The 55,919-nt window shown below is 65.8% G+C and carries 55 protein-coding genes and 2 tRNA genes (1 of these 57 running past the window's edge); 30 read left to right on the plus strand and 27 right to left on the minus strand.

What is annotated here, in order from left to right:
* The coding region (locus tag AC1DPF_RS00005) for an FAD-binding domain-containing protein (RefSeq protein WP_477959056.1) at positions 1-253 on the plus strand (253 nt) is incomplete at its 5' end.
* Positions 254-338: 85 nt separating this feature from the next.
* Complete coding sequence (locus tag AC1DPF_RS00010; protein ID WP_477866662.1) at positions 339-1,613, plus strand: class I SAM-dependent methyltransferase; 1,275 nt, start codon at positions 339-341, stop codon at positions 1,611-1,613.
* A gap of 104 nt (positions 1,614-1,717) precedes the next feature.
* On the opposite strand, the gene AC1DPF_RS00015 is transcribed toward AC1DPF_RS00010, so the two are convergent.
* Entirely contained in the window at positions 1,718-2,428 is a 711-nt protein-coding gene (locus AC1DPF_RS00015) for an SDR family NAD(P)-dependent oxidoreductase (protein WP_477866660.1), read from the minus strand.
* 20 nt (positions 2,429-2,448) lie between these two features.
* The gene (purF, locus tag AC1DPF_RS00020) at positions 2,449-3,909 is read right to left on the minus strand and encodes an amidophosphoribosyltransferase (RefSeq protein ID WP_477959058.1); all 1,461 of its coding nucleotides are present in this window, start codon (positions 3,907-3,909) and stop codon (positions 2,449-2,451) included.
* Between the two features lie 153 nt (positions 3,910-4,062).
* Between purF and hisI the strand changes: the two genes are divergently transcribed.
* From hisI to AC1DPF_RS00035, 3 genes are all read left to right on the plus strand, one after another.
* Positions 4,063-4,443: a phosphoribosyl-AMP cyclohydrolase gene (gene hisI / locus AC1DPF_RS00025; RefSeq protein ID WP_477866656.1), complete on the plus strand. Its 381-nt coding sequence runs from the start codon at positions 4,063-4,065 to the stop codon at positions 4,441-4,443.
* Positions 4,444-4,515: 72 nt separating this feature from the next.
* Positions 4,516-4,956, plus strand: a complete 441-nt coding sequence (locus AC1DPF_RS00030) for a MerR family transcriptional regulator (protein WP_477959060.1) — start codon at positions 4,516-4,518, stop codon at positions 4,954-4,956.
* A 107-nt stretch (positions 4,957-5,063) separates the two neighbouring features.
* Positions 5,064-5,525, plus strand: coding sequence for a DUF1465 family protein (locus tag AC1DPF_RS00035; protein WP_477959062.1), 462 nt, complete (start codon positions 5,064-5,066; stop codon positions 5,523-5,525).
* A gap of 18 nt (positions 5,526-5,543) precedes the next feature.
* Here the strand turns inward: AC1DPF_RS00035 and AC1DPF_RS00040 are convergent, their stop codons facing one another.
* From AC1DPF_RS00040 to rsmI, 4 genes are all read right to left on the minus strand, one after another.
* On the minus strand, positions 5,544-6,143 hold the full coding sequence (locus tag AC1DPF_RS00040; protein WP_477959064.1) for a DedA family protein: 600 nt from the start codon (positions 6,141-6,143) through the stop codon (positions 5,544-5,546).
* A gap of 13 nt (positions 6,144-6,156) precedes the next feature.
* Complete coding sequence (gene gshB, locus AC1DPF_RS00045; RefSeq protein ID WP_477959066.1) at positions 6,157-7,104, minus strand: glutathione synthase; 948 nt, start codon at positions 7,102-7,104, stop codon at positions 6,157-6,159.
* 81 nt (positions 7,105-7,185) lie between these two features.
* Positions 7,186-7,536 (minus strand): YraN family protein, encoded by a 351-nt coding sequence (locus AC1DPF_RS00050; RefSeq protein ID WP_477866646.1) that lies wholly within the window; start codon positions 7,534-7,536, stop codon positions 7,186-7,188.
* Positions 7,533-8,414 (minus strand): 16S rRNA (cytidine(1402)-2'-O)-methyltransferase, encoded by an 882-nt coding sequence (gene rsmI, locus AC1DPF_RS00055; RefSeq protein WP_477959068.1) that lies wholly within the window; start codon positions 8,412-8,414, stop codon positions 7,533-7,535. Before rsmI ends, AC1DPF_RS00050 begins: the two co-directional genes overlap by 4 nt.
* Positions 8,415-8,426: 12 nt before the next feature.
* Between rsmI and AC1DPF_RS00060 the strand changes: the two genes are divergently transcribed.
* Positions 8,427-9,611 (plus strand): penicillin-binding protein activator, encoded by a 1,185-nt coding sequence (locus AC1DPF_RS00060; protein WP_477959070.1) that lies wholly within the window; start codon positions 8,427-8,429, stop codon positions 9,609-9,611.
* On the opposite strand, the gene hemW is transcribed toward AC1DPF_RS00060, so the two are convergent.
* The 3 genes from hemW to rph are packed head-to-tail and all read right to left on the minus strand — an operon-like array spanning position 9,608 to position 12,194.
* Positions 9,608-10,807, minus strand: a complete 1,200-nt coding sequence (hemW, locus tag AC1DPF_RS00065; RefSeq protein ID WP_477959072.1) for a radical SAM family heme chaperone HemW — start codon at positions 10,805-10,807, stop codon at positions 9,608-9,610. The genes AC1DPF_RS00060 and hemW overlap by 4 nt on opposite strands.
* Positions 10,808-10,842: 35 nt before the next feature.
* Positions 10,843-11,481 carry an RdgB/HAM1 family non-canonical purine NTP pyrophosphatase gene (gene rdgB, locus AC1DPF_RS00070; RefSeq protein WP_477959074.1) on the minus strand — a complete coding sequence of 213 codons (639 nt, stop codon included), beginning with the start codon at positions 11,479-11,481 and terminating at the stop codon, positions 10,843-10,845.
* Positions 11,478-12,194: a ribonuclease PH gene (rph, locus tag AC1DPF_RS00075; protein ID WP_477866636.1), complete on the minus strand. Its 717-nt coding sequence runs from the start codon at positions 12,192-12,194 to the stop codon at positions 11,478-11,480. Before rph ends, rdgB begins: the two co-directional genes overlap by 4 nt.
* 113 nt (positions 12,195-12,307) lie before the next feature.
* Here rph and hrcA point away from each other — a divergent pair, with 113 nt between their 5' ends.
* Positions 12,308-13,336 (plus strand): heat-inducible transcriptional repressor HrcA, encoded by a 1,029-nt coding sequence (gene hrcA / locus AC1DPF_RS00080; protein ID WP_477866983.1) that lies wholly within the window; start codon positions 12,308-12,310, stop codon positions 13,334-13,336.
* 22 nt (positions 13,337-13,358) lie between these two features.
* On the opposite strand, the gene AC1DPF_RS00085 is transcribed toward hrcA, so the two are convergent.
* Positions 13,359-13,679 (minus strand): PilZ domain-containing protein, encoded by a 321-nt coding sequence (locus AC1DPF_RS00085; RefSeq protein ID WP_477866634.1) that lies wholly within the window; start codon positions 13,677-13,679, stop codon positions 13,359-13,361.
* A 129-nt stretch (positions 13,680-13,808) separates the two neighbouring features.
* Here AC1DPF_RS00085 and AC1DPF_RS00090 point away from each other — a divergent pair, with 129 nt between their 5' ends.
* Positions 13,809-14,681, plus strand: a complete 873-nt coding sequence (locus AC1DPF_RS00090; RefSeq protein WP_477959076.1) for a cytochrome b/b6 domain-containing protein — start codon at positions 13,809-13,811, stop codon at positions 14,679-14,681.
* On the plus strand, positions 14,678-15,433 hold the full coding sequence (locus tag AC1DPF_RS00095; protein WP_477959078.1) for a molybdopterin-binding protein: 756 nt from the start codon (positions 14,678-14,680) through the stop codon (positions 15,431-15,433). Before AC1DPF_RS00090 ends, AC1DPF_RS00095 begins: the two co-directional genes overlap by 4 nt.
* A 9-nt stretch (positions 15,434-15,442) precedes the next feature.
* Here AC1DPF_RS00095 and AC1DPF_RS00100 read toward each other — a convergent pair whose 3' ends face one another.
* From AC1DPF_RS00100 to AC1DPF_RS00115, 4 genes are all read right to left on the minus strand, one after another.
* Positions 15,443-16,378, minus strand: coding sequence for a DMT family transporter (locus AC1DPF_RS00100; RefSeq protein WP_477866628.1), 936 nt, complete (start codon positions 16,376-16,378; stop codon positions 15,443-15,445).
* A 42-nt stretch (positions 16,379-16,420) separates the two neighbouring features.
* A complete protein-coding gene (locus AC1DPF_RS00105) occupies positions 16,421-17,962 on the minus strand; it encodes a 2-isopropylmalate synthase (protein WP_477866626.1) in 1,542 nt (513 codons plus the stop codon).
* Positions 17,963-18,156: 194 nt separating this feature from the next.
* Positions 18,157-19,305 (minus strand): alpha/beta fold hydrolase, encoded by a 1,149-nt coding sequence (locus AC1DPF_RS00110; protein WP_477866624.1) that lies wholly within the window; start codon positions 19,303-19,305, stop codon positions 18,157-18,159.
* Positions 19,306-19,356: 51 nt separating this feature from the next.
* A complete protein-coding gene (locus AC1DPF_RS00115; RefSeq protein WP_477866622.1) occupies positions 19,357-20,262 on the minus strand; it encodes a methyltransferase domain-containing protein in 906 nt (301 codons plus the stop codon).
* Here AC1DPF_RS00115 and AC1DPF_RS00120 point away from each other — a divergent pair.
* Genes AC1DPF_RS00120 through AC1DPF_RS00135 form a run of 4 tightly spaced genes read left to right on the plus strand, consistent with a single transcriptional unit; the run spans position 20,261 to position 22,613 of the window.
* Positions 20,261-21,016 (plus strand): ComF family protein, encoded by a 756-nt coding sequence (locus tag AC1DPF_RS00120; RefSeq protein WP_477866620.1) that lies wholly within the window; start codon positions 20,261-20,263, stop codon positions 21,014-21,016. The two genes, AC1DPF_RS00115 and AC1DPF_RS00120, sit on opposite strands and share 2 nt — an antisense overlap.
* Positions 21,017-21,064: 48 nt before the next feature.
* The gene (gene grxC, locus AC1DPF_RS00125) at positions 21,065-21,322 is read left to right on the plus strand and encodes a glutaredoxin 3 (RefSeq protein WP_477866618.1); all 258 of its coding nucleotides are present in this window, start codon (positions 21,065-21,067) and stop codon (positions 21,320-21,322) included.
* On the plus strand, positions 21,322-22,149 hold the full coding sequence (locus tag AC1DPF_RS00130; protein WP_477959080.1) for a carbon-nitrogen hydrolase family protein: 828 nt from the start codon (positions 21,322-21,324) through the stop codon (positions 22,147-22,149). The genes grxC and AC1DPF_RS00130 overlap by 1 nt, the downstream gene beginning before the upstream one ends.
* Positions 22,146-22,613 (plus strand): DUF1178 family protein, encoded by a 468-nt coding sequence (locus tag AC1DPF_RS00135; protein WP_477959082.1) that lies wholly within the window; start codon positions 22,146-22,148, stop codon positions 22,611-22,613. The genes AC1DPF_RS00130 and AC1DPF_RS00135 overlap by 4 nt, the downstream gene beginning before the upstream one ends.
* A gap of 55 nt (positions 22,614-22,668) precedes the next feature.
* Here the strand turns inward: AC1DPF_RS00135 and AC1DPF_RS00140 are convergent.
* Positions 22,669-22,745, minus strand: a tRNA-Arg gene (locus AC1DPF_RS00140).
* A gap of 129 nt (positions 22,746-22,874) precedes the next feature.
* Here AC1DPF_RS00140 and AC1DPF_RS00145 point away from each other — a divergent pair.
* Positions 22,875-23,696 (plus strand): tryptophan 2,3-dioxygenase, encoded by an 822-nt coding sequence (locus tag AC1DPF_RS00145; RefSeq protein WP_477959084.1) that lies wholly within the window; start codon positions 22,875-22,877, stop codon positions 23,694-23,696.
* Positions 23,693-24,868: an aminotransferase class V-fold PLP-dependent enzyme gene (locus AC1DPF_RS00150; protein ID WP_477959086.1), complete on the plus strand. Its 1,176-nt coding sequence runs from the start codon at positions 23,693-23,695 to the stop codon at positions 24,866-24,868. Before AC1DPF_RS00145 ends, AC1DPF_RS00150 begins: the two co-directional genes overlap by 4 nt.
* Before the next feature lie 129 nt (positions 24,869-24,997).
* On the opposite strand, the gene AC1DPF_RS00155 is transcribed toward AC1DPF_RS00150, so the two are convergent.
* The 3 genes from AC1DPF_RS00155 to AC1DPF_RS00165 all read right to left on the minus strand — a co-directional run bounded on the left by AC1DPF_RS00155 (position 24,998) and on the right by AC1DPF_RS00165 (position 28,102).
* Positions 24,998-25,071 (minus strand) — tRNA-Gly (locus AC1DPF_RS00155).
* 518 nt (positions 25,072-25,589) lie between these two features.
* The gene (locus AC1DPF_RS00160) at positions 25,590-27,521 is read right to left on the minus strand and encodes a hypothetical protein (RefSeq protein ID WP_477959088.1); all 1,932 of its coding nucleotides are present in this window, start codon (positions 27,519-27,521) and stop codon (positions 25,590-25,592) included.
* A gap of 404 nt (positions 27,522-27,925) precedes the next feature.
* On the minus strand, positions 27,926-28,102 hold the full coding sequence (locus AC1DPF_RS00165) for a hypothetical protein (protein WP_477959090.1): 177 nt from the start codon (positions 28,100-28,102) through the stop codon (positions 27,926-27,928).
* Between the two features lie 245 nt (positions 28,103-28,347).
* Between AC1DPF_RS00165 and AC1DPF_RS00170 the strand changes: the two genes are divergently transcribed.
* The 15 genes from AC1DPF_RS00170 (at position 28,348) to AC1DPF_RS00240 (ending at position 42,019) form a co-directional block, all read left to right on the plus strand.
* Positions 28,348-28,734 carry a DUF983 domain-containing protein gene (locus AC1DPF_RS00170; RefSeq protein ID WP_477866606.1) on the plus strand — a complete coding sequence of 129 codons (387 nt, stop codon included), beginning with the start codon at positions 28,348-28,350 and terminating at the stop codon, positions 28,732-28,734.
* A gap of 102 nt (positions 28,735-28,836) precedes the next feature.
* Positions 28,837-29,664 carry a type II secretion system protein N gene (locus AC1DPF_RS00175; RefSeq protein ID WP_477866981.1) on the plus strand — a complete coding sequence of 276 codons (828 nt, stop codon included), beginning with the start codon at positions 28,837-28,839 and terminating at the stop codon, positions 29,662-29,664.
* Complete coding sequence (gspD, locus tag AC1DPF_RS00180) at positions 29,661-31,778, plus strand: type II secretion system secretin GspD (protein WP_477959092.1); 2,118 nt, start codon at positions 29,661-29,663, stop codon at positions 31,776-31,778. The genes AC1DPF_RS00175 and gspD overlap by 4 nt, the downstream gene beginning before the upstream one ends.
* Positions 31,775-33,280 (plus strand): GspE/PulE family protein, encoded by a 1,506-nt coding sequence (locus AC1DPF_RS00185; protein ID WP_477959094.1) that lies wholly within the window; start codon positions 31,775-31,777, stop codon positions 33,278-33,280. Before gspD ends, AC1DPF_RS00185 begins: the two co-directional genes overlap by 4 nt.
* The gene (gene gspF / locus AC1DPF_RS00190) at positions 33,273-34,496 is read left to right on the plus strand and encodes a type II secretion system inner membrane protein GspF (RefSeq protein ID WP_477959096.1); all 1,224 of its coding nucleotides are present in this window, start codon (positions 33,273-33,275) and stop codon (positions 34,494-34,496) included. Before AC1DPF_RS00185 ends, gspF begins: the two co-directional genes overlap by 8 nt.
* Positions 34,497-34,594: 98 nt before the next feature.
* Positions 34,595-35,020 carry a type II secretion system major pseudopilin GspG gene (gspG, locus tag AC1DPF_RS00195; RefSeq protein WP_477866598.1) on the plus strand — a complete coding sequence of 142 codons (426 nt, stop codon included), beginning with the start codon at positions 34,595-34,597 and terminating at the stop codon, positions 35,018-35,020.
* The gene (locus AC1DPF_RS00200; RefSeq protein WP_477959098.1) at positions 34,995-35,450 is read left to right on the plus strand and encodes a GspH/FimT family pseudopilin; all 456 of its coding nucleotides are present in this window, start codon (positions 34,995-34,997) and stop codon (positions 35,448-35,450) included. The genes gspG and AC1DPF_RS00200 overlap by 26 nt, the downstream gene beginning before the upstream one ends.
* The gene (gene gspI / locus AC1DPF_RS00205) at positions 35,440-35,811 is read left to right on the plus strand and encodes a type II secretion system minor pseudopilin GspI (protein ID WP_477959100.1); all 372 of its coding nucleotides are present in this window, start codon (positions 35,440-35,442) and stop codon (positions 35,809-35,811) included. Before AC1DPF_RS00200 ends, gspI begins: the two co-directional genes overlap by 11 nt.
* Positions 35,811-36,500: a type II secretion system minor pseudopilin GspJ gene (gspJ, locus tag AC1DPF_RS00210; RefSeq protein ID WP_477866592.1), complete on the plus strand. Its 690-nt coding sequence runs from the start codon at positions 35,811-35,813 to the stop codon at positions 36,498-36,500. The genes gspI and gspJ overlap by 1 nt, the downstream gene beginning before the upstream one ends.
* Positions 36,497-37,471 (plus strand): type II secretion system minor pseudopilin GspK, encoded by a 975-nt coding sequence (gene gspK, locus AC1DPF_RS00215; protein WP_477959102.1) that lies wholly within the window; start codon positions 36,497-36,499, stop codon positions 37,469-37,471. The genes gspJ and gspK overlap by 4 nt, the downstream gene beginning before the upstream one ends.
* 3 nt (positions 37,472-37,474) lie before the next feature.
* Entirely contained in the window at positions 37,475-38,557 is a 1,083-nt protein-coding gene (gene gspL / locus AC1DPF_RS00220) for a type II secretion system protein GspL (RefSeq protein WP_477959104.1), read from the plus strand.
* Positions 38,554-39,024 carry a type II secretion system protein GspM gene (gene gspM / locus AC1DPF_RS00225; RefSeq protein WP_477959106.1) on the plus strand — a complete coding sequence of 157 codons (471 nt, stop codon included), beginning with the start codon at positions 38,554-38,556 and terminating at the stop codon, positions 39,022-39,024. Before gspL ends, gspM begins: the two co-directional genes overlap by 4 nt.
* A gap of 14 nt (positions 39,025-39,038) precedes the next feature.
* Positions 39,039-39,743: a type II secretion system protein N gene (gene gspN, locus AC1DPF_RS00230; RefSeq protein WP_477866584.1), complete on the plus strand. Its 705-nt coding sequence runs from the start codon at positions 39,039-39,041 to the stop codon at positions 39,741-39,743.
* Positions 39,744-39,786: 43 nt separating this feature from the next.
* Positions 39,787-41,841, plus strand: a complete 2,055-nt coding sequence (locus AC1DPF_RS00235) for a protein-disulfide reductase DsbD family protein (protein WP_477959108.1) — start codon at positions 39,787-39,789, stop codon at positions 41,839-41,841.
* Positions 41,842-41,848: 7 nt separating this feature from the next.
* Positions 41,849-42,019 carry a DUF1289 domain-containing protein gene (locus tag AC1DPF_RS00240; protein WP_477866580.1) on the plus strand — a complete coding sequence of 57 codons (171 nt, stop codon included), beginning with the start codon at positions 41,849-41,851 and terminating at the stop codon, positions 42,017-42,019.
* Here AC1DPF_RS00240 and AC1DPF_RS00245 read toward each other — a convergent pair.
* From AC1DPF_RS00245 to glgA, 9 genes are all read right to left on the minus strand, one after another.
* Positions 42,006-43,559 carry an alkaline phosphatase D family protein gene (locus AC1DPF_RS00245; protein WP_477959110.1) on the minus strand — a complete coding sequence of 518 codons (1,554 nt, stop codon included), beginning with the start codon at positions 43,557-43,559 and terminating at the stop codon, positions 42,006-42,008. The two genes, AC1DPF_RS00240 and AC1DPF_RS00245, sit on opposite strands and share 14 nt — an antisense overlap.
* Positions 43,560-43,584: 25 nt before the next feature.
* Positions 43,585-44,949, minus strand: a complete 1,365-nt coding sequence (locus tag AC1DPF_RS00250; protein ID WP_477959112.1) for a PepSY-associated TM helix domain-containing protein — start codon at positions 44,947-44,949, stop codon at positions 43,585-43,587.
* On the minus strand, positions 44,946-47,219 hold the full coding sequence (locus tag AC1DPF_RS00255) for a TonB-dependent receptor (RefSeq protein ID WP_477959114.1): 2,274 nt from the start codon (positions 47,217-47,219) through the stop codon (positions 44,946-44,948). Before AC1DPF_RS00255 ends, AC1DPF_RS00250 begins: the two co-directional genes overlap by 4 nt.
* Positions 47,220-47,266: 47 nt before the next feature.
* Positions 47,267-47,665, minus strand: a complete 399-nt coding sequence (locus AC1DPF_RS00260) for a DUF2946 family protein (RefSeq protein WP_477866574.1) — start codon at positions 47,663-47,665, stop codon at positions 47,267-47,269.
* Between the two features lie 57 nt (positions 47,666-47,722).
* Positions 47,723-49,828, minus strand: a complete 2,106-nt coding sequence (locus AC1DPF_RS00265; RefSeq protein WP_477959117.1) for a TonB-dependent receptor — start codon at positions 49,826-49,828, stop codon at positions 47,723-47,725.
* 86 nt (positions 49,829-49,914) lie between these two features.
* Positions 49,915-51,546: a beta-galactosidase BglA gene (gene bglA / locus AC1DPF_RS00270; protein WP_477959119.1), complete on the minus strand. Its 1,632-nt coding sequence runs from the start codon at positions 51,544-51,546 to the stop codon at positions 49,915-49,917.
* Positions 51,543-53,513 carry a glycogen debranching protein GlgX gene (glgX, locus tag AC1DPF_RS00275; protein WP_477959121.1) on the minus strand — a complete coding sequence of 657 codons (1,971 nt, stop codon included), beginning with the start codon at positions 53,511-53,513 and terminating at the stop codon, positions 51,543-51,545. The genes bglA and glgX overlap by 4 nt, the downstream gene beginning before the upstream one ends.
* Positions 53,514-55,145, minus strand: a complete 1,632-nt coding sequence (locus AC1DPF_RS00280; protein WP_477959123.1) for an alpha-D-glucose phosphate-specific phosphoglucomutase — start codon at positions 55,143-55,145, stop codon at positions 53,514-53,516.
* Positions 55,142-55,919 carry the 3' portion of a glycogen synthase GlgA gene (gene glgA, locus AC1DPF_RS00285; protein ID WP_477866564.1) on the minus strand. The gene runs 680 nt beyond the window's last position, so 778 of the gene's 1,458 nt are visible here — the last part of the coding sequence; the start codon falls outside the window, past its right edge — the gene reads right to left on this strand; its stop codon occupies positions 55,142-55,144. Before glgA ends, AC1DPF_RS00280 begins: the two co-directional genes overlap by 4 nt.

Here is a 55,919-nt window from a genome sequence, read left to right on the forward strand (position 1 = left end):
GGGCACGGGGATCGACTCCAATCCGTTCGGGCGGATCATGGCGCCGCTTGTCCAGTCGCTGAAATTCGATGCCGGCGACTATATCCGGCAATGGGTGCCCGAGCTGTCGGCGGTGGAAGGCGATGCCATCCACGACCCGTTCGGTGCCGGCGTAACGATCGCCGGCTATCCTGCCCCGATCGTCGGCCACAAGGAAGCGCGGGCAAGAGCGCTTGCTGCTTCCGCGCGGCTAGGAAAAAAACTTGGCGATTGATGCAACGGAGCTTCTTTTCCAGCCGTAAGGCTCGATATATGCGGCTAGAGTCGCGCGGAGCGGTAACGGGGACGGACGAGACCAGATGAATGCCCAGCCTCCGGTGCGGGGACAGCACCTTCTTCTAGCCGATCGTCGATTTGCCACTGGGTCGAGCTGGATCGCGCGCCTGCTCTCGCCGGGATTCCAGCGCCTGCTCGATACGATCGACCGCGGCCTCGAAGAAGGCGCGATCGAGGCGACCTTGCCCGATGGTACCTTTCGGGTGCTGGGTGGCCGACGGCCGGGGCCGGTCGCGATCGTCGAGCTGAAGAACTGGCGCCCGCTGGTCCGGCTGGTCACCACCGGCTCGGTGGGCTGGTATCGCAGCTGGGCCGAGGGCGAGTGGACCAGCCCCGATCCCGTTCCGATCTTCGATCTTTTCATGCGCAACCGGCATCCGTTGGGCGAGCTTGGTCGCGCACAGGGGCCGCTGCGATTCTTCAATTTGATCCTGCACGCCTTCCGCCGCAACAGCCGCGCCAATGCCCGCCGCAACATCGCTTTCCATTATGATCTCGGCAATGATTTCTACGAATTGTGGCTGGATCGGACGATGAGCTATTCCTCGGCGCTGTTCGCCGAGCCGATCAGCGGCGCGGAGCCGCTGGAGATCGCGCAGCATCGCAAGATCACCGCGCTGCTGGATCGACTGGATCTCAAGCCGGGGTCGACCTTGCTGGAGATCGGCTGCGGCTGGGGCGGTCTGGCCGAGGTCGCTGCGGCGGAATATGGCGCTGACGTGACGGGTATCACCCTGTCGATCGAGCAGAAGGCGTGGGCCGACGAGCGGATCGCCAAGGCCGGTCTCGCCGATAAGGCGCGCTTCGAGATCTGCGATTATCGCGATGTGCCGGGCCGCTACGATGCCGTGGCCAGCGTCGAGATGGTCGAGGCCGTCGGCGAGAAATATTGGCCGGCCTATATGGAGGCGATCGCCCGCGCGCTCAAACCCGGCGGGCGTGCCGCGATCCAGTATATCGAGATCGATGACGCGATCTTCGAAAGCTACCGCACCGACGCCGACTTCATCCAGACCTACATCTTCCCCGGCGGCATGCTGATCTCGGAAAGCCGCTTCCGTGCGGCAGCGGAGAAGGCCGGACTACGTTGGGAAAATGTCGAGCGCTTCGGCTTGCATTATGCCGAGACGTTGAAGCGCTGGCGCGAGACCTTCGATCGCGCCATCGAGGACGGGCGCCTGCCGAAAGGCTTCGACGAGGCATTCGTCAAGTTGTGGCGCTTCTACCTCATGTATTGTGAGGGCGGCTTCGCCGGCGGCGGCATCGATGTCGCACAGGTCACGCTGGTGAAGGCTTAGGGCACAGAGCGGATTCGGCTGCGTCAGAGTAAATGCTCGATGCCCTCTGATCAGTAGGCTCCCGGCGTCTTCCTCGGGCCACCGGGTCAGCGGTAGCGGGGGTCTCAGCGCTCGATACGGATCCGATGTCCGTTGTCGAACCCATCGCTCACCAATTGCGCGATAGCGTTGCCGACGACTGCCGGGCTCTTCAGCGTGGCCTGGTCCTCGCCTGGAAACGCGCTCTCACGCATCTTGGTGGCGGTTGCGGCCGGATCGACGATCGCGACCTTGATCTTGCTGATGTTCGCCATCTCCTGGCCATAGGCCAGCAGCATCGTGTCGAGTGCCGCCTTGGAAGCACCATAGGCCCCCCAATAGGGCCGGGCATGCGCGCCCACCGAACTCGTCACACCGATGACGGCGCCATCCGCAGACGCCCGCAACAGCGGGTCGAAGGCGGCGATAAGCTGCTGCTGCGCCATCACATTGAGGGTCAGCAGCCTGGCGAACTCTTTCGCATCGATGGCGGGGACGGGCGCCAGGGTGCCCAGCATGGCTGCATTGAGCACGAGGATGTCGAGCGCGCTCCATCGACCGGCGATGGCCTCCGCCAGCCGGGCAATGCTGTCATTCTCGGCAAGATCCATCGGAGCGATCGTGGCGGTACCGCCTGCGGCGTGAATCCGGTCCTCCACCTCTTCCAGCCCGCCGGCGGTGCGCGCCGTCAGGATGACATGCGCACCGGCCTTGCCGAGCGCTTCGGCGGTCGCGGCGCCGATACCGCGCGAGGCACCGGTGACGAGCGCCAGCTTTCCTGAAAGGGGAGTTGCCATGTCGATAGTCTTTCGGAAGGTCAGGCGACCACGCGTTCGCCGTGCAGCGCCAGCTGATCGGTCGGAATCAGTTCTTCCTGGTCGGTCAGGTGGGTCGGATAGTCGCCGGTGAAGCAGGCATCGCAATAGCTGGGCTGGCGATCGACGCGATCCGCCTCGCCCAAGGCCTTGTAGAGGCCGTTGATCGACACGAAGGCCAGGCTGTCCGCGCCGATATAGGCGGCCATCTCGGCGATGTTCATCTGCGCGGCGAGCAGCTTGGCGCGTTCCGGCGTGTCGACGCCGTAGAAGCAGCTGTGCCGGGTTGGCGGGCTTGCGATCCGGAGGTGAACCTCGCGGGCGCCGGCATCGCGCAGCATCTGCAGGATCTTGACGCTGGTGGTGCCCCGGACGATCGAATCGTCGATCAGCACGACGCGCTTGCCATCGATCAGGGCGCGATTCGCGTTATGCTTTAGCTTCACGCCGAGATGCCGAACCTGATCACCCGGCTGGATGAAGGTACGGCCGACATAATGCGACCGGATGATGCCCAGCTCGAACGGTATGCCGGATTCCTGGGCATAGCCGATCGCGGCAGGCGTGCCCGAATCGGGAACCGGTATCACCAGGTCCGCTTCGACGCCGCTCTCGATCGCCAGCTGGACGCCGATCTGCTTGCGGACCGTATAGACCGAGGAGCCGTCGACGATGGAGTCGGGGCGCGAAAAATAGACATGCTCGAAGATGCACGGCCGGGGGCGGACATCGGCAAACGGCCGGATCGAGCGAAGCCCGCTTTCCGAGACGATCACGATCTCGCCCGGATCTACCTGGCGGATGAAGGTTGCACCGACCACATCCAGCGCGACGGTCTCCGACGCGAAGATATAGGAGTCGCCGATCTGCCCAAGCACCAGCGGCCTGATTCCGAGCGGATCGCGGCAGGCGATCATGCCCTCGGGCGTCATGCAGATCAGCGAATAGGCGCCCTCGACCTGCTTGAGCGCATCGATGAATCGGTCGAGCAGCGTCCGGTACTTCGACATCGCCACAAGGTGGATGATCGTCTCGGTATCGCTGGTCGACTGAAAGATGGAGCCCGACCGGACCAGGTCGCGCTTGAGCTTCATCGCGTTGGAGATGTTGCCGTTATGGGCGATCGCGAAGCCGCCGGACGACAGCTCGGCGAACAATGGCTGCACGTTGCGCAGCGCGGTCTCGCCCGTGGTCGAATAGCGGACATGGCCACAAGCGGCGCGGCCGGGCAATCCGCGAATCACCTCGTCCTTGTCGAAATTGCCGGCGACATGGCCCATTGCGCGATGGGTGTGGAAGGCGTGACCGTCCCAGCTGGTGATGCCGGCGGCTTCCTGCCCGCGGTGCTGGAGCGCGTGAAGGCCGAGCGCCACCATCGCAGCGGCGGTCTCGGCGCCCCAAATCCCAAAGATACCGCACTCTTCGCGCAGTTTGTCGTCGTCAAATGGATGCGTGGTGAGCATCGCGAATCCCTTCGCGGTGGCTGATGCGCCGCATATAGTTAGCTAACCTCTGTTTGTCGCCCCACCGTCGCAACATTTCTGCAACGCGGCCTGTCCGCCCTGTCGGGCGTTCCGAAGCTTGCCCCCGGCGACGGTTTCGCGCATCGCCGTGACATGGAACAGGATCGCGAACAAGGCAGCGCGCTCGACCCGCGCTACGATGCCGCCGGGCTGATCACCGCGGTGGTCACTGACCATGGCTCAGGCGATGTGCTGATGGTCGCGCATATGAATGCCGAAGCGCTGGCGGCGACGATGGCCAGCGGCGAAGCGACCTTCTTTTCGCGGTCCCGCGGGCGATTGTGGAAGAAGGGCGAGACCAGCGGGAACGTGATGCGCGTCGTCGAGGCGCGGATCGATTGCGATCAGGATGCGATATGGCTGCGCTGCCGGCCGGCCGGTCCCGCGTGCCACACAGGCGAGGCGAGCTGCTTCTATCGGCGGCTTGACATGAGCGGAGGAGGGCTCGCCCGGCTGCCGACTGCCCCGGAATGAAACAGACCGCTAGACTAAAGTAGCAACCGGCCATAGCCACTTGCCCATTGGTCCCGATCCCCCCTCCGATCTATGATCGTGCGTCTGGCCTGGGGGCTTTTTGTGACTGTAAGTAATTGTCTTGTAGCGTTTCCTCTTCGGCCCACCACGGCTGAAACCTTTGCGATCGGGGAGCTTTCGCGGGAGTTCGGCGTCAGCGCCCGCGCCCTGCGCTTCTATGAGGAGGAAGGCCTCCTCACGCCAAGGCGGGATGGACCTGTCCGCATCTATTCGCGTCGCGATCGCGCCAGGTTGGCCTGGATCATGCGAGGCAAGAGCGTCGGCTTCAGCCTCGATGATATCCGCGAGCTGATCGATCTATACGATCTCGGCGACAATCGGGAGACGCAGCGTGCTGCCACTGCCGAGCGTTGCCGCACCCGCGCCGCGATGCTTTGCCGGCAGCTCGAGCAATTGCAGGTGACGATCGACCAGCTGACGACATTCGCCCACAGCCTGGAAGGGCAGGATTGAGGGCGACGGAAGTTCCAGCGGCGCGGCCGACCCGTTTCGGCACAGGCTGGCCATCTTAACCTACTTTCCGCGTTCCGCCTCCTGCCAGCCTGTGTCATTCCTTGCCCATGAACATAGGTTCCAAAGAGATTCGGCTGCGCGGACGGCTCGTCAACGGCCTTTACACCGAAGCGATGGTCCTCGCGGACGAAGCTCGCGCCTATTTCGATCATCAGGGCCGTGCCGACCGGGAAGTGCTCGATCCGCTGGCGCGGATCACGCTGAGTTGCGAATCGCTCAAGATCACCACCAGGCTGATGCACCTGCTCGCCTGGCTGCTCACCGAACGGGCGATCGAACTTGGCCAGATGGACGAGCAGGAGGCTGCCGCGTCCGCGCGGCGGCTGGGCGATGCCGCAGCGACCGACGCCGCGTCGGTCGAAGGCTTGCCGGCTGCTGCGATCGTGCTGATCGACGCGAGCCAGGATCTTTACGCCCGGGTTCGTCGGCTGGAAGCCGAGCCCCGCGATGCGGCCCCGGGCGGCAGCCCGGCGCTCAACCTGCTCACCCGGCTGGAACGCGCCTTCTGAACGGCTGAACCGACGCGATCAGCGCGATCGGCGCCAGGTCAGCACGCGCCACAGATACCAGCCGCCCAGGGCGATCAGCAGCAGCGTCGAAGCCAGGCCGAGCCATGCCTCCATCTCGGCAAAGCGCGTGCCGAGAATCCAGCCGCCGGTCGCCAGCATAGCCGACCAGCCGAGCGTACCCACCGAGGACCAGATAGCGAAGGGCAGGAAGCGCATCCGCACCAGCCCGGCGGGTATTGAGACCAGCGAACGGATCGTCGGCATCATCCGTCCGATGCACACGAAGAGATAGCCATAGCGAGAGAACCAGCGCTCGCCGCGATCGACCTCGGACCAGTCCATCGTCAGCCAGCGGCCATGGCGTTCGACCAGCGGCTTGAAGCGTTCCAGGCCGAGGGCGCGCGCAGCCAGATACCAGATGATGTTGCCGACCATCGCGCCCGCCGTGCCCGCCAGGATCGCCCAGGCGAGCGACATGTTGCCCTTGGCGGCCTGCAATCCGGCCATCGACATGATCACTTCGGACGGAATCGGAGGGAATATCGTTTCACCCAGCATCAGCAGGAAAACGCCGAGATAGCCGCTCTGCGCGATCATCTCCTGTACCCAGTCGGTCATGCCCTGCGCCTCGCTACGCTGCCTTCGATTCGATCGCGTCCCATATCAGCGCCGGTGTGTCGCTTCCGTTGAAATTGTCGATCGCGACGATGCCGGTCGGCGAGGTGACGTTGATTTCGGTCAGATGCCCGGCGATGACGTCGATGCCGACGAACAGCAGCCCGCGCTTCGCGAGATCGGGGCCGAGCGCATCGCATATCTCGATCTCGCGCGCCGACAGTTCGGTCGCGTCGGCGCGGCCACCGGCCGCGAGGTTCGAGCGGATCTCGCCGGCCTTGGGCAGCCGGTTGATCGCGCCGGCAACCTTGCCGTCGATCAGCACGATCCGTTTGTCGCCCTTGGAAACGTCCGGGAGGAAGGCCTGGACCATGAACGGTTCGCGCCACACCTGGCCGAACAGCTCGGTCAGCGCGGCGAGGTTGGCGTCGTCGCGACTGACATGGAACACCGCCGAGCCGGCATTGCCGTAGAGCGGCTTGACCACCACTTCGCCGTGGAGTTCGTGGAAGGCCCGGGCGTCTTCGAGCCGCCGCGTGATCATCGTCGGCGGCATGAACTGCGCATAGTCCAGCACGAAGAGCTTCTCGGGCGCATTGCGCACCGAGGCGGGATCGTTGACGACCAGCGTGTGGGGCTGGATCCGCTCGAGCAGGTGCGTGGCGGTGATATAGGCAAGGTCGAACGGCGGGTCCTGCCGCATCAGCACCACGTCGACATCGTCGATGAGATCGAGCAGCACCGGTTCGCCAACGGCGAAGTGATCGCCCTTCACGCGTTGCAAAGCGACGATCGGCCGGGCCGGTGCCGACACGCGGCCATCGCGGTAACAGATGTCGCCCGCCTGGTAGTGCCAGAGCCTGTGTCCGCGCTGGAGTGCGCTGAGCATGATCGCAAAGGTCGAATCGCCCGCGATGTTGATCGTCTCCAGCGGGTCCATCTGGACGGCAACATTCAGCGACATAAGCGGGCTCCGGCAGGTTCGGAGGTGTAACTAGGCGGTGAGGCGTCGACTTACCACCCCTGCCGCAGCGGGCGGCAACACTCAGCCATGCCATATATTCTTTAGGTGCACCGGTACCCGCCACGGCCGCACCAGCATCACGTCGATCCGGATATCCTCCGCCCCCGCGCCATAGCGTGCGACCAGCGCATGCGCCGAATCGATCACGCGCCGGAGCCGATATTCGTCGATCGCGATCGCGAGAGAGGCTGCATCGCCCCGGGTCTTCACCTCGATGAAAGCGAGGGTCCGTCCGCGGCGGGCGATCAGGTCGACCTCGCCGCGCCGCGTGCGCACGCGTTCGCCGACGATCCGCCATCCCTGCAGCCGCAGCCACCAGGCGGCGATGCGCTCGCCGGAGCGGCCCTGCTGCTCCGCGGCGCGGCGGTTCAATCGCTGTCCTTGATCGCCATCGCCCGGGCGTAGAGTTCGCGGCGGTTGAGGCCCGTCGTCTTGGCGACCTCGCCTGCGGCGCGGCCCACCGGCAGATGCTCGAGCGCGGCACGCAGCAGCGCGTCTGCATCATCGGCGGTCGCGACGGGCTTGGGGCCGGGTGGCCCGACGATCACCACGATTTCGCCCTTGGGCGCGACATCGGCATAGCGCGCCGCCAGATCGGCCAGCGGTGCCGTGACGGCTTCCTCGAAGGTCTTGCTGATCTCGCGCACGACCGCCGCGTCGCGCTCGCCCAGCCCCTGCGCCAGGGTCTTCAGCGTGGCGCCGAGGCGCGGTCCGGATTCGTAGAGGATCAGCGTGGCACGCACTGTCGCCACTTCCGCGATCGCGTCTTCGCGCGCCTTCTCCTTGGCGGGCAGGAAGCCCAGGAAGAAGAATCGGTCGGTCGGCAGGCCGGCGAGCGTCAGCGCCGCGACCGCTGCGCAAGGGCCGGGGATGGTGGTGACCGCGATCCCGGCCGCGCGCGCGTCGCGGACCAGCTTGTAGCCGGGGTCGGAGATCAGCGGCGTTCCCGCGTCAGAGACGAGCGCCACCGCCTGCGTCGCCATCCGCGCAATCAGCCCGGGCCGTACCTTGTCGGCATTATGATCGTGATAGGGCGTCATCGGCCGCTTGGCGCCGATGCGGTGGAGCAGCTTGGCAGTGACGCGGCTGTCCTCGACGGCGATCGTCTCGGCGCGCGCCAGCACCGACGCAGCGCGCGGCGAAAGATCGCCCAAGTTGCCGATTGGCGTGGCCACGATATAGAGGCCCGGGGGCAGGGGTGCTTCGGACGCCTGGGCGTCGGCCGCACCCTGGTCGGCAATAAGGTTCATAAGGCAGAGTAGATGGCAGACGCCCCCGCTTACTGGCAACCGAGATATGCATTTCTTAAAAAGGCGGCGCTCGGGCTGTCGATCTTGCTGGCGAGCTGCACCGGCATGATTCCCAAGGGCCGGCCCGGTCCGGTCGCTCCGGAACGGCCGGCTGAGGCCCAGAACCAAGGTGCATTGCCGCAGGATCAACAGCGCCACCGGGTCGCTCTGCTGGTGCCGCTGACCGGCGCGAACGCGGCGGTGGGCCAGTCCATCGCCAACGCCGCGACGATGGCGCTGATCGACACGGGCACAAAATCGGTGCGCATGACGACCTACGACACCGCGGCCGGCGCGACGGCTGCCGCGCAGCGTGCGCTCGCTGACGGCAACCGGCTGTTTCTCGGCCCGCTTTTGTCCGAAGATGCGGCCGCGGTGGCGCCCGCCGCACGCAGTGCCGGCGTGCCGGTCATCTCCTATTCCAACGACGCGTCGGTCGCGGGTAATGGCATATTCGTGATGGGCTTTTCGCCGGCCCAGTCGATCGACCGCGTGGTTCGCTTTGCCAAGGGCCGGGGCGTACACCGTTTCGCGGCGCTGGTGCCCACCGGCCTCTACGGCCGCAACGCCTCGACCGCGATGATTCGCTCGGTCGAAAATGTCGGCGGCAATCTGGTGGCGATGAAGAGCTACACCCGCAACGCCAAGGCGCTGGAACGCGCGGTTGCGGAATTGGGCCGCAACCAGGCCTATGACGGCGTGCTGATCGCCGACAATGCCCGTCTCGCCATCAGTGCGGTTCCGCTGATCCGCAAGAGTTCAAGCCCGCAGGCGCGCATCCTCGGCACCGAATTATGGGCCGCGGAGCCGGGCGCGCTCGGCACCGGCGCGCTGGGCGGTGCGTGGTTCGCCAGCGTTTCCGACGCGCGCTATCGCCAGCTCGCCGCGGCCTATCGTCGGCAGTTCGGCAAGTCGCCGTTCCGCCTGGCGAGCCTCGGCTATGATTCGATGCTGCTGGTCGTCAAGATCGCCCGCGACTGGCCGATGACCGAGCGTTTTCCTGCCGATCGGCTGCGCGACGAGGACGGCTTCGTCGGCGTCGATGGCGCGTTCCGCTTCGGCCCCGGCGGGGTCGCCCAGCGTGCCCTGGAGGTGGATGAGGCGAGCCCTGCGGGGGTGAAGACGGTGTCGCCGGCGCCGGCCAACTTCAAGGATTAAACCGCAACGATCTCGGCGAGAATGGCGTCGAGCAGCAGCATTCCCGCCTCGGTGACACGGAGGCGGCTGCCGTCGTGCAGAAGCAGGTTCTGGGCGGCAAGCCGGGCTGCGGCGGCTTCGTCGATCAGGCGCTCGACGGCCAGGTCCGCCATCCGGGCGATCCTGGCCAGATCGACGCCCTCGCCGAGTCGGAGGCCCATCAGGAGTGCTTCCTGGGCGCGGGCTTCGGGGCTGAGCAGATTCTCCTGTTCGATGCCATGGCCGTTCGCGTCGACGCGGCTGAGCCAGTTCTCGGGCTTCTTGCGCCGAACGGTGGCCATGCCATCGCGGCGGCCGTGCGCACCGGGACCGATGCCGGCATAGCTGCCATAGCGCCAATAGGTCAGGTTATGCCGGCTCTCGCCGCCGGGACGGGCGTGGTTCGAGATCTCGTAAGCCGGGATGCCGGCGGCGGCCGTGCGGGCGCGGGTGAGTTCGAACAGATCGGCGGCCAGATCGGGGTCGAGCGTCGCCAGATCGCCTTTGGCGAGCCGCGCGGCGAACTGCGTGCCGGGCTCGATGGTGAGCTGGTACAGCGACAGATGCTCGGTGCCGAAGCTCAGCGCGCGGGCGAGTTCGGCGTCCCAGTCGTCCGGCGACTGCCCCGGTCGAGCGTAGATCAGGTCGAAACTGACCCGATCGAACGACTTCTGCGCCGTATCGAGCGCCGCGAGCCCTTCAGCGACGCCGTGCGCCCGGCCGAGATAGCCGAGCACCTCGTCGTCGAGCGCCTGCAGACCGAGCGACACGCGGTTCACCCCGGCGCGGGCGAGGTCGCCGAAGCGGGCGGCTTCGACCGAGGAGGGGTTGGCCTCCAGCGTGATCTCGATGTCCTCGGCGACGCCCCAATGGCTCGTCGCGGCGTCGATCAGTGTGGCCACTGTCTCGGGCGGCATCAGCGAAGGCGTGCCGCCGCCGAAAAAGATCGAGGTCAGACGCCGACCGGGAAGCTGCTCGGCTTCATAAGCGAGATCCTTGAGCAGGGCAGCGCGCCACGCCGCCTGGTCGACGCTCTCGCGGACATGGCTGTTGAAGTCGCAATAGGGGCATTTGGAAACGCAGAACGGCCAGTGGATGTAGAGGGCCAGCGCCGAGTCCCTCTCCCTTTCAGGAGAAGATGTCAGCGGATCGGTGCGAATGTAGCGAGCTTCCGACATAGATAGCGTAGAGCTCCGCCAAGGGCATCTAGCCCTTATTGCTTGAAAACCGCCGCCACCAGCTTTGCGAACGCATCGGCGCGGTGGCTCATCGCATGCTTTGCCGCCGGGTCCATCTCGCCGAAACTGACGTCATGGCCAAGCGGCTGGAACATCGCATCATAGCCGAAGCCATTTTCGCCGCGCGGCGGCCAGATGAGCACGCCATCGACCCTGCCTTCGAAGGTTTCGACATGCCCGTCGGGCCAGGCGATCGAGAGCGCGCAGACGAAATGGGCGTCCCGGCCCACATCATCGCCCTTCTCGACCAACCGGGCGTGGACACGGCGCATGCCCTCGTCGAAGTCGCGGCGGCCGTCCGCCAGTTCGGCCCAGCGCGCCGAAAAGATCCCCGGCTCTCCACCGAGCGCCTCGACGCACAGCCCACTGTCGTCGGCGAGCGCGGGAAGGCCGGTCAGGTCCGCCGAGAAGCGGGCCTTTAGCTCGGCATTGGCGACGAAGCTGACCCCGGTTTCCTCCGGTTCGGGCACGCCGAGCGCGCCTGCCGAGACCGTCTCGATCCCGAAGGGTGCGAGCAGTTCGCCGATTTCCCGGAGCTTGCCCTTGTTATGGCTGGCAATCACCAGCTTGCCAGGGGCGAGCTTGCGGTGCGGGATCTCGGCGACGTCGCTCACCGCCCGACGGCCTTGCGCTGCGCGGCGAAGATATCGCCGCAGCCGATGCGTGCCAGCCGGAGCAGTCTCAACAGCGCTTCCTCGTCATAAGTGGCGCCCTCCGCGGTGGCCTGCGCCTCGGCGATATTGCCGTCGTCGAGCAACACGAAATTCGCGTCGGCATGCGCGTTCGAGTCCTCGATATAATCGAGGTCGAGCACCGGAGTTCCCTCGTAGATACCGCAGGAGACCGCCGCGACCTGCGCCGTGATCGGATCCGCGGCCAGCTGCCCGGACGCCAGGAGATTGTCGACGGCGAGTCTGAGCGCGACCCACCCGCCCGAGATCGAGGCGGTGCGGGTTCCGCCATCGGCCTGGATGACGTCGCAGTCGATCACGATCTGCCGCTCGCCGAGCTTGGTCATGTCGACTACGGCCCGCAGCGAACGGCCGATCAGGCGCTGGATCTCCTGGGTGCGGCCCGACTGCTTGCCCTTCGCCGCCTCGCGGCTGCCGCGGGTGTGGGTGGCGCGGGGCAGCATGCCATATTCCGCGGTGACCCAACCCTGGCCCTTGCCGCGCAGGAAGGGCGGCACCTTTTCATCGATCGATGCGGTCACGAGCACCTTGGTGCCGCCGAAGCCGATCAGGACCGATCCTTCGGCATGGACGGTGAAGCCGGTTTCGATGCTGATCGGGCGCATCTGATCGGGGGTGCGGCCGGATGGGCGCATAGAGATTCCTTCATTGTTATGAGCCGGGTCTCTTAGGAGCCGGCGATGAAAGTTGGAAGCCTGTTGAGCAGCAACCGAAGCTTCCCTATCTGTGGCTCGTGAACAGTCAGCCGATGTCCGAAATGTCGACTCGCGCGCGCGAGGTGTTCCGCGTGGTGGTCGAGAGCTATCTTGGGTCGGGTACCCCGGTCGGCTCGCGCACGATATCGAAGCTCGCCGGGCTCAATCTTTCTCCGGCGTCGATCCGCAATGTCATGCAGGACCTGGAGGAGTTGGGCCTGCTCGAGGCGCCGCATACGTCGGCCGGCCGCATGCCGACCCAGAGTGGGCTGCGGCTGTTCGTCGATGGCATGATGCAGACGGCCGAGCCTTCAGCCGAGGAGCGCGCGGCGATCGAAGCGCGTGCATCGCGCGGCAGTCCGGTCGAGGAGGCGCTGGCGCAGACGAGCGCGGTACTGTCCGGCCTGTCGGCCTGTGCGGGCATTGTCCTGGTGCCCCGCCACGAGCCGGTGCTGCGCCAGTTCAGCTTCGTGCCGCTGTCGCGCCAGCAGGCCGTAGCCGTGCTGGTGGGCGAGGATGGCAGCGTCGAAAACCGCGTGGTCGACCTGCCGGCCGACCTGCCGCCTTCAGCGCTGGTCGAAGCCGGCAATTTCATCAGCGAACGGCTCGCAGGGCTGACGCTCAGCGAGGCGCGGATGCGGATAGAGGCGGAGATCGGCCGGGAACGGGCTGCGCTGGATCAGGCGGCGGCGGCGCTGGTAACGCAAGGACTTGCGGTCTGGTCGCAGGACGGAAGCGCACGACCGGTACTGATCGTGCGCGGCCAGGCCAACCTGATTGATCCGACCGCCGCGGCAGATCTCGAGCGCGTGCGCCAGCTGCTCGATGAGATCGAGAGCAAGGAAGAGATCGCCCGGCTGCTCGAAGGTGCCCGCGCGGGGCAGGGGATGAAGATCTTCATCGGCTCCGAGAACAAGCTGTTCTCGCTGTCGGGCTCCTCGGTGATCGCGGCTCCCTATCGCGGCGCCGACGGCCGCGTCGTGGGTGTGGTGGGGGTGATCGGGCCGACCCGGCTCAACTATGCGCGCATCGTGCCGATGGTCGATTTCACCGCCCAGGCGCTGACCCGGATGATGGCCTGAACAACCGTCGCCTGCACATAGCTCAATTGCTGTTGTGCTGCCCGCCCTTGGACACCAAAGCCATCACGATCGGCTCGCTCAACATTTCCTCGAACTGAATGCCGAATCGATTACCCTCGACCCAGCGGACGATACCCGGAACCTCCAGACTCTGTCGTTCGAGCAGCAGCCTGCAGCCGACCGGAGGGGGCGGTGAAGCGCTCAGCATCGCGCCGCCTTGCGACACGTCGAGCAGCACGCCGCTGGATTCGCCATGCACCGAGTAGAGGGTCGCCGCGAGCATGATGCGAAAGCGGCCATGGCGTCGCTCGTTGGCTTCCACTTGTTCACTGGCGAAGGCCATGGGGTCCCTGATCCCAGATAGATTCCGTTGCGATCCTTCGTTTACCGGGATTATCGCTAATGAATTGTTACTGTGAGCAGTTGACGACATTTTTCCCCCGATGTCCGCGGCTGTGGTAGAAAGCACCCAATGAGCGAGCCGTCGATCGGGTCAGTAACGGTGGAAGCGCCGCCTACAGCTTCGGACACGGCGCCGGAGGCAGGCGAACTCGTGGCGCGTCACCGGTTGTCGACGCGGCTGTGGCACTGGCTGAATGCGTTCACCATCTTCGTCATGCTGATGAGCGGCCTGATGATCTTCAATGCGCATCCGCGGCTTTATTGGGGCCATTATGGAGCCAATGCCGACAAGGCCTGGCTACAGATTGGAGCGTCCGGCGATCGCGGCGTTCTTGTGCTGGGCAGCAAGAAGATCGAGACGACCGGCATGCTCGGCCTGTGGAAGGACCCGCAGGGGGCGATACAGCGCCGCGCCTTTCCCTGGTGGGCGACGATCCCCTCCAGCTACAGTCTGGCCGACGCACGGCTGTGGCACTTCTTCTTCGCCTGGGTGCTGGTGATTGCCGGGCTGGGCTATTGGCTGGTCAGCCTCGTAAACCGGCATGTGCAGCGCGACCTGCTGCCCCGCCGCGGCGAGCTTCATCCGCGGCATATCTGGCAGGACATCCGCGATCATGCCCGGTTGCGTTTTCCGAAAGGCGTGGCCGCGCTTCGTTATAATATTCTTCAGAAACTTGCCTATCTATCTGTGATATTTATCTTGTTTCCGCTGATCGTGCTGACCGGCCTGACCATGTCGCCGGCCGTCGATGCGGCCTGGCCGTGGCTGCTCGATCTCTTCGGCGGGCGGCAGTCGGCACGCTCGATCCACTTTCTCTGCGCTTCCGGATTCGTGCTGTTCATCCTGGTCCACCTGCTGATGGTGGTCCTGGCCGGGCCCTATAACGAGGTGCGTTCGATGATCACCGGCCGATTCCGCTTGCCTGGGAAGCGCCAGTCATGATCACCCGACGCGGACTGATCGCCTCGCTTGCCGCGGGTGCTGGCGGCGTGTTGCTGTCCGGCTGTAACAAGATCAACGCCGATCCCGGCGTGCGGTCGCTGCTGCAGAGCGCCGAAGGGCTGACGATGCGCGCGCAGCGGATCATCGGCGACCGCACTACGCTGGCGCGCGAGTTCACCGCTGCCGATCTGTCGCCGGTGTTCCGCTCCAACGGCACCCGTCAGCCCGCCGGCGCCGATTACGAGTCGCACCGGCTGTCCGGTTTCGCGGATTGGCGGCTGACCGTCGATGGGCTCGTCGCACGGCCGCAGACATTGTCGATGGCGCAGATCCGCGCGATGCCGCAGCGGACCCAGATCACCCGGCATGACTGCGTCGAGGGCTGGAGCGCGATCGGGCAGTGGACCGGTGTGCCGCTCAAGCTGCTGCTCGACCAGGCCGGGCTGCGATCCAATGCCCGCTACCTGATCTTCCACTGCGCTGACCGCTACGCACAGGCGGACTATTATGAGAGCATCGACCTGATCGATGCCTTCCACCCGCAGACGATCCTCGCCTGGGGCCTCAACCGGCAGCTCCTGCCGGTCGGCAATGGCGCACCGCTGCGGCTGAGGGTCGAACGGCAGCTGGGCTACAAGCATGCCAAATATATCCAGCGGATCGAAGCGGTGAACAGCCTGGCCGGCCGCGGGCTCGGCAAGGGCGGTTATTGGGAGGATTATCACGATTATGCCTGGTATGCCGGGATCTGAACCTGCGCCTCATCCCAGCGGGGCAGGCCTGCGGCTCTCGATCCAGCTGAACAAACCGACGCCGCCGATCACCAGCGCCGTCCCCGCCGCTTCCGGCAGGCCGAAGGGTTCGCCGAGCACGACGATGGCAAGGACGATCGTCACCAGGGGGCTGAGCGTAGAGATGATCGCCGTGCCCTGCGCACCGATCCGCGCCGTGCCGGCCGACATCATGAAGGTGGGTATGATTGTCGAGAAGATCGCGAGATACGATATCAGCAGCCAGGCATGGGGCGGCAGCGCCAGCACCGAAATGCTGTGCGTCGCCAGGAACTGGAGGATCAGCGTTACGCCCGCGGCGCTCAGGGCGATTGCCGAGAACAGCCCGGGGCCGCAGCGCAGGATCATCTCGCGGGCGAACAGCTGATAGAGGGCGAAGGTCGCCGCCGCCGTCAACACCAGCGCGGCCCCGCCCAGCATCGTCGGTGTCAGGCGTGACGGATTTGCGCCGAACATCACAATCAACCCGGCATAGCTCATCGACGCTCCGACCAGCGCGTGCAGCCGCAGCTGGTGCTTGAGCAGCACTCGCCCGAACAGCAGCACCAGGAACGGATAGGTGAACAGGATCAGACGCTCGGTCTGGGCCTCGAGCGTCGCGAGCCCTTCGAAATCAAGCCAGGACGAGACGTGATAGCCGATTATGCCCACCACGGCGGCGAGGCCGATGCTGCGTATATCGGGCCGCTTGTCGAACGGCCGCCGCCGCCATTCGATCACGCCGACCATGGCGAAGACCGGCAGCGACAGCATCATCCGAACAGCGAGCAGGCTCGTGCTGTCGATCGGATAGACATAGATGAGCTTGATCAGCACGCCCTTGACGGCGAACAGCATCGCACCCGCGGCGGACAGGGCAAAGCCCGTCAGCCGCCACCGCTCTGCCGGCGTAAATCGGATAGCCATCGATAATCCTTTCCCCTCCCGCGTGCGGGAGGGGGATGAGGTTCAGGCCGAGGCCTGGTCGACCGGAGCGCGGCCGCGTTTCACGATCATCTTGTTGAGCGCGTTCACATAGGCCTTGGCCGAGGCGACCATCGTGTCCTGATGCGCGCCACGGCCTCGGGTGGTGCGGCCGTGCTCCGACAGCAGCACCGAGACCTCGGCTTGTGCGTCGGTGCCGCCGGTGACGGCGTGGACTTCGTAGCGTTCGAGCACCGAGCTGTCGTGCGGGACGATCAGGCGGATGGCATTGAACAGCGCGTCGACGGGGCCGTTGCCGCGCGACGTGACAGTCTTTTCCTCGCCATCGATTTCGAGCGTCAGGATCGCGCGCTGTGGCCCGTTCGATCCGCAATAGATCTCGACTTCCCGGACCTGAATGGCATCGTGGCCGCGCAGCACCTCGTCATCCACGAGCGCGACGATATCCTCGTCAAAGACGGCCTTTTTTGCATCGGCGAGCTGCTTGAACCGGCCGAAAGCATCCTGGAAGGCGTTGTCGCCGAGCGTATAGCCCAGCTCCTCGAGCTTCTGTCGAAACGCGGCGCGGCCAGAATGCTTGCCCATCACCAGGCTGGACTGGGTCAGGCCGACGCTTTCCGGGGTCATGATCTCGTAGGTCGAGCTGTCCTTGATCATGCCGTCCTGATGAATGCCGCTTTCATGCGCGAAGGCATTGGCGCCGACGATCGCCTTGTTGGGCTGCACCTGGAAGCCGGTGATGCCCGAAATCAGGCGCGAAGCACGGGTGATCTCGGTCGAGACGATGCTGGTGGCGACCGGCATCACGTCGTGACGGACCTTCAGCGCCATGGCGATCTCCTCGACCGCGGCGTTGCCGGCGCGTTCGCCGATGCCGTTGATGGTCGATTCAACCTGGCCGGCGCCGGCCATCACCGCCGCCAGCGTATTCGCCACCGCCAGGCCCAGATCATTGTGGCAATGGGTTGAAAAGGTCGCCAGGCCGGCATTGGGCACGCGATTGATCATGTCGCGAAACATCGCGCCATAGGTTTCCGGCGTGGCATAGCCGACAGTATCCGGCAGGTTGATTGTCCGCGCTCCGGCGGCGATCGCGATTTCGATGGCTCGCGCCAGGAAATCGGGCTCGGAACGGGTCGCGTCCTCGGCCGACCATTCGACATCGGGGCACAGGTTGCGCGCCAGCCGCACGGTGCGGTCGATTGCCTCCAGCACCTCGTCGGGCGACTTGTTCAGCTTGACCCGCATATGCAGCGGCGACGTTGCGATGAAGGTATGAATACGCGGCGCAACCGCGTGCTGCACTGCTTCCCAGGCCCGTTCGATGTCGGCATTTGCCGCGCGCGCCAGACTGGCGACCGTGGCGCGATGGCACTGGCGCGCGACTTCGGACACTGCTTCGAAATCGCCCGGCGATGCGATGGCGAAACCGGCCTCGATGATGTCGACGCCCATCGCCTCCAGCTGGGCGGCGACCTGCAATTTCTCCTCGAGGTTCATCGAGCAGCCGGGAGACTGCTCGCCATCGCGCAAGGTCGTATCGAAAATCTTGATTATTCTGGTCACGGAACCTGCTCCTGCTGCAGGGTGGTCATTCTGGGCTGATGCTGACCCCTTAGACGCCGTGGCTTGCCGGGCCGGCCGACCCCAAGCGAAAACGCGCGCCTAAGGGCGCGTAAGTCGAAGCAGGAGGAGGGCGGTGTGCCGCGTCATTGCGCCGCGCTGATACATCGAACAGGCTTGGCAAGTCCATAGGCGATTCATCGCACCTGCTGGAACGGCCGGAAACAGGCGCGGACTTCGCTGGTGAAGAGTTCCGGCTGCTCGAACGCCGCGAAATGGCCGCCCCGGTCGAGCTCGTTCCAGTGGACGATATTCGGATAGTTGCGTTCCACCCAGCGCCTGCTGGCACGCAGGATCTCCTTGGGGAAGATGCTGCACCCGGTGGGCACCAGCACCTTCGTGGGGAGAAAGGTGGTGGCCAGGCTTTCCCAATAAAGCCGCGCGGATGAGGCGCCGCTGCCCGTCAGCCAGTAGACACTGATATTGTCGAGCATTTCGTCGACACTGAGGATATTTTCGGGATCGCCGCCGCAATCAGTCCAAGCGTGGAACTTCTCATATATCCAGGCGGCCTGGCCAACCGGGGAATCGACGAGGCTGTAGCCGATCGTCTGCGGCCGGGTCATCTGCTCGGTCGAGTAGCCGGTCTCCTCCTTCTGGAAGGCGGCGAATGACGCCCAATATCCTTTTTCCTCCGCCGTCCAGTCCGACTGATCGCTCGGATCGGGGAAGGCGCTCACCAGGTTGAGGTGGATCGCGGCCAGACCCGCCGGGGCGAGCGCGCCCAGCTTCGTCGTGACGGCGGAGCCCCAATCGCCACCCTGCGCCACATAGCGATCGTAGCCGAGCCGGTCCATCAAGATCGCCCACGCGCGGGCGGCGCGCTCGACGTTCCAGCCGGTTTCCGCCGGCTTGCCGGAAAAGCCATAGCCGGGGAGCGAGGGAATGATCAGGTGGAAGGCATCCTCGGCCCTGCCGCCATGCGCGGTGGGATCCGACAATGGCCCGACGACCTTCAGGAACTCGATGATCGACCCGGGCCAGCCATGGGTCAGGAGCAGTGGCAGCGCATCGGGATGAGGGGATCGGACATGCATGAAGTGGATCTGCAGACCATCGATCTCGGTCCGATACTGGCCCAGCGCATTGAGCCGGGCTTCGCAGCGCCGCCAGTCATAGCCATTGCGCCAGTAATCGCAGAGTGCCCGGACCTTCGCGAGCGGTACGCCCTGCGACCAGTCGTCCACAGGCTCCGCCTCCGGCCAGCGGGCATGGTCCAGTCGACGATGGAGATCGTCGATCTCGGCCTGCGGAACTGCGATCTGGAAGCTCTCGATTATCGACATGATCTCTCCACGATATGCTGAACACCTATGCATTGCCCTAGGTGCTGGCAATCAGGATTTCGGACGGAGCGCTTCCGTGAGCGAGGCGGTGGCGCTGCCCCTTCGGGCAGGCCTGGGCTGATCGGGAGCGGGAGCCCAGCCCGTCAGGTAGATGAGTTCGAAGGTTTCGCGCAGCCGTCCGTCGGGGCTGGCTGCAGTCTGGAATTGTCGGAACAGCTCGACGAGCCAGGCACGCCCCGGCCCCTTGCGCGCGCGCTGCACCAGCATGTTGGTGGCGGCCATCCCGCGTAGGTCGCGCATCAGCCGGAGCGGATCGCCATAACCGATGTCGAGGCGCTCGCTGTCGGCCACTTGCAGTGCGAACCCTGCACGCGACAGCAGATCGCCCGCCGAGCGAACGTCGATCTGGGGGTGGATGCGCGGCACCGCGCCGCCGCTGGCTGTGCTGTCGGCCGCGAGCGTCGCCGATTTCAGCCAGGCGAGGCTGCCGGCGCCGGCAAAGCTACCCAGAAACAGGCCGTCCGGCCGCAGCACCCGCCGGATCAGCGCGAGCGCACCGGGAAGATCGTTCACGCTGTCGAGCACACCCACTGACACCACGAGGTCGAAGCTCGCATCAGCGAAGGGCAGGCGATCCTCGTCGCACTGAACGCCGCCAGAGGCGTGGGCGAAGGCGAAACCCGCGTCGGCGCTGACGATCCGGCGTTCGGGCGCTGCAAGGCGTTCGGCGAGCAGCCCGTCATGGCTGCCCAGCACCAGCATCCTGTCGAACGCGCGTGTAACCATCGCGAGCCGTTCGGCCAGCTCGTCGGCCATATGCTCGATGAGGAAACCATGATCCGCGAACATAGGCGCGGCGCGATCCCGCCGCAGGCGTCGCAGTGTCCGGTCGAAAATCTCGGGCTGGTCCATCGCCGGCGCTTGTGCCGCCGGGCCGGTTGCATGACAAGGCTCCATGGGGCTGATCCGGGGCGTCAAGGCGGTGATCGGGGCGGGGGTGGCGTTTGCGCTGCCGCCGCGTTGCCCCGGCTGTGGCGCCATCACTCCCGATGTCGACGTCTTCTGCATCGATTGCTGGTCGGCGCTCGCTTTCCTGGGCGATCCGCAATGCGCACGATGCGGCGCCCCGTTCGAAGTCGATCCCGGCACGGGTGCGCTTTGCGGCGCCTGCCATGCCGACCCACCGCCGATCGACGCCATGCGGGCGGCCGTCGCCTATGGAGCCATCGCACGTGCGCTGGCGCTCAAGCTCAAATATGGACGGCGGCCGGGTATCGCCCGCACCATGGCTGCGCAGATGCGACGGCACATGGCACGCGATGGCGAGTGGCTGATCGTGCCGGTGCCGCTCCATCGCTGGCGGGTATGGTCGCGCGGCTACAACCAGTCGGCGCTGATCGCGCGCGCGCTGCTCCCGGAATCGGGCCATGTCCTCCTGCTCGACGCGCTGTCCCGCACCCGCGCGACGCCGATGCTGCGCGGGCTGGGGCCGGATCGCCGCGCGCGGGCGGTGCGCGGCGCCTTCGCGGTGCGGGACAAGGCGGCTGTGGCCGGGCGGCCGGTGCTGCTGGTCGACGATGTCTATACCACGGGCGCCACCGTCAACGCCTGCGCCAGGGCGCTCAAGCGTGCCGGCGCGACGCGGGTGGAGGTGCTCTGCTGGGCGCGCGTCGTGCGCGATGAGGATGTCGCGCAGGACCTGGCGCATTGACTTTCCGCCGGCCCGACAACATTTCGACGGTGAGAAGGACCCTGCCGCATGCCCAAAGTAGAGATCTACACGAAGGATTTCTGTCCCTATTGCTCGCGCGCCAAGGCGCTGCTCGATGTGAAGGGCGTCGCGTTCGAGGAATATAACATCAGTTCGGGCGGTGCGAAGCGGGCCGAGATGCTGCACCGTTCGAACGGGGGCTACACCGTGCCGCAGATATTCATCGACGGCAGTCATATCGGCGGCTGCGACGATATCTTCGCGCTCGATCGCGCCGGCAAGCTCGATCCACTGCTGACCGCCTGATGCGCGTTGCGATCCACCAGAGCCGGACGGGGATCGATCCCGCCGCCAATGCCCGATCCCTCGTCGAGGCGATTCGCCGGGCGAAGACCGGCGGGGCGGACATGTTGTTCACCCCCGAAATGTCCGGCCTGCTCGATCAGAAGCGGGCTCGCGCGTCCGAGCATCTGCACGACGAGGCGAGCGATCCGGTGCTGGCGGCGGTCCGTACCGCGGCGGCCGATGCGGGCCTGTGGGTGGATCTCGGCTCGCTGGCATTGACCGGCGGGTCCGATGGCCGGTTGGTCAACCGCGGCTTCATCATCGACGACAAGGGCGCGATCCGCGCGCGCTACGACAAGATCCATCTGTTCGATGTCGACTTGCCGACCGGAGAAAGCTGGCGCGAGTCCGCTGCCTATGCGCCGGGCGAGCGCAGCGTGGTTGCGGCGACGCCCTGGGCCCGGATCGGCCTGTCGATCTGCTACGACATGCGCTTCCCGGACCTTTATCGCGCGCTGAGCAACGCCGGCGCGGAGATATTGTCGGTGCCGGCTGCGTTCACCGTGCCGACCGGCCGGGCGCACTGGCATGTTCTGCTGCGGGCCCGCGCGATCGAGGCCGGAGCATTCGTGATCGCGGCGGCGCAATCCGGCGAACATGAGGACGGTCGCGCCACCTACGGCCATTCGCTGGTGGTCGATCCATGGGGCGAGGTCCTGCTCGACATGGGCGAGGGCGAGGGCGTCGGCTTTGCCGATCTGGATATGGCCCGGCTTGCCGACATTCGGGCTCGGGTGCCGGTTCTCCAGCATCGCCGAGCTATCGCGCCGGTCGAGATCAGCGCATGATTGTCTTCGATCTCAGCTGCAAAAGTGCGGGTCATGTGTTTGAAATATGGTTCGGCTCTTCTTCCGACTATGAGGAGCAGAAGGCCCGCGGGCTGGTGAGCTGCCCCTATTGCGGATCGACCGACATCGACAAGGCGGTGATGGCGCCCAATGTCGGTGCCAAGGGCAACAGCCGCAGCGAGGCGGCGACCGCCGTCGTGCCAGCCGCCGCTAATGTGCCGTCGCCGGCCGAGTTCAAGGCGATGGTGAAAAAGCTGGCCGAGGTGCAGGCCAGGATGCTCGAAGGATCCGACTATGTCGGCCCCAGCTTCGCCGATCAGGCGCGCTCGATGCACCTGGGCGAACAGGACGCGCGGCCGATCCACGGCCAGACCACCGTCGAGGAAGCCAAGGCGCTGATCGAGGAAGGCGTGCCGGTCGCGCCGCTGCTGCTGCCGGTGGTGCCCCCCGAGTCGAAGAACTGACTATGGGGCCCGCCGGCGTTCGCCGGACGTGTAGCGGTTGGCAAAGGAGAGGGTTTGGTGGTCCCGGAGGGACTCGAACCCCCGACGCCCACTTTAGGAAAGTGGCGCTCTATCCGGCTGAGCTACGGAACCACGGAGGCGCTTCCTAGTCCCGCGAGATGATTCGGTCCAGCCGTCTCGGCGCAGCTCGATCCAGGCTTCGATCCGCGGTCGGCCGCCGGGCTCGACTCGGACGGCATTAAAGATCAACATGTAGGCAGGATGACCGGCAGGCAAACACCTGGTGACGATGGCACAGATCCCGTCTCCTACGCGGGCTACCTGGCGCTCGATGTCATCCTTTCTGCCCAGAAGCCCCTGTCCGACATGCATGACGAACTATTGTTCATCATCATCCATCAAACGAAGGAGTTATGGCTCAAGCAGATGATCGCCGAGCTGATGCTGGCAAAGCGTCTCGCACGGACAGGCCTGCTGGTGGAGGCCTATAAGTCGCTCGCCCGAATCTCGCGTATCCAGGCGGTCATGACATTGTCGTGGGATGTGCTCGCGACGATGACTCCGAGCGACTATAGCGGCTTCCGCGGCGTCCTCGGGGCAAGTTCGGGCTTCCAGTCCTACCAGTTCCGTACCGTCGAGTTCCTGCTCGGACTGAAGGAGGCTGGCCACCTCGAGCACCAGCTGGAGGCTCCGCACGCGCACGCTGTCCTCGAAGCCGCCTTATATGCCCCGTCGCTTTGGGACGATGCCAATGCCGCGCTGGCCGCGGCGGGCTTTGCCGTGCCGGACCACATTCTCGAGCGGGACTGGACCCAGCCCTATGTTCCGGATCCGGCGGTGGAGGCCGCCTGGGCCGAGGTGTATCGCGACACGGGCCGCTGGTGGGAGCTGTACCAGTTCGCCGAGAAGTTGGTGGACATCGATGAGGCGCTGGCGATCTGGCGGCACACGCATATGCTCACCGTGTCGCGCATCATCGGCGGCAAGCGGGGCACGGGCGGGACGGCCGGGGTCGCTTATCTTCAATCTACCGTCGTCAAGCGCGCCTTTCCGGAACTCTGGTCCCTGAGAACGCAGTTGTGAATGGCCCTGCGGCACGGCCGGATCACAAGCATCTGTTCCAGCGTGCGCTCGCCGCGGCGCCGGGTCGCCTGCACATGGCGGCGCACAGCCATCACCTCTGGCCGGACGCAAGCTTCGCCGGCCAGATGGCAGCATGGGAGGATGCGGCGCGCCTTGCCGATCGCAAATGGGATCGCGTGATGGGCGAAGTCTGGCCCGCGGCGCAACGCCATGTCACCGCTGAGCTGCGGCTGCCCGATCCGACGAGCATAGTCTTCGCACCGAACACGCATGAGCTTCTGGTCCGCCTCGTCTCGTCGCATCCCGCCGCGCGTCCGCTACGGGTGCTGACCAGCGAGGGCGAGTTTCACAGCTTTCGCCGCCAGGCGGCGCGCTGGGCGGAGGCGGGCGAGATCGTGCTGGAGTCTGTGCCCGTTACGGGAGACGGTTTCGCCGAGCGCTTCATTGCCCGCGCAAGAAGTGGCGAGCATGACCTGATATTCGTCAGCCATGTCATGTTCGGCAGCGGCCTTGTGTTCGATCGCCTGGGTGAACTGGCCGAGCTCGCAGATGCGGCGGGACCATGGGTGGTGATCGACGGATATCATGGCTTCATGGCGATCGAGACCGATCTCTCCGCTTTCGCCGATCGCGTCTTCTACCTCGCCGGCGGTTATAAATATGCGATGGCGGGCGAAGGCGTGGCGCTCATGCATGCTCCTGCGAGCTTCGGACCACGACCGATCGTCAGCGGATGGTATGCGGAGTTCGACGATCTCGCCTTGCCGCGGGGGACGGTGGGCTATGCCCAGGATGCGCGTCGCTACCTTGGCGCAACCTTCGACCCGTCGGGACTGTACCGTTTCGTCGCCGTCCGCGACATGCTCGATGCCGAAGGTCACTCCACGGAGTCGATCTGCGCGCACGTCTCTGCATTGCGCGCTGCATTGCTGGCGTGCGTCGATGCAACGGCGCTGGGCAGCGCCGAGCTGCTCAACCCGCCAGGCGGACCAGCGCAGGCCCGCTTCCTCGCATTCCGTTCCCCACGCGCCGCGGCCTGGAAGGCCGCGCTCGATGAGGAGCAGGTGATTGTCGATGTGCGGGGCGATGTGTTGCGGATCGGCCTGGGGCTGTATCATGATCGGCACGATATCGAGCGACTGATCACGATATTGGGCAGGCTGGGGCCGTAGGCTGTCGCGCGGTCCGGATGGTGGGACCTTCAATGCATGATTAGGCCAATGCGATTATCGGATCGGCAAGGCCGCAGCGGGGCATATGTGGATTTGCAACGCTGCTGGGGATTCCCTGAGACCGAAAATTGGAGCGGGTGAAGGGAATCGAACCCTCGTCGTAAGCTTGGGAAGCTTCTGCTCTGCCATTGAGCTACACCCGCATTTCAATCACTTAGAGACTTTTTGAAAGTAATTTGTCTCTTTTTTGTCTCTTATTCCTCGAGCATCGCATGACGTCGTGCCGGACCCTCTTAGCAAATCGGATTGGTATGTGAAGGGGCAGAAGCTACGCCGCACCACATGGTTTTGACCCGTGCCGATGCCCTTACTACGTTGGCAGGCGATTTCGGTGTACCGAACCTGCTTGTGTCCTATTGCAACCCCGATCGCCGTCGTAGGCGGCGATATTGTGAAAGGATATGTTTGTACGCACGTCACGACGCCGAGACTTACCGGCTTGGGGAATTGTCCGACCGCCTCAAGGCGGGCAATGTGGGCAGGGCTGTACAGCACAACCGCACGCACCTGCTTCTTTGAGAGCAACCTATCCATCGCGAACGCCATCTCTGGAGCCTCGCGAGGCTCAAGGTTTCACCCTTGGGCGAGCAACCGTACCATGAAGCCCGCGTACTTCGCCAGATCGGCGGGCTTCCCCTTTATGTAACGATATTTTCGTAAGCTAACCGATCGGAGTTCCGCCTTCTGGTGCTGTGTCCGCAGCCGGTGCAGCAGCAGAGGGCTGCTTATCCTTGTCATCGGCTGGCTGGTCGGGCTCGGTCACGGGGCATGCGAGCTTGAGTGTATGTGCCTCTTTACCAAAATACGGCGTTGGAGCACCTTCCTCGCGGATGACGCCTTGCCAAGCCTCGTCTGTCAGGGCGTTCGCTAAGGTCAATATTTGATCGCCGGTGATGAGGTCTGAAAGGGAGCAATCCAAATAGTCTTTCGTCAGCCGGAAGGCGCGATAACGGAAGGGCGTGCTCGGCAAAGGTGACAACGGACGATCAGGAATTGTGGCGACCTTGGCTTCATTCACAAGATTCCCCAGCTTCCGCAGCATCGATTGCAACTGGTCAGCGCCGCGTACGTTTTCTAGTCGGTCAATAGCCAACGCAAGTTCAGCATCCACCCTCGCGGCGTTCAGCGATGCTACGGCGTCTTCGCTGACTGCCTGACTGGGAGCGAACTTTGCTTGGAGATCCGATATGCGTTTGGCGACATCGGCCGCAACATTGGTTGAATCTTTCGTAATTTCAAAAATTACATATGCCGTCTCTAACAAGCAAAAAGCGGTTGAATTCTCGTTGATCGAATAAACACGGGCTCCGCCGTACCTCAGGCCGTCAGGCACGAACCGATAGTCAGGCAGGGGCATCCCGGCCAAGTTACGCCGACGCTGCGAGGATTCTAGCTTGCTAAGACGTTCGCGGGGTTGTGGATCGTCACTATTCGATACCGGTGGAACGCACGGACGAGTTCGTGCGGCTTCGTCGAACACGATAAATTGCGAAGCGTATACCGGTGTTGCGAAGGTAGCGTCCTGCGCCTGTGGATTTTGTTTGCTGACAACGGCGACAAGATGCTGGCGAACCGCCTTATTGAATGCGGGTGTATCTACCGGAAGAGTGCCGAGGTCAGGTATTTTTACGCGGAGAGCCGCTTGCGTCTTCGCGCCGGGTTTACCATCTATTTTGAGACCTGATCCCAATTCGCGCTGAAGTGCTTTAACTTCAGCATCACTGAGTTGGGCACTACTTACTTCACTAGACGATTTTTCCGATGTAGTATTGTCCGGTTCGACCTTCTGCTGCTCGTTTGGAAAGAGCTGGAACGACATATCCAAGATTGCGCGATTGTGCTTACCTGAAATGAGCTGATCCGCGACTTGCACGGCGGTATCAACGATTGGCCCAGCGGCCGCCGCTCCCGATATGTAGGAGCTAATGAAGCTCGCGCCTTTCTTGATCGCTTCAAGATTGGCGCGCAAGGCTGCATCTTTATCATCCCGAACATCGTATAGTCTTACTCGTACACTCGGCGGGTAGAGGTAGAACCATTCATTCTGTGAGAATATAACCTGATTCAGGAATTGAAGGTTGCCTTCGGGCGGGACGTCCGTCTGGTAAAAGGCGACGATTGGCTTCTGCAAGGCTTTAGCGCCATTGAAGTCGAGGACAATCGCAATATCCCGCCTGCAATGTTTCTTGCACTGCCCCGCGGGATTGAACTTGGCCAAACCACCAATACCGACCCGGTGCAAACGTACAGTAATTGGACTTCCATTCGCGATTTTTCTGCGAAGGGCGCAGTTTCCCCGCGCTTGCGCGACCTTGTCGTGACCATCTGTCACGTCCTCGGCATCCAGCCAGCCCTTCAGTTTGGATGGCGCAAATAGGCGATAGCTTTTATCAGCCTCGGGACCGCACAAGTCGACGTAATATGGAACGCTAGCCGGAACCATCGACGTTCTAACGCTGCTCGATGTGCTGGCCACATCGTCGCCGTTTCCGAGGCAGCCCGTTAGCGCTATGCACAGCAAAGTGGCGCCAATATGCCAAACTCTAGCTCCCATTGTTTCCCCCAACGAACCCTGTGTCGCCAAAACATTCATCGCCGCACGGGATGGATCCTATCTTATCGATAGTCGAACCGATGCAATATTAGGTGCAAACACGCGCAGTAGACGAGTATCAGAATATGGATCTATCGATGTCGAGGCAGATGAGCCATAATATCAATCTGTTTCTTATCCGTTATGGATTGAAAATATGCCCTTCCCCGAAGGAAGGGCATCGTGCTTTCAAGGAAAGCGCGTTAAATCAGAGGTTTGCTATTTCGAAATGATATTGCCTAGAAAGGTCGCATATCGACCCAACGCAGCTCGTTTCTCCTTGAGGCGATCAGGACGCAGGTTTCCTCGTTCCGGGTGCCTCAGAGGATGAGGAGCCGGAAAATGCTTCTGGTGCCGTCTCCTGAAGCGTTCGAGACAAGCTTGAGTTCGCTCCGTCCTGGCTTCTACCAGCGACAGGTCGGGTATTTCGCGATGGTGACGAGTTTGCGGTTGTGGCCGCACATGACGATCCACGTTTTGGTCTTCAGCCCGACACGGATGTCGAAGTCGGGTGTCTTGGTATCAAAGAACTTGGGATTCTTGTCGGAGCCTTTCAGACCCCGAATGCTGATCTCCGTCAAAGTATCTCGGGCACAATCTGTCTCCTTTCTGTCTCCACTATAGAATGCGTAGGGGTGAACGGCATGGTCAGCATGAGGACAGAATGGTCAGCATGAGGACAGAAAGGTCGAGGAAAGCCGGGCTTTCCATCCGTGGGATCGAGCGGCGTTGGGCATCTGCCGATGGCCATCGCCTGATCCGCCCGCCGATTGCGACAAGGACAGGCCATTGGTCAACGTGCAGTCTGTTCTGCTAAGGCGTCGGCATGACCCACGACAGTCCTGATACCCGACGCGATGTGCGGACCGCAATGATATCCGGCGCCCGGGGCGCATGCCCGGCGTGCGGCGAGGCTGCGCTGTTCGCGCGCTTCCTGAAGCCGGTGGGCCAATGCCCGGGCTGCGGCCAGGACTGGACCTTGCACAGCGCCGACGATCTGCCCGCCTATCTGGTGGTGCTGATCCTCGGCCATATCCTCGTGCCGTTCGTCGTCGCCGCCAATCTGCGATTCGACATGCCGATGTGGGTGCAGATGACGCTGTGGCCGGGGCTCGCCCTGATCCTGGCGACGCTGATGATCCAGCCCGCCAAGGGCGCGGTGATCGGGCTGCAATGGGCGCGGCGGATGCACGGCTTTTCGGGCGGGCGATGACGGCGGCCTTTCTATTCGATCCGGCGCACAAGATGCTTTCTAAGCCGCTCTAATCTCGATTATAGCTGCCGGGGCGAGTTTGCGGGGGAAGCTGAGTTGGCGGTGGGATCGGACTGGCGCACGCTGACCTGGCGTGCTTGGGGACGGCCCCGCGAATTCACGGCGCCGCAGCTGCAGAAGGCATGCGAATATGCGATGATCGCGCTGGTCGGGGCCGCCGCGCTTGGCCTCGCCTGGGCGCTCGCGGCACCGACCGCGCGTGATGATGCGGGGTCGTCTGCGCCGGCACGCTTCGACAGGACGCCAGCCGCTTTCGTCGCCTTCGACCCCTTCTTCCGGCTGAGCCGCGGCGCGGGCGAGCCGGGCGTGGTCACCTCGCTCAACCTCACCCTCCACGGCGTAAGAGCCGACCAGGCATCGGGCCGCGGCTCGGCGATCATCAGCCTGCCCGACGGCACCCAGAACAGCTATGCGGTCGGCGACGAGATCGTGCCGGGCGCGGTGCTGGCGGGGGTGGCGTTCGACAGCGTCACCATCCGCCGCGATGGCGCCAGCGAGACGCTGTATCTCGACCAGTCGACCGCCGCCCCGATCGCCGCCGCTCCCGCTGCTGCGACTGCGCCCGACCCGTTCGCGGCGATCCGGGCCGGCGGCGCGGCATCGGCACCACCGCCGCTGATCGCCGACATCTCGGCCGAGCCGCGGATGCGTGGCGGACGGGTCGATGGCTATATCCTGCGCCCCGGATCGGTGGGCACGGCGTTCGCCGGGGCGGGCCTGCTGCCGGGCGATGTGCTGATGACGATCAATGACCGGGCCGTGGGCGACGGCGCAGGGCTGGAGCAGCTCGCCGGCGGCGGCAAGCCGGTATCCGTCCAGATCGAGCGTGGCGGCAAGCCGATGACGTTGACGATCGGAGCAGCGAAGTGAAGCCGTGGATAGCCTTCGGCGCGCTGGCGCTGTGCGCAGCCCCAATCGCGGCGCAGCAGGTGCTGAACCTGCGCGATGCCGACATTCGCGCGTTCATCCAGGATGCGGCGCGCGTGACCGGGCGGAATTTCATCATCGATCCCCGGGTGACCGGCAAGGTGTCGGTCGTGACCGACCGCGCGCTCAGCAGGAGCGAGTATTTCGAAATGTTCCTGTCGACCCTGCGCGCCAACAGCCTGGTCGCGGTGCCGATGAGCGGCGGTGGCTTCCGCATCCAGCCTGCCGAGGGCGCGGCGGCGCTTGCCGGACGGATCGGCTCGGCCAATGGTTCGGGCAATAATTTCGTGACCGACGTCGTCCGGCTGCGCGCCACCGATGCGACGACCGCGATCGACACGCTCAAGCCGCTGGTCAGCCCGCAAGGGTCGATCACCGCCAATCGCAGCGCCAATTCGCTGGTGATCGCGGACTATGCCGACAATCTGCGCCGCATGCGCAGCCTGATCGCGCAGATCGACCGCGACAGTACGACCACCCGGATGATCCCGTTGAAGAATGCCGGTGCTCGCGAGATCGCTTCTGCGCTCAGCACGCTGACGGCGGGGCAGGGCGGTGCCGCCAGCGGCGCCACCGTGGTGGCGGTCGACAGCGGCAACGCATTGCTGCTGCGCGGCGACGGCCCGAGCGTGTCGCGGATGGCCGCGCTAGCCGAGGATCTCGACAGTCGCGCCGCCAGTGCCAGCGAGATCCGGGTGATCTTCCTGCAATATGCGGACGCCGCCAAGCTGATGCCTGTGCTGCAGCAACTGATCGGCCAGGCCGGGGAGGTCCCTGCGCCGACCGCCGGCAATGGCGCCGCAACGGCTGCGGCGCCCGCTCCGGCGCCACACGGCAAGGGCGAGGCTATCGTCACCCGCTACGAAGGCGCCAACGCGATCATCATAGCCGGGCCGGCCGACGTGCAGCGGACGCTGGGCGGGGTGATCCGGCAGCTCGATACGCGCCGCGATCAGGTGCTGGTCGAGGCGATCATCGTCGAGATTTCGAACGATGCCGCCCGCAAGCTCGGCGTCCAGTTTCTGCTGGGCGGCAAGCCCGGCTCGGGCGTGCCGATCGCGGCGACCAACTATTCGAATGCCGCGCCCAACATCCTGACGATCGCAGGCGCCGTCGGCGCGCGCGAGCTTGCCACCAAGACGACCGTCGTCAACGGCACCACCACGACCACGACCGAGAACAGCGCGATCAGCGACCAGCTCGCCGAGGCAGCGGTCAGCTCGATCCTCAATGCCGGCGGCGGTTTCGCCGGCTTTGCCGACAAGATCGGGCATAACGCGATCTTCGGGGCGATCATCAACGCGGTGCAGACCGATACCAAGTCGAACATCCTGTCGACGCCATCGGTGCTGACGCTCGACAATCAGGAGGCCAAGCTGCTGGTCGGGCAGGAAATCCCGATCACCACCGGCCAGGCGCTGTCGAACAATTTCGAGAACCAGTTCCGCACCGTCCAGCGCCAGAATGTCGGCATCCAGCTCGAGGTAAAGCCGCAGATCAATGCCGGCGGCGCGATCAAGCTGTTCCTGCGCCAGGAGGTCTCCTCGATCGCGGGGCCTGTCACCAGCGGATCGGCCGACCTGATCCTCAACAAGCGCGAGATCGAGACGACGGTGACCGTCGACGATGGCGACATCATCGCGCTCGGCGGACTGCTCGACGACAATGAGCGCCGGACGATCGAGGCGATTCCGCTGCTGAGCCGGATCCCCGGCATCGGCGAGCTGTTCAAGTCGCGCTCGCGCAGCCATGTGAAGACCAACCTCATGGTGTTCATCCGGCCGACCATCCTGCGCAGCCCTGGCGACGCCCAGCGGCTCGCGGCGCAGCGCTACGGCTATATCCGCGGCGAGCAGATCCGCTACGGCAAGCCGGGCGAGGAGCCGGGGATCGACGAGCTGGTGACCGACTATATGGGCACGACCGCGCCGGCGGCTCCACCGGCTTCGGCCGCTCCAGCCGGGCAGCCCGAGATCATCGTCCCCAAGGTGACCACATCGCGCCAGGTGATTCGCCCCGTGCCGGTGCCGCCCTCCGCCAAGCCGCGCGGGCAATGAGCGAAGCGGCGGCCATCGCATCCGCGCCGGCCATTCCCTATGCCTTTGCACGGCGCACCGGGCTGGTGCCGCTTGCGGCAAGCGATGGAGAAGGCCGCCCGATCATCGGGATGAGCAGTGCCGCCGACCGCAATGCCTTGATCGAGCTACGCCGCTATCTCGGCCATGGCTTCGTGGTGGAGCCGCTCGCGCCCGACCGGTTCGAGCGGGCGCTCTCCGAACATTATGCGATCGATGGGCAGGCGGCGGAAATCCTCGGTGGCGCACTGGTGACCGGCGAGGAGCTGAGCGCGCTTGCCAGCGACATCCCGACGAGCGCCGACCTGCTCGACAGCGCCGACGACGCGCCGATCATCCGGTTGATCAACGGCGTGATCGCCGACGCGGTGCGCAGCGGCGTCTCGGACATTCACTTCGAGCCCTATGACAGCGGGCTCGTCATCCGCATGCGGATCGACGGGGTGCTGGCCGAGCGGCTGCGCCTGCCGGTCGCGGTCGCGCCGCTGGTGGTGAGCCGCATCAAGGTGATGTCGCGGCTCGACATCGCCGAACGCCGCCTGCCGCAGGATGGGCGCATCGGCCTGTCGATCGCCGGGCGCCTGCTCGACGTGCGCGTCTCCACCTTGCCCGGCCGCTCGGGTGAACGGGTGGTGCTGCGCATCCTCGACAAGGAAGCGGCCGGGATCGCGCCCGAGGCGCTGGGGATGCCGGCGCGGATAGAGAACGCGTTCCACCACGCGCTGACCGAACCCAACGGCGTCATCCTCGTCACCGGGCCGACCGGATCGGGCAAGACCACCACGCTCTACGCGGCGCTCCGCCTGCTCAACGACGGCAGCCGTAATATCCTGACGGTCGAGGATCCCGTCGAATATGCGATCGATGGCGTCGGCCAGACCCAGGTCAATCCGAAGGTTGGCCTGGACTTCGCGGCCGGGCTGCGCGCGATCCTGCGCCAGGATCCGGATGTGGTGATGGTCGGCGAGATCCGCGATCGCGAGACGGCCGACATCGCGACGCAGGCGTCGCTCACCGGCCATCTCGTCCTGTCGACCGTTCACACCAACGATGCCGTCGGGGCGATCACGCGGCTGCGCGACATGAAGATCGAGCCCTTCCTCATCGCATCGACCCTGCGCGTCGTGATCGCCCAGCGGCTCGTCCGCCGGCTTTGCCCGATGTGCAGCATCGCCGATCTGCCGGCGCCCGGCGTGCGGATCGGGCTGAAGCTCAAGAAGGACGAGCAGGTGCGTTCGCCGGGCGGCTGCGACGCCTGTGGGCAGAGCGGCTATCGCGGGCGGATCGGGCTGTTCGAGCTGATCCGGATCGACGATCGCATCCGCGCGGTGATCAACGACAATGGCGACGAGGATGCGATCGCGCGGCTCGCCTTCGCCGATGGCGACAGATTGGCGAAAGCGGCGCGGCGGCTCGTTCGCGATGGCGTCACCAGTCCCGAGGAGGCGTTGCGAATCCTGCGTAGCGATGGCGGCGATGGCTGATTTCGCCTGGCATGCGATCGACTCCGGCGGGCGCGAACGCCGCGGCCGCATCCACGCGCCGTCGCTGGATGAAGCGAAGGCACGGCTCGAGGCGCGCCGCTATTATGTGGTGACGGTCGACAAGGCAGGGGAGGGGCCGGGGCCCAGCCTCGCCGCCAGCCTGTTCCAGCGGCGGCCGAAGCTTTCCCTGCGTGAATTGACCCTGTTCACCCGCCAGTTCGCGACGCTGATCCAGGTCTTGCCGATCGAAGAGGCGCTGCGCAGCATCGCCCGCCAGATGACGAAGCCGCGGGCGGTCGGGGTGATCGAGTCGGTCCAGGCGTCGGTGCTGAGTGGCCATCGGCTCGCTGATGCGCTCGCCGTCGAGACGGCCAGTTTCCCGCCGCTCTATCGTGCGATGGTGGCAGCCGGTGAGGCGAGCGGCACCCTGCCCGACATATTGTCGCGGGTCGCCGATCTGCAGGAGCGGCAGGCCGAGGTCCGCAACAAGCTGGTCACCACGCTGGCCTATCCTGCGGCGTTGGCGCTAGTCGCGGCTGGCGTCGTGCTGGCGCTGATGCTGTTCGTGGTGCCCCGGATCGTCGAGCAATTCGAAACGGTGGGGCAGCAGCTGCCGCTCCTCACCCGCATCGTCATCGCGACCTCGCATTTCATCGGTGCCTGGTGGTGGGCAATGCTGGCTGGCTTCGCGGCGGCGGCGCTGGTGTTCGCGCGGCTGATCGCCGATCCCGTCCGGCGGCTCCGCTTCGATGGCTGGCTATTGCGCTTGCCCTTGATCGGCGGGCTGATCCGCGACCTGCACGCTGCGCGGATGGCGCGGACGCTGGCGAAGATGGTCGAAAGTCGACTGCCGGTGGTCGAGGGACTTGCCATGACGATCCCCACTTTGCGCAACCACGCGTTGCGCGACGCCACTCGCGCTATCGTCGAGGATATCCGGGGCGGGTCGAGCCTGTCGGCCTCGCTGCGCCGCGCCGGGCTGTTCCCGGCGATCCTGGTCCACATGGCGGCGAGCGGTGAGGCGGCAGGCCGGCTCGACGATATGCTCGAACGTGCCGCCGACTATCTCGAACGCGAGTTCGACATGTTCACGGCGACGATGCTGTCGCTGCTCGAACCCGCGGTGATCGTGGTGATGGGCGCGGTTGTCGCGCTGATCATCCTGGCGATCCTGCTGCCGGTGCTGCAACTCGATACATTGGCGGGAATTTCGTGATACGCTTCCATCTTCTCTCGTCATTCCAGCGGAAGCTGGAATCTCTTTTCTCTCGCTCGCCAGGCGAGGAAGGCAGTGAGAATCCAGCTTTCGCCGGGATGACGGGGGACGGGGAGAGCGGCTTCACGCTTATCGAACTGATGGTCGTCATCCTGATCCTCGGTCTGCTCGCCACCGTCGTCGCGCTCAACGTCATGCCGGCGCAGGACAAGGCGATGGTCGAGAAGGCCCGTACCGATGTCGCGCTGCTTGAGCAGGCGGCCGAGCGTTATCGGCTCGACATGTTCGCCTATCCGTCGAACGAGGCGGGCCTTCAGGCGCTGGTCCGGCCGCCGGCCGGGCTCGCGCACCCGGAGCGCTATCCGCAGGGCGGCTATATCAAGCGGCTGCCCGACGATCCCTGGGGCAATGCCTATCATTATCAGGCACCGGGGCGGCATGGACCGGTCGATATCTATAGCCTGGGCGCGGACAACCGCGAGGGCGGCGAGGGACAGGATGCCGATATCGGCAACTGGAAATGACCGCGGCTTCACGCTGATCGAGCTGCTCGTGGTGCTGGCGATCATCGCCGTCGGTGCGACCGCGGTGCTGCTGAGCCTGCCGGGCCCCGAGCGGACGCTTCGCGACAGCAGCGAGCGGCTTGCCGCGCAGGCGGCGGCGTTGCGCGATGAAGCGGTGATGGCGTCGAAGCCGATGGCGATCCGGATCGGTGCCGGCGGCTATGGCTTCGAACGATATGACGGCGGCGCCTGGGTCGCCGAGACGGGCAAGCCGTTCCGCCATGTCGATCTGCCGGAAGGCATGTCGGTGACTGCCGTGCCCTCGGGTGAGCAGCGCATTCGCTTCGACACCACCGGCCTGGCCGATCCGGTGGTGCTTTCGCTCGATTATCAGGGGCTGCGGCGAACGGTGACGGTCGATGCGGGCGGGGATGTTCGGCTTGGCAGCTGACGATAGCCAGCAGCGCGGGTTCACGCTGATCGAGGTGATGGTGGCGCTCGCCGTCTTCAGCCTCGCCGCGCTGACCCTGCTGCGGCTCGAAGGTGCGACCATGACCAACGCGCGCATGCTCGAGGTCCGCACCGCCGCCGAGATCGTCGCGCGCAACCGCGCCGTCGAGGTGCTGACCGACCCCATCGCGCCGTCGATCGGCACGGTAAGCGGCAGCGAGATGCAGGCCGGGCGGCCCTGGCCCTGGGTGCGCGTCACGCGGCCGATGCCGGATGCCGGGCTCGTCGCGGTGTCGATCCACGTCGCGAGCCCGTTCGGCGGCGAGGCGGCGGCGATCACCGTCTATCGGCGGGTGACGTGATGCGCGCGCGGCACTCGCTATCGTCATTCCAGCGCAAGCTGGGATCTCCCTGCCTCCGCCCCACGTCGAAGAAGAACAATCAGGTCCCAGCTTTCGCGGGGACGACGGAATGCAGATCAAATGGCTTCACCCTCGTCGAACTGCTCGTCGCCCTCGCCATCTTCGCGCTGCTCGCGGTCGCCGGCGGCTATCTGCTCGGTTTCTCGCTGCGCGCGCAGGAGAGTAGCGGGCGCTCGCTCGATCGGGTGGCCGCCGTGCGTCGCGCCTCGGTGCTGCTGACCGCGGATATGGCGCAGATCCTGCCGCGGACGAACCGCGACGAACGCGGCGACCGGCAGCCGGCGGTGATAGGCGGGGAGAGCGCACTCGGTTTCGTGCGGGGAGGCTGGATCAACGACAGCGATGCGCCGCGCTCGGCGCTGCAGAAGGTGTCCTACAGCCTCGTCGGGCGGGCCCTCATCCGCACCAGTTGGCCGATGGTCGACGGCGTCGCACCAGACCGGGCCGTGCGCAGCGCGCTGGTGACGGGCGTGTCGCGGCTTGGCCTGCGCTACCGGATGGCGGGTGCCTGGACCGAAAGCTGGCAACCGCGCCTGCCGGCCGATGTCCCGGATGCGATCGAACTCACCATGACGGTCGACGGCATCGGCGACATTCGCCAGCTGTTCCTTGTCGGGATCAGCCGGTGAAGCCGGGCGAACGCGGCGCGGCGCTGCTCGCGGTGCTGCTGCTGGTGGCGCTGATCGCGACGCTGGCGGCGTTGGCGATGGACCGGCTCGCTCTGGCGACGCGGCTTGCCGGCAACGCGCGGGCGGTGGACCAGGCGCGGGGCTATGCGCTTGGCGCCGAGGGACTCGCCACGCTGATCGTCGACCGGCTCAGCGACCGCGTAAAGGGCGAGGCATCCTTGCCGGCGGGATGGGCGGGCGAGACGCGCGCCATTCCGATCGAGGGCGGCGTGATCCGGGCCCGGCTCCGCGACGGCGGCGCCTGCTTCAACGTCAACAGCCTGGTGACGGGCAACCAGCTGAGCGGTTTCTCCGCACGCCCGCAGACGATGGAGCGGCTTTCCACCTTGCTGCTGCTAGCGGGCGTCCAGCCGACCCGCGCCCGGCCGATCGTCGCAGCAATCACCGACTGGATCGACAGCGACGGGACGCCGCAGCCGCAGGGCGCCGAGGATTCAGTCTATGCGCGCGCGCCGGTGCCCTATCGCACGGCGAATACGCTGATGGCCGATGTCAGCGAGCTGCGCGCCGTGGCCGGAGTGACACCGGCCGTCTATGCGGCGCTGCGGCCCTGGGTCTGCGCCTTGCCGCTCAACGAGGTCGCACCGATCAACGTCAACATCCTGCCGCCCGAGCGCGCGCCGCTGCTGGCGATGCTCTATGGCGGCCGGCTCTCTGTCCTGCAGGCGGCGGCGCTGCTGCGCGGCCGGCCCGCCGGTGGCTGGGCCGATGCAGCGGATTTCCGCCGGTTGCCGGCCATTGCCGCTGCCGGAAACGCAACCGGCCCTGGCGAGGAAATCGCCGTCCGGTCACGCTGGTTCTCGCTGGAGCTTGACGTGACGCTGGACGGTGCGCAGGTGAAGGAAGCGGCTCTGATCGACGGCGGCATCGCGCCGTCGCGGGTGGTCAGCAGGGCCTGGGGGAATCGATAGCAGATGCGCGCGCTGCTGCTCTTTGCCGAGGATGAGGTTGGCGCGATCGAGGGCTGGTTCCGGCTCGTCGACGACCGCGTCGTCGCGCGCGGATCGCAGATCGACGTCCTGCCGCCGCGCGAGGAGGGCGAGCGCCTGTTCCTGCTGCTGGCCGGCAGCGAGGTGACGATGCGCTGGCTCGCCCTGCCGATGCTCACCGAAGCACAGGCGCTCGCTGCCGCCCGCCTGGCGATTGCCGACGACAGCCTCGGGCCTATCGATGCGCTCCATGTCGTGCTCGGGCGCGTTCATGGCGGCCATCGCCTCGTCGCCGCCATTGCGCATGAGCGAATCGCTGCGTGGCTCGACTGGGCAGCGAGCCTCGGCATCGATCCCGATCATATCGTGCCGCTTCCCTTGCTGATCGCGCATGGCGAGGGACCCGCGCGGGCCTGGGCCCGCCCGCGCCGCACGCTGGTGCGTGGCGCGTTCCAGGCCTTTGCGGCCGAGCCCGAGCTGGCGGAGGTGCTGCTCGGCGATGCGACGATCGAGGCGATCGATGATGCCCGCTTCGAGGCGGAACTGCCGGCTGCCCTGCTGGCGCTACCGCTCGACCTGCGCCAGGGCACTTGGCGGCGGCGGCAGGCGTGGCGCGTCGATGGCCAGTGGCGGCGGCGTATGCTGCGCTACACCGTGGCCGCAGCGATCCTGTTCGTGCTGATCCCGGTTGCGCGCCTCGGCCGGCTCGCCTGGGATGCCTATCGGATGCATGGCGAGGCGGCGGAGGTCGCGCAATCGGCCTTGGGATCGCGGGACAAGCCGGATGATCCCCGCGCAGCGCTCCAGCACAGGCTCGAGGAACTGCAGGGGCCCGGCATGGGCTTCGTCGCGGGATCGGCCGTGCTGTTCGGCGCGGTGCGGCAGACGCCCAATGTCGAGCTTGCCGACCTGACCTTCGGAGAAGACGGGACGCTGCTCGCCAGCGTCCGCTCGACCAGCGGCGCCGACCTGGCCGAGCTGGTGCGGCGGATCGGCTCCAGCGGGTTGGCCGTCGAGACCAGCGGCAACGGGCAGGGGACCAGCAGCATCCGGGTGTGGCAGCCATGATCGAGCGGCTGCAGGCATGGTGGCGGCAGCGAAGTTCTCGCGAACGCCGGCTGCTGGCGGTACTGGCGGTGATCGCCGTGCCGACGCTGCTCTGGTACGGCGTCGTCCGACCGATGGATCGCGCGCTGGAGGCGGGACAGCGTGCCCGTGACGTGGAAGCGCGCAACCTGGCCGACGTGCTGCTGATGGCAGGCAGGATCCGGGCGGCGGATCGTCCTATCCGCGACACGCGGCCGGTCGACGCGCTGATCCTGGCAGATGCCGAGCGGGCGGGCTTCACGGTTGCCAGTGTCGCGCGCGATGGCGAGGGCGCGCTGTTGACGATCGACGCGGTGCGGTCCCAGCCCTTCTTCGCCTGGGTTGCGGCGATGAAGCGCCGCCGCGGCATGATCGTGACGCGGCTAACCGCACGGCCGAATGCGGATGCGACATTGTCGATCGCGATGCGCTTCCAACGCGCGCGCTGAAGGGGGAGAGTGGGATGAAAACGATAATCTGGTTTCTGCTGGTAATCGCCGCGGGCTTTGCGGCAATTGCCTTCGTCCCGCTCAAGATCGCGGTCGACCTGCTCCAGCTTCGCCGTTTTGGGCTGGAAGCGGCGCAGATCGAGGGCAATATCTGGTCGGGCCAGCTGTTCGACGCCCATCTTGGCAAGATCGCCCTCGGCGACGTGACCAGCAAGCTGTCGCTTGCTGACATCACCAAGGGCCGGCTGCGGCTCGACATCGCCGGCACCGACGAAGTGTCCCGGCTCAAGGGGGTGTTCAGCTATGGCCTCGGCGGGGCGGGCATCGACGATTTCGACATCGGCATGCCCGTGATGGCGGGCCCGCCGCCGATCGGTGGCGTCACGCTGATCGTCGATGGGCTGAAGGCGCATTTTCCCGGCGGCGATTGCGCCGATGGCAGCGGCGAGGTGCGCGCCTATCTGTCGGGTGCGCTGCCCGCAGTCGGCCTTCCCGGCGAGATGAGCGGCCCGGCGCTTTGCCGCGATGGCAAGCTGGCCTTCGACCTGGCGAGTCCGAGCGGGCGTGAGCAGGAGCTGATCACCATCCTTGCCGCCAACCGCTACAAAATTCGTGCTTTCATCCGGCCCGCTTCGCCGCAGGTCGGCCAGTTCCTCCAGTCCAAGGGTTTCGTGCCTGCCGACGACGGTTATGCCTATGAGGAGGAGCGGACCCTCTGATCCATGGCTTCCCACCGGCCTCGGACAGGACCATAAGCCGGCCATGAACCCGATCACGATCCTGGCGCGCCTCTGCGTTGCCGTGGTGCTGCTGGCCAGCGCCGTGGGCGCGCAGGCCGCACATATCCGCGCTGCCCTGGTGGCGGAGACATCGCGGCCTGCCCCCGGCAGCCGCGTCACCATCGCCCTCAGCATGACGCCCCAGCCCGACTGGCACGGCTATTGGCTCAACCCCGGCGACGCCGGAGCGCCCACCGATATCGCCTGGACGCTGCCGCAGGGCGTGGCGGTAGGCCCGTTGCGCTATCCGGTGCCCGAGCGGCTGATCGTCCAGGGGCTGATGAACTATGTCTATGAGCGGCCTTATGCGCTGCTGATGAGCCTGACCGTGCCCAAGGGCGCAACGCCGGGCACGAAGCTGCACATTGCCGGCAAGGCGCGCTGGCTGGCCTGTTCGCCGTCGATCTGCGTGCCCGAGCAGGGGCCGGTCGCAATCGACATGGTCGTCGGCGACGGCGCCGTTACCGCTGCCGGCCGGGCGAGCTTCGATCGATGGCGCGCGAAGCTGCCGATGCCGCTCGGCCAGGCCGCAAGCTTCGAGAAGAAGGACGGCCGGATCAGGATCGCCGTGCCTTTCCCGAAGGCGCGGCCGGTCTCAAGCCCCTATTTCTACCCGGCTACGCCGGACRTCATCGACTATGCCGCCCCGCAGGCGATCAGCCGGCGCGGCGACCGGCTGATCATCGAGGTGAAAGCCAGCCAGGCCGCCGCGCCCGCTGGCCCGCTCGAGGGGGTGATCGCCATAGGCCAGGATCGCGGCCTGTCGCTGACGGCCCGGCCCGGCAATGTCCCGGCCGCGGGAACGCCTGTCGTCTCGCAGGGCGATGCCGTTCCCGAAGGCACCGGCCGCCTGTTTCTGCTCGCGCTGGGCGGGGCGCTGCTCGGCGGCCTGCTGCTCAATGCGATGCCGTGCGTGTTTCCGATCCTCAGCCTCAAGGCTTTGAGCCTCGCCCGTAGCGGCGAGACCAATCGCCACGCGCGGGCCGAGGCGCTGGCCTATACCGGCGGCGTGGTGCTGAGCTGTATCGCACTGGGGCTTCTGCTGCTCGCAGTGCGAACGGCGATGCCCGGTGCGGGTTGGGGATTCCAGCTTCAGGACCCGCGCCTCGTCATGCTGCTGCTGTTGCTGGTGACGGCGATCAGCCTCAACCTTGCCGGGCTGTTCGAGCTTGGCGCGATCGGTATCGGCGACACGATGACCCAAGGAAGCGGCGCGGTGCCGGCGTTCTGGACCGGGGTGCTCGCGGCGCTGATCGCGACACCGTGCAGCGGCCCGTTCATGGCCGGCGCGGTCGCGACGGCGCTGCTGCTGCCGCCCTTCGCGGCCGTCGCGGTTTTCGGCGGCCTTGGCCTTGGCCTCGCGATACCGTTCCTGCTGATCGGTTTCGTGCCTGCCCTGCGGCGCCTGTTGCCCCGGCCTGGCGCGTGGATGAACCGGCTGCGGCGGATATTGTCCGTGCCGATGTTCGCGACGGCGCTCGGCCTGGCATGGATATTGGGGCGGCAGGTGGGGGTCGATCATATGATATTCGGCCTCGGCGCGGCGATGCTGCTCGGGCTTGCGCTCTGGTGGGTGGGCGCGCGGCAAGCGCGCGGGCTTCGCTTCAGCTGGGTGCCGGTCCTGCCGGTCATGGCCGCAGCGGCGGCACTGACGCTGCTGACGCCGATAGGAACCGCCGCAGCACCGGCCACCCAGGCCGGGGAGGGTGGCGGTGAACCCTTCAGCGAGGCGCGGCTGTCTGCGCTGACCGGCCAGAACAAGCCGGTATTCCTCTATTTCACCGCCGACTGGTGCCTGACATGCAAAGTCAACGAGAAGGCAGCGATCGAACGCCAGGCGGTGCGCGATGACTTTGCGGCGAAGGGCATCACGGTCATGGTCGGTGACTGGACCAATGGCGATCCGGCCATCGGCCGATTCCTCGAGGCGCAGGGCCGCTCAGGCGTGCCGCTGTACCTGTTCTATCATCGCGACGGGCGTGTGGAGATGCTTCCCCAGATCCTTACGCCGGCCCTGCTGACCGGCCTCGCGGCATAGTCGGATCATGGCCGTGGCGTCGCCCTGCACGCAAGTCTGTCAGATAGAAGCGCGCAGCGGCTATTGCCGCGGATGCCTCCGCACCATCGAAGAGATCGCCGCCTGGGGCGCGGCCGACGATGGCTGGAAGCGCGCCGTTCTCGAAGGGGTGAAGGCGCGCGCGCTCAGGAAAGGCTGAGCCGGGGGCGCCCGCGCTCGATCGTGGCGGTCGCGCGGGTCGAGACGGTGCCGCCGGGTGCGGTCACCTGATCCACCACGCGGAAATGGCCCCGCCACATATCGCGGCTGAGATCGCAGATCATGTAGCCGCGCTGGTCGTTGGTGAAGGACAGGAACGGGTTGCGCGCAATCAGCCGATCGGTGCCGGCGCGCCTGTCGCTGCCATTGCCGCCGGAGGACATCGAGGTCGACACCAGTTCGACCGCCACCGCCTCCCCCCGGCCGGCATCGCGGCGCAGCTCTCCGGCGAGATTCTGATGCTCGTCGCCGGTCATCACGACGACATTGCCTAGGCCTTTCAGCCCGGCGAGCATGCGTTCGCGCGCTGCATCATAGCCGGCCCAGCTGTCCATATTGCGCAGTTCGGCGGGGCCGTCGTCGATGCGGCGATCGAGCGGCATCATCATGACCTGCTGGGCGATCAGATTCCAGCAGTTGTCCTTTTCGCGCAGCGCTTTCGCCAGCCAGGCTTCCTGCCCGGTCCCGAGCACCGTCCTGTCCGGCCTGGCCACATCCGGGCAGACCGGTTCGAAACTGCCCGTGCAGGGCAGGGGGCTGCGATATTGGCGAGTATCGAGGAAATGCACGTCGAGCAGGTCGCCATAGAGCGCCCGGCGATAGAGCTGCATCGTGCCGCCGGCCGGCATCGAGGCCCTGCGCAACGGCATATGTTCGTAGTAGGCCTGCATCGCCGCCGCCCGGCGCAGCGCGAACAGCGCGGGATCCTTCTGGAAGGGGCTGACGCCGCCGGTCCAGTTGTCGACGACCTCGTGATCGTCGAAGGTCACGAACCAGGGGGCCGCGAGATGGGCACTCTGCAGGTCCGGGTCCATCTTGTACTGGGCGTAGCGCCGCCGATAGTCGCCGATGGTGTAGCATTCGCTGCCGACATGATCGCGGACATGGATGCGCGGCGATCCGTCGCGCTCGTAATTCACCTGCCGCGCGCGATCCTCGTAGATATAGTCGCCATAGTGCCAGATGAAGGCGACATCCTCCCGCGCGAGATGGGCGTAGGCGGTGTACAGCCCGTCCTCATAATGCTGGCAGCCGGCCACGCCGAAGCGGAGGCTGTCGAGCTGCTTGCCGGGGAGCGGAGTCGTCCGCGTTCGCCCGAGCTGGGTCTTCTCCCGGCCGACCATGAAGCGGTACCAATAGGGCCGGTCTGGATCGAGCCCGGATATCTCGACATGCACCGAATGGCCGAGCTCGGGCCAGGCCGTGGCGACCCCCTTCTGGACGACCCGCTTCATGCCGGGATCATCGAAGACCATCCAGTCGACATCGACCGGGGCGGTGGGCATGCCACCATGATCGTCGAGTGGATCGGGACAGAGTCGGGTCCACAGCACGAACCCGTCGGGGCCTGGATCGCCCGAGGCGACGCCCAGCCGGAAGGGAAAGGCGGTGAACAGCTGCTGCGCGCGCAGGATGGCGGGCGCAGCGAGAAGGGCCGTCGCGGCACCGGCCAGGACGTTGCGGCGGGAAATCATCGTCATGGCCTGCGCCTCCAGCGTTGCAGCCTTATGACGCGGGCGTCCGCACGGCGGCAAGGCCGAGCCAGCGGGCGACGGCGCGGCTCCGGCGGAAAACCAGCCGTTCCAGCGACAGCACGCCCGCCAGGGTCGCGCCGAACATCGGGAAGAACAACGCGAGCAGCAGGATTGCGCCGATCAGCAAAGGCCCGAAACGCGGCCGGCCGAGCGGAATCGGCGCGCCGAGCAGCCCCTGCGGTCGCCGGCGCCACCACATCACCGCGCCGGTGACGGCCGTCACCAACAGGCCGATCGCCGCCAGCAGGCCGAGCAACTGGTTCCCCAGCCCGAACAGCTGGCCTTCGTGCGCAGCGGTGCCATAGCCGACAAGCTGGTCGATCCAGTGCCGCTCGGAGAAGTCTTTCCGGCCCACGATGGTGCCGCTGACCCCATCGACGGTGAGATTCACGCGAAGCGGCCGGTTGGCGCTGTCCGACTTGGCGGTCCACAGGCCATCGCTGCCAGCGGGCGGCGCGATCAGCACCGGCCCGGCCAGGCGAAGCGGTGCGACATTGGCGATGATCCGATCCAGCGGCGCATAGTCGATGCGCGGATGGGCCATCGTCATTCCCATATGCTCGGCATGGTCGCCCATCATCTGGGCGGTGCCCGAACCAGCCCCGCCGCGCGAAGATGTCGACCAATCCTGCGGCCCATCGGTCGCGCCGGTGATCGCCCGGACTTCCTTGAGATAGCCGCCCCAGGCATTGGCCCATGGCAGGCCGGTGAGGATCAGCAGCAGTGCCAGCCCCGAGATCCAGATCGCGGTCACCGCGTGCAGGTCGCGCCAGAACGCACGCCCACCGAGCCGGAGACGCGGCCACAGCACGCCGGCCAGCCCCTTCGCACCGCGTGGCCACCAGAGATAAACGCCAGTCAGGATCATCATGATCGCCCAGCAGGCGGCCGTCTCTACGACCCAGCTGCCGGTATCGCCGATCATCAGCTCGCCGTGCAGCCGGAACACCCAGCGCATCAGCCGGTCCTGTTCCCGGACATTCTTCAGGATCGCCAGCGTCTGCGGGTGGACATAGACCCGGCTTTCCCCGCCGGCCTTGCCGACGATGACCTGGACTGCCTGGCGCGGCGTCTCGGGAAGCTGATATCGATGGAGCACCGATCCCGGCACCGCGTCGACCGCCGCACGAGCGATCCGGGCGGCGCTCATCCTTGGCCCGGCCGTTGCGACATCGGCAAAGGGACGGTCGATCAACGCCTCGATCTGCGGCCTCCAAAGATAGATGGATCCGGTAACGGACAGCCATATTATCAGTGGGATACAGAAGATGGCTGCGTAGAAATGCCAACGCCATACGGCGTTGTACCAGCGGCTCCCGGCCTGTTCCACGCTCACAGGACCCAGCCGGCCTCGATCACGAAGGTTCGTTGCGGATAAGGGTGGAAGACCCAGGCCTTGTCGTTGGTAAGGTTGTTGACCCCCGCCGAGATGCGCAGCCCGTCGGCAATGCGGTGGTTGATCTTCGCATCGACCTGAAACAGCTCCGACGTGTAGCCATAGGTATCGCCGCGCTGGAGCCCGTCGATATCGCTATTGGGTCGCGACGCATAGCGCGCGCCGAGCGACAGATCGGTTGCATGATCGAGCCGGTAGCTGAGATCGCCGCTCAATCGCCAGCGCGGGATGCGCGGGAACTGTACGCCTTCCGACGCAGGATCGGCACGATTCTTGACCGTGACCGCATCGATCCAGGCGGCGTTGGCGTCGATGTCGAGGCCATTGAACGGCCAGTCATGGGTCTCGACGATAAGCTCGGCGCCATATTGGCGGGTGACGTCGATATTCTTGAACGTCAGGCTCGAGACGCCGTTCGCGTTGAAGCCCAGATAGTTGAAGATCCCATTCTTCACCCGTTGGTAGAAGATGCTGCCCGTGATCGTGACCGGCCCGAGCGCATGACGCAGCAACAAATTGGCGTCACGGCTCCGTTCCGGTTTAAGATTCGGATCGAAGCTGTTGGTATTGAAAGATCCATCGCCGTTGGGCGTCCCCTGAAAAAGCTCGCCGACGGTTGGGAAGCGGGTGGCAGTGGCGAGGCTGAGTTCGGTCGCCCAGCCGGGCGCGAAAGCCCAGCGTCCCGACAGCTTCGGATCGACGCTATGATCGCGGCGCGGCGCGTAGCGCGTTGCGCTGCTGCGACTGATCAGGCCGCCGTCATAGGCCCGCCAGAAGTCGGCGCGGATACCGGGCGTGACGGTCAATCCCTCGCCAAGGCTGATCTCGTCTTCCGCGAACAGGCCGATCAGCCGGCTTTTGCCGAGCGTCCGATAGAAGAAGGTGCGTCCGGTCGCCTCACGCCAGCGCGCGGTCGCATAGTTCGCCTGGTCGGTGCGATAGCGGTTGGTGTTGACCCCGAAGGCTATGGCATGGCCGCCGATCGTCCGCGATGCCGCCAGATCGAGCGTGTACCAGTCCGTCGGTCCCTGCTCGATGAGGATGCCGGGCCCATCGGCAAGCCCGGCCGCATAACCGTTGGAGCGGCGCATCGTCTGCTTGTCGAACTGCAGGGTCGACAGATTCGCGCTGACATCGAAGCCCAGCAGCGGCGCGGCGACCTTGAGCCCGCCCAGCCATTCGTTCTTGGCTGCGATCCCCTGATTGAAATTGAGGAAGGGATTAAGCGTGTAGGTGGTGCCGTTGAGCAGCACCCTGCCGCCATTGGCCGCCGATCCGTAGAAGGGGGCGCCGGCAGCGGTGCGCAAATAGGTTTTGGGATCGAGCTGGCGCTCGACATTCCACCAATAGGTGAACAGCGCCTCGACATGTACATCGCCGCTGTCGAAGCGCAGCTGGGTGCGCAGCTGGTCCTGCCGCGTATGACCGGTAGCGTAATCGCCCGCGACGGGCGTCTTGATGATGAGGTCCGGATCGACCACGCCGCCGGTGATCGGCGTCGCGGGAGCGCCGGGCGCAGCCGCGACCAGCTGATAAAATTGCTGGGGCTGCACATTATTTTCCAGCCGGCGGCCGGAGACGCGCACCGAGAGGGGGCCGTCCTTCTGCGTGATGCCGAAGCCGGCCTCGACCGAACCGCCCCACAGGCTCTCCTGCGTGCCATATTGGCGATAGGGCTGGATGAAACCCTGGACGGTGCCGAATGCTTCGGTGCGTTCGGGGGCACGGGTGGTGATGTTGATGATGCCGCCCATCGAGTTACCGGGATAACGCGCCGAATAGGGGCCATAGACCACGTCGAACTGCCGGACCTCGGATGGGCTGACCACGCCCCAGGCTGGCGGGAAGGCGAAGCTGTTGCCGAGAAAGTTGGAGATGACGAAGCCGTCGACCATCACCAGCGCCCGCGCACTCTGGGTGCTGTGGGTGCCGCGGAAACCGGGCACGGCGTTGTTGTCGCCGATGAAGCGGGTGCGCACGAAGAAGTCGGGCGCATATTTTATCAGATCTTCGACGTTCAACGCGTTGATTCGCTTGAACTGTTCGTCGCCGAGGCTCACCGAGAGGCCGCGCGGCTCGATGCTGATCGGATGGTCCTGTTGGCCGACCACCAGGATGCTGTCCGAAGGATCTTCGGCATGGACGGGGGCCGCGGCGAGCGGAACGGCGGCGAGAACCGCCCACAGGCGGTGGGAGTCGAAAGTCGACATGGAAACCTCGGAATCGTGTGGCAACAGCCGCCAGGGGCGGCGACGAGTTACGCTACGACTGGAGGCCCCCTCAGCGGTGGCCGAAGATGTGCGCTGCGCGCTTGCGGCGGCGATTGTTCGAGCCTTAGGCCCAAGGCAATGACGAACGCTATGGCTGAGCCCAGCAGGATCGGATCGGTGGCCGATGTCGCCGCCTGGTTCAGCGAAGCGAAGGCGCAAGGCTTGTCCGCCTGATCCTTGCCATGGTCCTGATGGCCAGGCTGGCCAGGCAGGGCGATGGTGACGGTCTTGCCCGACACGCCGCTGCAGAGCTCCACGGTCAGGCCGGCAGGCGAGACGCTGGTCATATAGCCCGTAGGGATAAGTGCGCGGACGGCAAGCGCCAGCACCATGATCGCCATCGCGATCACGGCATGGCGGTGCAGCATGTCGCGGGCCCCTGTCATGGGGCGGCTGTTAGACCAGGATGGTCCGCCTTTCCAGCGAAAGCTGGACCCGGGCCGCTAAAGGGAGATTCGTGTGGTGATCCGGAAATCCCGTCCCGACAGCGGCGCGAAGTCCTTGAGATAGCTCGCATGACGGCGCGCGTTCACGTCGAAGATATTGTTGGCCGACACTATCACGCTGGTGCCCCGATTGTCCGCCAGCGGCCGGAAGGTCAGCGATGCGTTGACCATGGTGAAGCCGTCGGTCGGCGTCTCGGCCGGCGCCAGCCGGCGCGCCCTGTCGGTCCATTCCACCTCGACGCGGCCATCGACGCGTTCGCTGTCGGCGCTGAGCCCGCCGAGCAGGCGGAGTGGCGGAATGCGCGGCGCCGGGCCGCTGCCTTGGATCTGGGCGTGCACATAATCGCCCAGCGCGTCCGCCTTGATCGCGACATCGCCGATGGCCGCCAGCTTCAGCGTGCCTTCGACCTCGGCGCCATAATAGCGCGCCTTGGCCTGGAAGTTGCGGAACACGGGCAGCCCGTCCCGCACCGTGCCGTCGCGGCTGTCATAGATGAAATTGTCGAACCAGTTGTAATAGAGCGAGGCGTCTAAGGTGAAGGCTGGGCCCTTGCCATGAAGCACCGCCTCGACGCCCCAGCTGCGCTCCGTCCTGAACTCGGGGTCGCCGATCTCGAACGCCTCGGTGCCGGCATGCGGGCCGTTGGCGAACATCTCTTCGGCCGATGGCGCCCGCGCCGTGCGCAGCAGATTGCCGCCGACGCGCCAGTTGGGAGCGAGGCCATAGGACGCGCCGATCGAGCCGGACACCGTCTCGAAGCTGCGGCGGCCGCTGAAGAATTGCGATTGATCCTCGAACGGGTTGGCCGACAGCCAGCTTTTCTCATAGCGCGCGCCAGCCTCGATCTTGAGCTTGCCATAATCGAGCTGCTGCAGCGTGAAGAGGCCGATCTGCTGGGTCTGGTTGCGCGGCAGAAAGGCTTCGTCGCCGACGACGTTGAAATCGCGGGTGAAGAATTGCGCTCCCGAAGCGCCGTGCCAGACGCCACGGCCGGCCTGGATCAGTTCGATGCGACCCTCGAAGCCATGATTGTAGAAGGCGGTGCCGACCGAACCGTCCTCCTCGAGTTCGAAGTGGCGATATTGAGCGTAAGCCACCCGGGCGCGGATCGTCTCGATCACCGATCCGCCCGTGGCGACCTCGGCGCGCGCGTCGAGGCGGTTCTGGACGAGGTCGATTCGCGGCGCTTCCTGGCCTTGGCCGGGCAAGGTCGCATAGCGGATCGGCACGCCATAGACGCTGTCATAATGGCTGTAGGACAAGCCATAATGACTGTCGCCGTCGACATAGGCCAGGCCGCCACCCGCCACCCAGGTCTTGGCGCTGCTGTTCGGAAGCTTGCCCCTGACGGCGGCGTTGGCGGCGAAGTCGATCGGCTCCGCGGCATCCGGATCGGCCGGCAGCTGCGCGCTGGCCAGCGCCTCGGCACGCGCCCGTGCGGCCAGGGCATGCCCGCCGATGCGCATGTCGCCGGTCTTCAGATAGCTGCCATCGAGATGGGCGACGAAGCCATGGCCGATCGGCGTATCGATCGCGACGCCGCCCGATCGTTCGTTGGCGGCGCTGCCATAGCTGGCAATGGCATCGACATGGATCGTCTCGTCGGGAATCGCGCGCGGGATCCGCTTGTCGATGACATTCACCACGCCGCCGATCGCGGCCGAGCCGTAGAGCAGTGCTTCCGGGCCCCGCAGCACCTCGATGCGCTCGGCGAGGAGCGGGTTGATGACGACGGCATGATCGACGCTGGTGTTCGAAACGTCGACCGAGCCGATGCCGTCGGTCAGCACCCGGACCCGCTCGCCCTGCAGGCCACGCAGGATCGGCCGCGACGCGTTGGGGCCGAAGGAGGTGGCCGAGACGCCGGGTGTCCGCTCCAGCGTCTCGCCGATGGTGGGCCGCAATGCGTTGGTCAGCTGCGCGCCGGTCAATACCGAGGTGCCGGCGAGCACGTCCATCCGATCGCGCTTCACAGCGGCGGTTACGATGATGTTGGCTGGATCGGGCTTGTGGAAATCCGCATCTTCTTCGGCGCGGGCAGCGGTGGCGGCGGCGATGCCGATGAGGGCGAAGGAGAGGATCTGAACTGGCGACCGTGTCATGCTATATCATCCCTGGCCTGTCGCGCCGGTCGGTAGAGGTGATGATATGTTATATCAAGAGATTTGTTTCGGCCGCCGTGGCGAACTCAGGACGACCGCAGATACGCCCATGATAGGGCCGGCAGCCGCGCCTTCTTCGGGTTGACGGTGATGCCTGGCGCGGAGAGCGGTTCGGCGATGGCGGCAGAGAAAGCGGAGGGCAGCAGCCAGTCCTGCGGTTCGCGCGACATATTGTATAGACATAATGTGGTGTGGCCGTCGAAGCTTCTGGTGAAGGCCAGGATCTCGTCCGGCGCTTCGAGGAAAACAATGTCGCCGCGCTGGAGGGCGATGCTGCTCCGGCGATAGGCGAGCGCCTGGCGGTAGAAGCCGAGCACCGCCCTGCGGTCGCGCTCCTGCACGTCCACCGCGCGAGGGCGATGCGCGGCGGGGATTGGCAGCCACGGCTTGGCCGACGAAAAGCCTGCCTGCTCATCGGCGGAGGACCAGGGCATCGGCGTGCGGCAACCGTCGCGGCCCTTGAAGGATGGCCAGAAGCGGATGCCATAGGGATCGCGCAGATCCTCATAAGCGATCTCCGCCTCCGGCAGAGCCAGCTCCTCGCCCTGATAGAGACAGATCGTGCCGCGCAGGGCGATCAGGATCGCAAGCGACAGCCGGGCGATGCGGTCGAGATCGTCGCCCGGCTGTGCGAAACGGCTGACATGGCGGACCACATCATGGTTCGACAGCGCCCAGCACACCCATCCGTCCTTGGCCGCGGCTTCGAACTTCGCGATGGTCTGCCGGAAATGGTCGCCGGAGAATTCGGGGCCGAACAGGTCGAAGGTGTAGCAGAAATGCAGCGCGTCGCCGCCCGAGGTGTAGAGGCCGACGGTCGACGGCGATCGATCGCCATCGCCGACTTCGCCCACCGCCAGCGTGCCGGGATATTCGTCGAGCAGCGCCCGGATGCGCCGCAGGAAGGGCAGATTCTCGGGCTGGGTCTTGTCGTATCTGTGCTCCTGGAAACCATAGGGATTGCTGTCGGGGACATCATGGGCGCCGCTTCGCTTCACCGGCGGGTTGTCGCGCAGCTTCGCATCGTGGAAATAATGGTTGCAGGCATCGAGCCGAAAGCCGTCGACACCGCGATCGAGCCAGAAGCGCATCGCCTCGATCAGCTCGTCGCGGATCTCGGGCGAGTGGAAATTCACATCGGGCTGCGATGCCAGGAAGCTGTGCATATAATATTGCATCCGCGTTCCGTCCCACTCCCAGGCAGGGCCGCCGAAGATCGACAGCCAGTTGTTGGGCGCGGTGCCGTCGGGTTTGGGGTCGGCCCATACATACCAGTCGGMCTTGGGATTATCGCGGCTGGAGCGGCTTTCCTTGAACCAGGCGTGCTGGTCAGAGGTGTGGCTGAGCACCTGGTCGATGATGATCTTCAGGCCGAGTTCGTGCGCGCGCGCCAGCATGGCGTCGAAATCGGCAAGCGTGCCGAACATCGGATCGACATCGCGATAGTCCGAGACGTCATAGCCCATGTCGGCCATCGGCGACTTGAAGAAGGGCGACACCCAGATCGCGTCGACGCCGAGCGACGCGATATGATCGAGCCGCGCGGTAATACCGGCGAGATCGCCGACGCCATCGCCATCGCTGTCCTGGAAGGAGCGCGGATAGACCTGATAGATCACCGCGCCGCGCCACCAGTCCCGGTCGCCGCCATCGCTCATGCCTGTCCCTCTTCCTCGATCAGATAGGCGACAGACCGGGGCGGCACGATCAGAGATCGCCCGTCCTCGTCGAGCCTCCGCCAGTGATGGTCCGCCTTGACTGCGAGCAGGAGCGCACGCGCTTCGGCCGTGCGGTTGAAGGCAACGGCGATCCGCTTTTCCTGCTCCGGCAAGTGGATGAGCATGACGATGCTCGCGGTCTTGGGATCGTGCCAGTCCTCGCTTTCGAACAACTCGCCATCGAAGGTCAGCCAGTCGACATCGGCGGCGCCGAGCAGCACCGGATCGGACAAGGCGGGGTGTGCGGCCCGGATCTGCGCCAAGCGCGCGGCAAAGCGTTCCAGCTCCATGTCGCGATTGTGCCAGTCGACCCAGCTGACCGCATTATCCTGGGCATAGGCGTTGTTGTTGCCCCGCTGGCTGCGGCCGAACTCATCCCCGGCCGTGAGCATGATCGTACCGCGCGAGGCGAACAGCGTCGCCAGGAGCGCCTTGGCGTCGCTGCGGCGGGCGGCGAGCACTACCGGATCGTCGGTTGGCCCCTCCACGCCGTTGTTCCAGCTGAAATTGTCGTTGTGGCCATCGCGATTGGCTTCGCCATTGGCCTCGTTGTGCTTGGTGCCATAGGCGGTGACGTCGGCGAGGGTGAAGCCATCATGCGCGGCGATGAAGTTGACGGTGCGGCTGTGCGTGCTGCCATGGTGACCGAAGATGTCGGATGACCCGGCCAGTCGGGTGGCGAGATCGCCGACGCTGTGCGGATCTCCGCGCCAGAAGCGGCGGACATCGTCGCGGTAGCGATCATTCCATTCGAGGAATGGGGCACCGAAGTTGCCGAGCTGGTAGCCGCCGGGGCCGACATCCCAGGGCTCGGCAATGAGGATGCGGTCCGACAGGACGGCGTCGCGGCGCAGTTCGCGGAAGAAGGCGGCATCGGGCTCATAGCCGTCGCGGCCCCGCCCTAGGATCGGTGCGAGATCGAAGCGGAAGCCGTCGATCCCCGCATTGGCGACGAAGTGCCGCATCGCGTCGAAAACGAGCCGTCGGGTCGCGGGATGATCGCAGTTGAGCGTATTGCCGCAGCCGCTGTCGTTCGCCAGCGTCCCCGGCTCGTCGCGCACCGCGCTGAAATAGGCATGGTTGTCGATCCCGCGCAGCGACAGGGTCGGCCCCAACGCGTCGCTTTCGCCGCTATGGTTGAACACGACGTCGAGCAGCACGGCGATGCCCGCGGCGTGCAGCGCCTCCACCGTGTCGCGCAGTTCGGCGATGCCGCCTGGCGCAAGGCGGGGATCGAGGGCCATGAAGCCGACCGGATTATAGCCCCAGCTGTTGGTCAGGCCGAGCGGGCCGAGATGGCGTTCGTCGATCCAGGCGGTGATCGGCATAAGCTCGATCGCGCCGACGCCGATCGCCTTGAGATGACTGATGATTGCGGGGTGCGACAGCGCCGCGATCGTGCCGCGCTGCCGTTCCGCGATGTCCGGATGCAGCTTGGTGAAGCCGCGGACATTGACCTCGTAGATCAGCCCGCCGGCCGTGAAGCAGGGGGGGCGGTGCGCGACCGGCGGGGGCAGCGCGGTGACGATCGCCTTCGGCATCAACGGAGCCGTATCGATGGCTGCATCGCGAGGCGCAGCGAGGTGCGGGTCGTAGGCATAGGGCCGGTCGATAGCGATGGCGTAGGGATCGGCGAGCAGCTTCGACGGATCGAACCACAGGCCGTGCGCCGGATCATAGGGGCCATCGGCGCGAAAGCCGTAGCGGGCGCCCGCACCGAGACCGGGAACTGTCGCCTGGAAAATATCGGCAGGGCCGCGATCGAGCGGAAAGCGGTCGACTTCGGCGTTGCCGCTGTCGTCGAAGATCGAGACCCAGGCCGCGGCGGCGGTTTCGGACCAGAGCGCGAAGTGGACGCCGCTGGCCGTGATCGTGGCGCCAAAGCGGTCAGGGGGTTGAAGCGCCATCTAGGTGATCACATCGGGCGCGGTCCGTGCCGTGTGCCGGGTGATTCCCGCAATTGCCTCGACCGCGGCGACAAGATCGGCAATCGCGTCGCCGGTCTCGCGGTGCAGGTCGCCATCTGTCGGCTCGTATCGCTCGATATAGACGCGGATCGTCGCGCCAGAGGTACCCGTGCCCGACAGGCGGAACACGATCCGCGAACCGCCGTCGAACAGGATGCGAATTCCCTGATTGCGGCTTTCGGAGCCGTCGACCGGATCGAGATAAGCGAAGTCATCGGCGGCGGCGACGGTGAGCGCCCCGACGCGCTCGCCCGGCAGGCTTGCGAGGCGCGCCCGCAATCCCTCGATCATCGCGTCGGCCGCGGCGCTGTCGACGCCTTCATAATCATGACGCGCATAATAGTTGCGGCCGTAGCGAGCCCAGTGGTCCTCGGCGATCGCGCGGACGCTCTCGCCGCGAACGGCGAGGATGTTGAGCCACAGCAGCACCGCCCACAGCCCGTCCTTCTCGCGGACATGATCGGAACCTGTACCGGCGCTCTCCTCGCCGCAGATCGTTGCCTTGCCGGCATCGAGCAGGCTGCCGAAGAATTTCCAGCCTGTCGGCGTTTCGTACAGCGGGATGGCGAGCCGTTCGGCGACCCGGTCGGCCGCGCCGCTGGTCGGCATCGAGCGGGCAATACCGGAGAGGCCTCTGGCATAGCCCGGCGCCAGATGGGCGTTGGCGGCCAACATCGCCAGCGAATCCGAGGGCGTGACGAAGATGCCCTTGCCGATGATCAGGTTGCGGTCGCCGTCGCCGTCGGAGGCGGCGCCGAAATCGGGCGCGCCGGGGCGCATCATGTCGTCGTAGAGCGCCTTCGCGTGGACGAGGTTGGGATCGGGGTGATGCCCGCCGAAATCGGGTAGCGGCGTACCGTGGCGGACGGTTCCCGCCGGCGCACCAAGGCGGCGCTCCAATATCTCGGTGGCGTAGGGGCCGGTGACGGCGCTCATCGCATCGAAGGCGATGCGGAAGCCGGAGCCGATCAGCGCGCGGATCGCGGGGAAGTCGAACAGGCCTTCCATCAAATCGGCATAATCCGCGACCGGATCAATAATCCGCACGGTCGCGCCACCGACCCGGGTGTCGCCGTCGAGGTCGAGGTCGACGTCGGGCGCATCGAGCGTCAGGTAGCGGGCGATCGTCCTGCTCTTCGCATAGATCGCCTCGGTGATTTTCTCTGGCGCGGGGCCACCGTTCGAAATGTTGTATTTGATCCCGAAATCCTCGGTGGGGCCGCCGGGATTGTGACTTGCCGACAGCACGATGCCGCCAAACGCGCCATGGGAGCGGATCACATGGCTCGCCGCTGGTGTGGACAGGATGCCGCCGCGTCCGACAATGATCGTTCCGAAGCCATTCGCCGCTGCCATGCGGATCGCGGTCTGGATCACCTCGCGATTGTAGAAGCGGCCGTCGCCGCCGATCACCAGCGCCTGTCCCTCGAAGCCTTCGAGCGAGTCGAAGATCGACTGGATGAAGTTCTCCGCATAGCCGGGCTGCTGGAACACCGGCACCTTCTTGCGAAGCCCGGACGTCCCGGGTTTCTGGTCGGTGAAGGCGGTGGTGGCAACCTCGCGGATCGTCATGCAGCCTGGTTCCTGTCGAGCAATGATCGGTAGAGCGCGGCATAGCGGGCGCTGCTGCGATCCCAGCCATAATCTGCACGCATGCCCTGTTTGCGCATGCCCGCCCATATCCCAGGCATGCCGTACAGCGCGATTGCGCGGCCGATCGCCGCTTTCAGGGCTTCGCTGGAGTCCGGCGGGTGGAGAATGCCGGTCGCGCACCCGCTGGTCAGTGCCGCTTCATTGGCGTCTATGATGGTGTCGGCCAGCCCGCCGGTGCGCGCCGCGACCGGCACGGTGCCGTAGCGCAGGCCGTAAAGCTGGGTCAGGCCGCAGGGTTCGAAGCGCGACGGGATCAGGATCGCATCGGCGCCCGCCTGGATCAGGTGGGCCAGCGCCTCGTCATAGCCGGTGACCACGCCCACCAGCCCGCGATGGCGGTCTGCCGCGGCCAGCAGCGCACGCTCGAATGTACTGTCGCCCGACCCGAGCACCGCCAGCCGCCCGCCATGGGCAACCATATGATCGACGGCATCGACCATCATGTCGATGCCCTTCTGCCAGGTCAGCCGGCTGATGATCGCGAAGATCGGGCCGTTGCCGCGCTTCAGCCCGAAGCGCTTCTCCAGCGCGCGTCGATTGGCGGCGCGGGCGCCGAGCTTGCGGACCGAGAAGGGCGCTGCGAGATGCTGGTCGGTCTCGGGATTCCACTCGCTGCTGTCGATGCCGTTGACGATCCCGCTGACGGCGTCGCCGCGGCTGCGCAACAGCCCGTCGAGGCCCATGCCGAACTCG

The organism is Rhizorhabdus sp. P4_G6 (genome assembly GCF_056401045.1).

Excerpts from the sequence above, each read along its gene's own strand:
- AC1DPF_RS00200 (WP_477959098.1), top strand. The coding sequence starts at position 34,995 with ATGCCGATATCGGCAACTGGAAATGACCGCGGCTTCACGCTGATCGAG.
- gshB (WP_477959066.1), bottom strand. The coding sequence starts at position 7,104 with ATGTCGCTGAATGTTGCCGTCCAGATGGACCCGCTGGAGACGATCAAC.
- AC1DPF_RS00280 (WP_477959123.1), bottom strand. The coding sequence starts at position 55,145 with ATGACGATCCGCGAGGTTGCCACCACCGCCTTCACCGACCAGAAACCC.
- AC1DPF_RS00090 (WP_477959076.1), top strand. The coding sequence starts at position 13,809 with ATGAGCGAGCCGTCGATCGGGTCAGTAACGGTGGAAGCGCCGCCTACA.
- AC1DPF_RS00060 (WP_477959070.1), top strand. The coding sequence starts at position 8,427 with ATGGCAGACGCCCCCGCTTACTGGCAACCGAGATATGCATTTCTTAAA.
- gspM (WP_477959106.1), top strand. The coding sequence starts at position 38,554 with ATGATCGAGCGGCTGCAGGCATGGTGGCGGCAGCGAAGTTCTCGCGAA.
- gspN (WP_477866584.1), top strand. The coding sequence starts at position 39,039 with ATGAAAACGATAATCTGGTTTCTGCTGGTAATCGCCGCGGGCTTTGCG.
- AC1DPF_RS00170 (WP_477866606.1), top strand. The coding sequence starts at position 28,348 with ATGACCCACGACAGTCCTGATACCCGACGCGATGTGCGGACCGCAATG.
- glgX (WP_477959121.1), bottom strand. The coding sequence starts at position 53,513 with ATGGCGCTTCAACCCCCTGACCGCTTTGGCGCCACGATCACGGCCAGC.
- AC1DPF_RS00015 (WP_477866660.1), bottom strand. The coding sequence starts at position 2,428 with ATGGCAACTCCCCTTTCAGGAAAGCTGGCGCTCGTCACCGGTGCCTCG.
- hrcA (WP_477866983.1), top strand. The coding sequence starts at position 12,308 with ATGTCCGAAATGTCGACTCGCGCGCGCGAGGTGTTCCGCGTGGTGGTC.
- AC1DPF_RS00035 (WP_477959062.1), top strand. The coding sequence starts at position 5,064 with ATGAACATAGGTTCCAAAGAGATTCGGCTGCGCGGACGGCTCGTCAAC.
- AC1DPF_RS00030 (WP_477959060.1), top strand. The coding sequence starts at position 4,516 with ATGATCGTGCGTCTGGCCTGGGGGCTTTTTGTGACTGTAAGTAATTGT.
- AC1DPF_RS00245 (WP_477959110.1), bottom strand. The coding sequence starts at position 43,559 with ATGACGATGATTTCCCGCCGCAACGTCCTGGCCGGTGCCGCGACGGCC.
- AC1DPF_RS00095 (WP_477959078.1), top strand. The coding sequence starts at position 14,678 with ATGATCACCCGACGCGGACTGATCGCCTCGCTTGCCGCGGGTGCTGGC.
- gspL (WP_477959104.1), top strand. The coding sequence starts at position 37,475 with ATGCGCGCGCTGCTGCTCTTTGCCGAGGATGAGGTTGGCGCGATCGAG.
- gspG (WP_477866598.1), top strand. The coding sequence starts at position 34,595 with ATGACGGGGGACGGGGAGAGCGGCTTCACGCTTATCGAACTGATGGTC.
- AC1DPF_RS00100 (WP_477866628.1), bottom strand. The coding sequence starts at position 16,378 with ATGGCTATCCGATTTACGCCGGCAGAGCGGTGGCGGCTGACGGGCTTT.
- AC1DPF_RS00115 (WP_477866622.1), bottom strand. The coding sequence starts at position 20,262 with ATGGAGCCTTGTCATGCAACCGGCCCGGCGGCACAAGCGCCGGCGATG.
- AC1DPF_RS00265 (WP_477959117.1), bottom strand. The coding sequence starts at position 49,828 with ATGACACGGTCGCCAGTTCAGATCCTCTCCTTCGCCCTCATCGGCATC.
- AC1DPF_RS00260 (WP_477866574.1), bottom strand. The coding sequence starts at position 47,665 with ATGACAGGGGCCCGCGACATGCTGCACCGCCATGCCGTGATCGCGATG.
- AC1DPF_RS00240 (WP_477866580.1), top strand. The coding sequence starts at position 41,849 with ATGGCCGTGGCGTCGCCCTGCACGCAAGTCTGTCAGATAGAAGCGCGC.
- AC1DPF_RS00010 (WP_477866662.1), top strand. The coding sequence starts at position 339 with ATGAATGCCCAGCCTCCGGTGCGGGGACAGCACCTTCTTCTAGCCGAT.
- rsmI (WP_477959068.1), bottom strand. The coding sequence starts at position 8,414 with ATGAACCTTATTGCCGACCAGGGTGCGGCCGACGCCCAGGCGTCCGAA.
- AC1DPF_RS00085 (WP_477866634.1), bottom strand. The coding sequence starts at position 13,679 with ATGGCCTTCGCCAGTGAACAAGTGGAAGCCAACGAGCGACGCCATGGC.
- AC1DPF_RS00110 (WP_477866624.1), bottom strand. The coding sequence starts at position 19,305 with ATGTCGATAATCGAGAGCTTCCAGATCGCAGTTCCGCAGGCCGAGATC.
- hemW (WP_477959072.1), bottom strand. The coding sequence starts at position 10,807 with ATGTCGGAAGCTCGCTACATTCGCACCGATCCGCTGACATCTTCTCCT.
- rph (WP_477866636.1), bottom strand. The coding sequence starts at position 12,194 with ATGCGCCCATCCGGCCGCACCCCCGATCAGATGCGCCCGATCAGCATC.
- gspF (WP_477959096.1), top strand. The coding sequence starts at position 33,273 with ATGGCTGATTTCGCCTGGCATGCGATCGACTCCGGCGGGCGCGAACGC.
- gspJ (WP_477866592.1), top strand. The coding sequence starts at position 35,811 with ATGCGCGCGCGGCACTCGCTATCGTCATTCCAGCGCAAGCTGGGATCT.
- AC1DPF_RS00135 (WP_477959082.1), top strand. The coding sequence starts at position 22,146 with ATGATTGTCTTCGATCTCAGCTGCAAAAGTGCGGGTCATGTGTTTGAA.
- AC1DPF_RS00120 (WP_477866620.1), top strand. The coding sequence starts at position 20,261 with ATGGGGCTGATCCGGGGCGTCAAGGCGGTGATCGGGGCGGGGGTGGCG.
- AC1DPF_RS00145 (WP_477959084.1), top strand. The coding sequence starts at position 22,875 with ATGACCGGCAGGCAAACACCTGGTGACGATGGCACAGATCCCGTCTCC.
- purF (WP_477959058.1), bottom strand. The coding sequence starts at position 3,909 with ATGCTCACCACGCATCCATTTGACGACGACAAACTGCGCGAAGAGTGC.
- AC1DPF_RS00255 (WP_477959114.1), bottom strand. The coding sequence starts at position 47,219 with ATGTCGACTTTCGACTCCCACCGCCTGTGGGCGGTTCTCGCCGCCGTT.
- AC1DPF_RS00040 (WP_477959064.1), bottom strand. The coding sequence starts at position 6,143 with ATGACCGACTGGGTACAGGAGATGATCGCGCAGAGCGGCTATCTCGGC.
- AC1DPF_RS00185 (WP_477959094.1), top strand. The coding sequence starts at position 31,775 with ATGAGCGAAGCGGCGGCCATCGCATCCGCGCCGGCCATTCCCTATGCC.
- hisI (WP_477866656.1), top strand. The coding sequence starts at position 4,063 with ATGGAACAGGATCGCGAACAAGGCAGCGCGCTCGACCCGCGCTACGAT.
- AC1DPF_RS00130 (WP_477959080.1), top strand. The coding sequence starts at position 21,322 with ATGCGCGTTGCGATCCACCAGAGCCGGACGGGGATCGATCCCGCCGCC.
- grxC (WP_477866618.1), top strand. The coding sequence starts at position 21,065 with ATGCCCAAAGTAGAGATCTACACGAAGGATTTCTGTCCCTATTGCTCG.
- AC1DPF_RS00160 (WP_477959088.1), bottom strand. The coding sequence starts at position 27,521 with ATGAATGTTTTGGCGACACAGGGTTCGTTGGGGGAAACAATGGGAGCT.